Annotated in this window: 55 protein-coding genes (2 of these 55 cut by a window edge); 11 read left to right on the top strand and 44 right to left on the bottom strand. The window is 72.2% G+C overall.

Annotated features, from left to right (window positions below):
* Positions 1-109 carry the end of a FadR/GntR family transcriptional regulator gene (locus ABD401_RS10125; RefSeq protein ID WP_344604237.1) on the top strand. 668 nt of this gene lie to the left of the window's left edge, so only the last 109 of its 777 coding nucleotides appear in the window; the start codon falls outside the window, past its left edge; it ends in the stop codon at positions 107-109.
* Positions 110-114: 5 nt separating this feature from the next.
* Here the strand turns inward: ABD401_RS10125 and ABD401_RS10120 are convergent, their stop codons facing one another.
* From ABD401_RS10120 to ABD401_RS10065, 12 genes are all read right to left on the bottom strand, one after another.
* Positions 115-1,638: a class I adenylate-forming enzyme family protein gene (locus ABD401_RS10120; RefSeq protein ID WP_344604234.1), complete on the bottom strand. Its 1,524-nt coding sequence runs from the start codon at positions 1,636-1,638 to the stop codon at positions 115-117.
* Positions 1,635-3,071 carry an aldehyde dehydrogenase family protein gene (locus ABD401_RS10115; protein WP_344604233.1) on the bottom strand — a complete coding sequence of 479 codons (1,437 nt, stop codon included), beginning with the start codon at positions 3,069-3,071 and terminating at the stop codon, positions 1,635-1,637. Before ABD401_RS10115 ends, ABD401_RS10120 begins: the two co-directional genes overlap by 4 nt.
* The gene (locus ABD401_RS10110; protein WP_344604231.1) at positions 3,059-4,345 is read right to left on the bottom strand and encodes an FAS1-like dehydratase domain-containing protein; all 1,287 of its coding nucleotides are present in this window, start codon (positions 4,343-4,345) and stop codon (positions 3,059-3,061) included. Before ABD401_RS10110 ends, ABD401_RS10115 begins: the two co-directional genes overlap by 13 nt.
* 168 nt (positions 4,346-4,513) lie before the next feature.
* A complete protein-coding gene (locus ABD401_RS10105) occupies positions 4,514-4,690 on the bottom strand; it encodes a DUF5999 family protein (RefSeq protein ID WP_344604229.1) in 177 nt (58 codons plus the stop codon).
* Between the two features lie 117 nt (positions 4,691-4,807).
* Complete coding sequence (locus tag ABD401_RS10100; RefSeq protein WP_344604227.1) at positions 4,808-5,644, bottom strand: mycofactocin-coupled SDR family oxidoreductase; 837 nt, start codon at positions 5,642-5,644, stop codon at positions 4,808-4,810.
* A complete protein-coding gene (locus tag ABD401_RS10095; protein WP_344604225.1) occupies positions 5,641-6,432 on the bottom strand; it encodes an enoyl-CoA hydratase/isomerase family protein in 792 nt (263 codons plus the stop codon). Before ABD401_RS10095 ends, ABD401_RS10100 begins: the two co-directional genes overlap by 4 nt.
* Positions 6,429-7,637: an acyl-CoA dehydrogenase family protein gene (locus ABD401_RS10090; protein ID WP_344604223.1), complete on the bottom strand. Its 1,209-nt coding sequence runs from the start codon at positions 7,635-7,637 to the stop codon at positions 6,429-6,431. The genes ABD401_RS10095 and ABD401_RS10090 overlap by 4 nt, the downstream gene beginning before the upstream one ends.
* Positions 7,634-9,073, bottom strand: coding sequence for an aldehyde dehydrogenase family protein (locus ABD401_RS10085; protein ID WP_344604221.1), 1,440 nt, complete (start codon positions 9,071-9,073; stop codon positions 7,634-7,636). The genes ABD401_RS10090 and ABD401_RS10085 overlap by 4 nt, the downstream gene beginning before the upstream one ends.
* Before the next feature lies 1 nt (position 9,074).
* Positions 9,075-10,187: an acyl-CoA dehydrogenase family protein gene (locus ABD401_RS10080; protein ID WP_344604219.1), complete on the bottom strand. Its 1,113-nt coding sequence runs from the start codon at positions 10,185-10,187 to the stop codon at positions 9,075-9,077.
* Complete coding sequence (locus tag ABD401_RS10075) at positions 10,184-11,374, bottom strand: acyl-CoA dehydrogenase family protein (RefSeq protein WP_344604217.1); 1,191 nt, start codon at positions 11,372-11,374, stop codon at positions 10,184-10,186. Before ABD401_RS10075 ends, ABD401_RS10080 begins: the two co-directional genes overlap by 4 nt.
* Positions 11,371-12,780: a cytochrome P450 gene (locus ABD401_RS10070; RefSeq protein WP_344604215.1), complete on the bottom strand. Its 1,410-nt coding sequence runs from the start codon at positions 12,778-12,780 to the stop codon at positions 11,371-11,373. The genes ABD401_RS10075 and ABD401_RS10070 overlap by 4 nt, the downstream gene beginning before the upstream one ends.
* Positions 12,780-13,928, bottom strand: coding sequence for an amidohydrolase family protein (locus ABD401_RS10065; protein ID WP_344604213.1), 1,149 nt, complete (start codon positions 13,926-13,928; stop codon positions 12,780-12,782). Before ABD401_RS10065 ends, ABD401_RS10070 begins: the two co-directional genes overlap by 1 nt.
* Positions 13,929-14,015: 87 nt before the next feature.
* Between ABD401_RS10065 and ABD401_RS10060 the strand changes: the two genes are divergently transcribed.
* The gene (locus tag ABD401_RS10060; protein ID WP_019875990.1) at positions 14,016-14,210 is read left to right on the top strand and encodes a ferredoxin; all 195 of its coding nucleotides are present in this window, start codon (positions 14,016-14,018) and stop codon (positions 14,208-14,210) included.
* 113 nt (positions 14,211-14,323) lie between these two features.
* On the opposite strand, the gene ABD401_RS10055 is transcribed toward ABD401_RS10060, so the two are convergent.
* Positions 14,324-15,442 carry an acyl-CoA dehydrogenase family protein gene (locus ABD401_RS10055; RefSeq protein ID WP_344604210.1) on the bottom strand — a complete coding sequence of 373 codons (1,119 nt, stop codon included), beginning with the start codon at positions 15,440-15,442 and terminating at the stop codon, positions 14,324-14,326.
* 54 nt (positions 15,443-15,496) lie between these two features.
* Between ABD401_RS10055 and ABD401_RS10050 the strand changes: the two genes are divergently transcribed.
* Genes ABD401_RS10050 through ABD401_RS10035 form a run of 4 tightly spaced genes read left to right on the top strand, consistent with a single transcriptional unit; the run spans position 15,497 to position 18,699 of the window.
* On the top strand, positions 15,497-16,255 hold the full coding sequence (locus ABD401_RS10050) for a FadR/GntR family transcriptional regulator (protein ID WP_344604208.1): 759 nt from the start codon (positions 15,497-15,499) through the stop codon (positions 16,253-16,255).
* The gene (locus ABD401_RS10045) at positions 16,252-17,106 is read left to right on the top strand and encodes a mycofactocin-coupled SDR family oxidoreductase (RefSeq protein WP_344604206.1); all 855 of its coding nucleotides are present in this window, start codon (positions 16,252-16,254) and stop codon (positions 17,104-17,106) included. Before ABD401_RS10050 ends, ABD401_RS10045 begins: the two co-directional genes overlap by 4 nt.
* The gene (locus ABD401_RS10040) at positions 17,103-17,522 is read left to right on the top strand and encodes a Zn-ribbon domain-containing OB-fold protein (protein WP_344604204.1); all 420 of its coding nucleotides are present in this window, start codon (positions 17,103-17,105) and stop codon (positions 17,520-17,522) included. Before ABD401_RS10045 ends, ABD401_RS10040 begins: the two co-directional genes overlap by 4 nt.
* Complete coding sequence (locus ABD401_RS10035; RefSeq protein ID WP_344604202.1) at positions 17,515-18,699, top strand: thiolase C-terminal domain-containing protein; 1,185 nt, start codon at positions 17,515-17,517, stop codon at positions 18,697-18,699. The genes ABD401_RS10040 and ABD401_RS10035 overlap by 8 nt, the downstream gene beginning before the upstream one ends.
* A gap of 12 nt (positions 18,700-18,711) precedes the next feature.
* On the opposite strand, the gene ABD401_RS10030 is transcribed toward ABD401_RS10035, so the two are convergent.
* Genes ABD401_RS10030 through ABD401_RS10020 form a run of 3 tightly spaced genes read right to left on the bottom strand, consistent with a single transcriptional unit; the run spans position 18,712 to position 21,698 of the window.
* The gene (locus ABD401_RS10030; protein ID WP_344604200.1) at positions 18,712-20,163 is read right to left on the bottom strand and encodes a class I adenylate-forming enzyme family protein; all 1,452 of its coding nucleotides are present in this window, start codon (positions 20,161-20,163) and stop codon (positions 18,712-18,714) included.
* Between the two features lie 6 nt (positions 20,164-20,169).
* The gene (locus tag ABD401_RS10025) at positions 20,170-20,481 is read right to left on the bottom strand and encodes a hypothetical protein (RefSeq protein ID WP_344604198.1); all 312 of its coding nucleotides are present in this window, start codon (positions 20,479-20,481) and stop codon (positions 20,170-20,172) included.
* Entirely contained in the window at positions 20,478-21,698 is a 1,221-nt protein-coding gene (locus ABD401_RS10020) for a CaiB/BaiF CoA transferase family protein (protein WP_344604258.1), read from the bottom strand. The genes ABD401_RS10025 and ABD401_RS10020 overlap by 4 nt, the downstream gene beginning before the upstream one ends.
* A gap of 251 nt (positions 21,699-21,949) precedes the next feature.
* On the opposite strand from ABD401_RS10020, the gene ABD401_RS10015 reads away from it, so the two are divergent.
* On the top strand, positions 21,950-22,570 hold the full coding sequence (locus ABD401_RS10015; protein WP_344604196.1) for an HAD family hydrolase: 621 nt from the start codon (positions 21,950-21,952) through the stop codon (positions 22,568-22,570).
* 124 nt (positions 22,571-22,694) lie between these two features.
* Here the strand turns inward: ABD401_RS10015 and ABD401_RS10010 are convergent, their stop codons facing one another.
* Entirely contained in the window at positions 22,695-23,558 is an 864-nt protein-coding gene (locus tag ABD401_RS10010; RefSeq protein WP_344604194.1) for an enoyl-CoA hydratase/isomerase family protein, read from the bottom strand.
* Positions 23,559-23,582: 24 nt separating this feature from the next.
* On the opposite strand from ABD401_RS10010, the gene ABD401_RS10005 reads away from it, so the two are divergent.
* Entirely contained in the window at positions 23,583-24,743 is a 1,161-nt protein-coding gene (locus tag ABD401_RS10005) for a CoA transferase (RefSeq protein ID WP_344604192.1), read from the top strand.
* Entirely contained in the window at positions 24,737-26,032 is a 1,296-nt protein-coding gene (locus ABD401_RS10000; protein ID WP_344604190.1) for an amidohydrolase family protein, read from the top strand. Before ABD401_RS10005 ends, ABD401_RS10000 begins: the two co-directional genes overlap by 7 nt.
* 2 nt (positions 26,033-26,034) lie before the next feature.
* On the opposite strand, the gene ABD401_RS09995 is transcribed toward ABD401_RS10000, so the two are convergent.
* The 11 genes from ABD401_RS09995 to ABD401_RS09945 all read right to left on the bottom strand — a co-directional run bounded on the left by ABD401_RS09995 (position 26,035) and on the right by ABD401_RS09945 (position 37,240).
* Positions 26,035-27,285: a hypothetical protein gene (locus ABD401_RS09995; RefSeq protein WP_344604188.1), complete on the bottom strand. Its 1,251-nt coding sequence runs from the start codon at positions 27,283-27,285 to the stop codon at positions 26,035-26,037.
* The gene (locus tag ABD401_RS09990; protein ID WP_344604186.1) at positions 27,282-27,971 is read right to left on the bottom strand and encodes an ABC transporter ATP-binding protein; all 690 of its coding nucleotides are present in this window, start codon (positions 27,969-27,971) and stop codon (positions 27,282-27,284) included. The genes ABD401_RS09995 and ABD401_RS09990 overlap by 4 nt, the downstream gene beginning before the upstream one ends.
* Entirely contained in the window at positions 27,968-28,747 is a 780-nt protein-coding gene (locus tag ABD401_RS09985) for an ABC transporter ATP-binding protein (protein WP_344604184.1), read from the bottom strand. Before ABD401_RS09985 ends, ABD401_RS09990 begins: the two co-directional genes overlap by 4 nt.
* Entirely contained in the window at positions 28,744-30,687 is a 1,944-nt protein-coding gene (locus ABD401_RS09980; RefSeq protein WP_344604182.1) for a branched-chain amino acid ABC transporter permease, read from the bottom strand. The genes ABD401_RS09985 and ABD401_RS09980 overlap by 4 nt, the downstream gene beginning before the upstream one ends.
* Positions 30,684-31,136, bottom strand: coding sequence for a hypothetical protein (locus tag ABD401_RS09975; RefSeq protein ID WP_344604180.1), 453 nt, complete (start codon positions 31,134-31,136; stop codon positions 30,684-30,686). Before ABD401_RS09975 ends, ABD401_RS09980 begins: the two co-directional genes overlap by 4 nt.
* Positions 31,133-31,495 carry a hypothetical protein gene (locus ABD401_RS09970; protein ID WP_344604178.1) on the bottom strand — a complete coding sequence of 121 codons (363 nt, stop codon included), beginning with the start codon at positions 31,493-31,495 and terminating at the stop codon, positions 31,133-31,135. The genes ABD401_RS09975 and ABD401_RS09970 overlap by 4 nt, the downstream gene beginning before the upstream one ends.
* 46 nt (positions 31,496-31,541) lie before the next feature.
* Complete coding sequence (locus tag ABD401_RS09965) at positions 31,542-33,020, bottom strand: ABC transporter substrate-binding protein (protein WP_344604176.1); 1,479 nt, start codon at positions 33,018-33,020, stop codon at positions 31,542-31,544.
* A 277-nt stretch (positions 33,021-33,297) separates the two neighbouring features.
* Positions 33,298-34,083, bottom strand: coding sequence for a crotonase/enoyl-CoA hydratase family protein (locus tag ABD401_RS09960; protein WP_344604174.1), 786 nt, complete (start codon positions 34,081-34,083; stop codon positions 33,298-33,300).
* 145 nt (positions 34,084-34,228) lie between these two features.
* Positions 34,229-35,203, bottom strand: coding sequence for a phosphotransferase family protein (locus ABD401_RS09955; protein WP_425566096.1), 975 nt, complete (start codon positions 35,201-35,203; stop codon positions 34,229-34,231).
* A gap of 58 nt (positions 35,204-35,261) precedes the next feature.
* The gene (locus ABD401_RS09950) at positions 35,262-36,032 is read right to left on the bottom strand and encodes an SDR family NAD(P)-dependent oxidoreductase (protein ID WP_344604171.1); all 771 of its coding nucleotides are present in this window, start codon (positions 36,030-36,032) and stop codon (positions 35,262-35,264) included.
* Positions 36,020-37,240: an acyl-CoA dehydrogenase family protein gene (locus tag ABD401_RS09945; protein WP_344604169.1), complete on the bottom strand. Its 1,221-nt coding sequence runs from the start codon at positions 37,238-37,240 to the stop codon at positions 36,020-36,022. The genes ABD401_RS09950 and ABD401_RS09945 overlap by 13 nt, the downstream gene beginning before the upstream one ends.
* A gap of 51 nt (positions 37,241-37,291) precedes the next feature.
* Between ABD401_RS09945 and ABD401_RS09940 the strand changes: the two genes are divergently transcribed.
* Entirely contained in the window at positions 37,292-38,311 is a 1,020-nt protein-coding gene (locus ABD401_RS09940) for a TIGR03617 family F420-dependent LLM class oxidoreductase (RefSeq protein ID WP_344604167.1), read from the top strand.
* Positions 38,312-38,373: 62 nt separating this feature from the next.
* Here ABD401_RS09940 and ABD401_RS09935 read toward each other — a convergent pair whose 3' ends face one another.
* Positions 38,374-39,207, bottom strand: coding sequence for a CAP domain-containing protein (locus ABD401_RS09935; protein WP_344604165.1), 834 nt, complete (start codon positions 39,205-39,207; stop codon positions 38,374-38,376).
* A 358-nt stretch (positions 39,208-39,565) separates the two neighbouring features.
* Here ABD401_RS09935 and ABD401_RS09930 point away from each other — a divergent pair, with 358 nt between their 5' ends.
* Complete coding sequence (locus tag ABD401_RS09930) at positions 39,566-40,108, top strand: hypothetical protein (protein ID WP_344604163.1); 543 nt, start codon at positions 39,566-39,568, stop codon at positions 40,106-40,108.
* Between the two features lie 7 nt (positions 40,109-40,115).
* Here ABD401_RS09930 and ABD401_RS09925 read toward each other — a convergent pair whose 3' ends face one another.
* The 15 genes from ABD401_RS09925 to ABD401_RS09855 all read right to left on the bottom strand — a co-directional run.
* Positions 40,116-41,183, bottom strand: a complete 1,068-nt coding sequence (locus ABD401_RS09925) for a spirocyclase AveC family protein (protein WP_344604161.1) — start codon at positions 41,181-41,183, stop codon at positions 40,116-40,118.
* Positions 41,183-41,929 (bottom strand): hypothetical protein, encoded by a 747-nt coding sequence (locus ABD401_RS09920; RefSeq protein ID WP_344604159.1) that lies wholly within the window; start codon positions 41,927-41,929, stop codon positions 41,183-41,185. The genes ABD401_RS09925 and ABD401_RS09920 overlap by 1 nt, the downstream gene beginning before the upstream one ends.
* On the bottom strand, positions 41,926-43,077 hold the full coding sequence (locus ABD401_RS09915) for an LLM class flavin-dependent oxidoreductase (protein WP_344604157.1): 1,152 nt from the start codon (positions 43,075-43,077) through the stop codon (positions 41,926-41,928). The genes ABD401_RS09920 and ABD401_RS09915 overlap by 4 nt, the downstream gene beginning before the upstream one ends.
* Complete coding sequence (locus ABD401_RS09910; RefSeq protein WP_344604155.1) at positions 43,078-43,815, bottom strand: hypothetical protein; 738 nt, start codon at positions 43,813-43,815, stop codon at positions 43,078-43,080.
* Between the two features lie 41 nt (positions 43,816-43,856).
* On the bottom strand, positions 43,857-44,837 hold the full coding sequence (locus ABD401_RS09905; protein WP_344604153.1) for a DUF7065 domain-containing protein: 981 nt from the start codon (positions 44,835-44,837) through the stop codon (positions 43,857-43,859).
* Positions 44,834-46,504: a PEP-utilizing enzyme gene (locus ABD401_RS09900; protein WP_344604151.1), complete on the bottom strand. Its 1,671-nt coding sequence runs from the start codon at positions 46,502-46,504 to the stop codon at positions 44,834-44,836. Before ABD401_RS09900 ends, ABD401_RS09905 begins: the two co-directional genes overlap by 4 nt.
* Positions 46,501-47,775: a cytochrome P450 gene (locus tag ABD401_RS09895; RefSeq protein WP_344604149.1), complete on the bottom strand. Its 1,275-nt coding sequence runs from the start codon at positions 47,773-47,775 to the stop codon at positions 46,501-46,503. The genes ABD401_RS09900 and ABD401_RS09895 overlap by 4 nt, the downstream gene beginning before the upstream one ends.
* Positions 47,772-48,863, bottom strand: a complete 1,092-nt coding sequence (locus tag ABD401_RS09890; protein WP_344604147.1) for a phosphotransferase — start codon at positions 48,861-48,863, stop codon at positions 47,772-47,774. Before ABD401_RS09890 ends, ABD401_RS09895 begins: the two co-directional genes overlap by 4 nt.
* Before the next feature lie 9 nt (positions 48,864-48,872).
* The gene (locus ABD401_RS09885) at positions 48,873-49,943 is read right to left on the bottom strand and encodes a hypothetical protein (protein ID WP_344604145.1); all 1,071 of its coding nucleotides are present in this window, start codon (positions 49,941-49,943) and stop codon (positions 48,873-48,875) included.
* A 153-nt stretch (positions 49,944-50,096) separates the two neighbouring features.
* The gene (locus ABD401_RS09880) at positions 50,097-50,762 is read right to left on the bottom strand and encodes a TetR/AcrR family transcriptional regulator (RefSeq protein ID WP_344604143.1); all 666 of its coding nucleotides are present in this window, start codon (positions 50,760-50,762) and stop codon (positions 50,097-50,099) included.
* On the bottom strand, positions 50,759-51,400 hold the full coding sequence (locus ABD401_RS09875; protein ID WP_344604141.1) for a TetR/AcrR family transcriptional regulator: 642 nt from the start codon (positions 51,398-51,400) through the stop codon (positions 50,759-50,761). The genes ABD401_RS09880 and ABD401_RS09875 overlap by 4 nt, the downstream gene beginning before the upstream one ends.
* 67 nt (positions 51,401-51,467) lie before the next feature.
* On the bottom strand, positions 51,468-52,952 hold the full coding sequence (locus tag ABD401_RS09870; RefSeq protein ID WP_344604139.1) for an ABC transporter substrate-binding protein: 1,485 nt from the start codon (positions 52,950-52,952) through the stop codon (positions 51,468-51,470).
* A 102-nt stretch (positions 52,953-53,054) separates the two neighbouring features.
* On the bottom strand, positions 53,055-54,404 hold the full coding sequence (locus tag ABD401_RS09865; RefSeq protein ID WP_344604137.1) for a hypothetical protein: 1,350 nt from the start codon (positions 54,402-54,404) through the stop codon (positions 53,055-53,057).
* Positions 54,401-55,096 carry an ABC transporter ATP-binding protein gene (locus ABD401_RS09860; RefSeq protein ID WP_344604135.1) on the bottom strand — a complete coding sequence of 232 codons (696 nt, stop codon included), beginning with the start codon at positions 55,094-55,096 and terminating at the stop codon, positions 54,401-54,403. The genes ABD401_RS09865 and ABD401_RS09860 overlap by 4 nt, the downstream gene beginning before the upstream one ends.
* Positions 55,089-55,481 carry the 3' end of an ABC transporter ATP-binding protein gene (locus ABD401_RS09855; RefSeq protein ID WP_344604133.1) on the bottom strand. It continues 432 nt past the right edge of the window, so the window shows 393 of its 825 coding nt (coding positions 433-825); its start codon lies beyond the right edge, outside the window; the stop codon is at positions 55,089-55,091. Before ABD401_RS09855 ends, ABD401_RS09860 begins: the two co-directional genes overlap by 8 nt.

Here is a 55,481-nt window from a genome sequence, read left to right as displayed (position 1 = left end):
CGGGAAGTTCGCCGACGCCGCGAAGGTCTGGCGCGACCACCTGGAGTTCATCCACCGCCGGCTCGCGCAGACCGTCGACACTGCGAGCGTGCTCGACCTGGAGATCTGAGCCGCTCACCGCGCGGCCTTCTCCGCCAGCGCCCGGACCGCCGGGCGGTCGACCTTGCCGTTGGCGACCTTGGGCAGCGCCGGGACGACGAGCACGTGCCGCGGCCGCTTGTACGGCGCGAGGCGGGGCGCGACGGCGGCGAGCACCTCCTCCGCCGTCGCCGTGGTCTCGACGACCGCGACGGGGATCTCACCGAGCTTGTCGTCCGGCAGCCCGACGACCGAGGCCTCGCGCACCCGCGGGTCCTCCGCCAGCGCGGCCTCGACCTCCTCCGGGATGACGTTGAAGCCGCCGCAGATGATCGTGTTCTTGAGCCGGCCCGTGATGTACAGGTAGCCGTCGTCGTCGAGGTGGCCGAGGTCGCCGGTGCGCAGCCAGCCGTCGTCGTCGAGCGGGCTCGCGCCGGGTTCGGCGCCGAGGTACCCGGACGTCGTCGAGCGCGAGCGCGCCCGGATCTCGCCCTGCTCCCCCGGACCTGCCTCGGTGCCGTCGGCGCGGACGATCCGGACCTCGACGCCCGGCAGCGGCCGCCCGACCGAGCCGGGGCGACGCCGCCCGGCGAGGACGTCCTTCGCGCTCTCGACCGCGATACCGCCGAAGGCCTCGGTCTGCCCGTACGCCTGCAGGACCGGGACGCCGAAGCGCGCCTCGAACTCCTCGCGCAGCGGCGGAGGCAACGGGGCCGTGCCCGAGCCGACGTACTTCACCCGGCCGAGGTCCTCCCCCGGTTCGAGGGCGTCGAGCAGCAGGCGGAGCATCGTCGGATTGAGCGTCAGATTGTCGATGCCGTGGGCGTCGATGAGGCGCTTGGCCGCGCGGCCGTCGAACTTGCGCAGCAGCGCGATGCGGCGTCCGACGTAGAGCGCGAAGATCAGCCGCACGACGCCCGCGGTGTGCGAGAGCGGGTTCGCGATCAGGTTCGGCGGCTTGCTCTCGTCGGCGAGCGGACTCAGCGAGGTGTCGGAACGGAAGGCCGAGACCGTCGCGCGTACGTTGGACCACGCGTTGTCGTGGGTCAGTACGACGCCCTTGGGCGCACCGGTCGTGCCCGAGGTGAGCAGGACCAAGGCGGGTTCGGCGCCGACGTCGCGCGTCGGCGCGGTGTACTCCGCGGCCTCGGCGCCCGGGTCGGTGCGCGGGATCCGGGCGAACGGGACGACGGGCACCTCGAGCTGCCCGCCTGCGGGGTCGTCGGGGTCGAGCACGACGGCCGTGACGCCGAGGGTCGCCACGACCCGCGCGACCTCCTCCGGCGGGGCGGCCGGGTGCATGGGAACGACCGCGGCCTCGCGGGACCAGATCGCCGACGCCGCCGCCAGGAACCGCTCGTCGTTGCCGATCCGGAGAACGACCCGGTCGCCGGGACGAACCGCGTCCAGACCGGCCGCGACGCGCGCAGCGCCCGCCGCGAGCTGCCGGTACGTCCAGGGGCCGTCGTCCTCGACGAGGACGAATCCGGCGTCCGGGGCTTCGTCCCGGCGCCAGGCCAACAGTCGGGCCAGCGATCCGCCGGCGTTGCGCGTGCTCATCGGGCCGCGTACTTGATCGTCTGGAAAAGCGTGTACTCGTCGAGGCCCTCGGGGCCGTTCTCACGGCCGAGACCCGAGCGCTTCCAGCCGCCGAACGGGACGCCCGGGTTGGTCCAGCCCGGGCCGCCGTTGAGGTCGACGCTGCCGGTGCGCAGCCGCGTCGCGAGATCCATCGCCGCGGCGGTGTCGCGGGAGACGACGTGCCCCGCGAGCCCGTACGGCGAGTCGTTCGCCACCGCCACGGCCTCGTCGTCGTCGCGCACGTCGATCACGACGGCGACCGGGCCGAAGATCTCCTCCTGCGCGACGGGCCACGAGTTCTCGACGTCCGCCAGCACGGTGGGCCGGTAGTAGGCACCGCCGGAGAGGCGCGCCGGGAGGCCGGTCACGCGCGCGGCGCCGGAGACGACGGTGGCGCCGCGTTCCAGCGCCCCGGCGACGAAGGACTCGACGCGGTCGCGGGCACCGGTCCGGATCAGCGGACCGACCGTCGTGGACTCGTCGCGCGGGTCGCCCACGACGGCACGGTCGAGCACGGCCGCGAGGCGCTCGAGGTAGGCGGCCCGGACGTCGGTGTGAACGAGATGACGGGTCGTCAGCGCACAGCCCTGGCCGGCGTGGGTGGTGACGCTGGCGGCGCCGACGCGGACCGCGAGATCGAGGTCGGCGTCGGCGCGGACAATGAGGGCGGACTTGCCGCCGAGTTCGAGCACGACCTTGGTCAGCCGCGGCGCGGCGGCCGCGAGGATCTGCGCGCCCACGGCGTCGGAGCCGGTGAACGAGATCAGGTCGACCCGGGGGTCGGTGGTGACCGCGACCCCGACGTCGGCGCCGCCGGTCAGCACGGTGAGGACCCCCGGGGGGAGGTCGGCGCGCTGGGCCGCCTCGGCGATCGCGAGCGCCGAGTACGGCGTCCACGGCGACGGCTTGAGGACGACGGCGTTCCCGGCCGCGAGCGCCGGGCCGAGCTTCATCACGTTCTCCAGGAACGGGAAGTTGTACGGCGTGATCGCGGCGACGACGCCGTACGGCGCGCGTCGGACGACCCAGTTGCCGACGACACCGGAGCCGTCGGGGCGCCTCGTCGTCACCGGCGGGCGCGGGTCCAGTGCCGGCCGGGCGGCGAGGTCGGCCCAGTACTCCAGGTGCTGCAACGGCAGCGCCACCTGCTGCGTGCGCGCGAGGGAGACCGGGCACCCGGTCTCGGACACCACGACGTCGAGCAGGTGGTCGGGCTTGGCCGCAAGCTCGGCGAGCAGGCGGTGCAGCAGCGCGCTGCGACCCTGCGGGGTCTCGCGACCCCACGCCCCGTCGGCGGCGGCGCGGGCCGCGCTCAGTGCCTTCTCGACCTCGGCCGGACCGGCGTTCGGGACGGTCCCGAGGACCTCACCCGTCGCGGGGTCGAGGATCTGCTCGACACTCACCGCGCCCACGGGCCGGACACCGGCGTCGGCATCCCGGGCAGCAGGCCGTGGTCGGCCGGGGGCTCGGGGAACTCGGGCAGGCCGCGCTCCCGCGAGGGGAGCCGGACGCGGAACGTCCCGTAGGAGGTCCGGTCGCCGAACTGGTTGTGGCACTCGACGCGGCAGAGCACCTCGGGCCACTCGCCGGTCGTGTCGATCTCGACGACCGACCCCGTCAACTTGGTGAGGTCGCCGAGGGTGTTGAAGCCGGTGATCTTGTCGTCGCAGGCGACGAGGATCGCGTCGTCACCCATCCAGTCGGTGACGAGCTGGGTCATCCAGGCGTTGCGGAGCATGCCGTAGTCGTAGGCGCGGCGCGCACCGACAGAACGGGCGTACTCGTCGTCCCAGTGGACGCGCATCGCCGAGTCCCAGGCCCCGTCCGCGTTGCGGGAGTAGAAGCCGCCCATCCGCTGCCGGTTCTTGTGGTTGAGCCGGTACGGGTAGATCTCGTGCCGGCCGTTGCCCTGGAGCCAGGCGATGATGTCGCCGATCACCATGGGCCCGCGGTACCGGGTCTCTAGCTCCTGACCGACCGTCACGTCCTCGACGTAGCGGGTTTCCCCGCCCCGGATCGTCTCGGCCGCGTAGTGCGCGTCGACGTCGGCGATCTCCTCGTCGGTGTAGACGTGCTGGGGCGGCGGCGCCTCCTTGGTGCGGTTGCGCTTCGCGGCGGTGTCGCGCTCGGTGTGGACGAAGTCCGCGTCCCAGATCGCGATCAGCTCTCCGGCGTCGTTCCAGTACACGCGACGGCGGACGGAGAGAGCGGAGCGGCCACCGAAGCGCGACTCCTTCGGCTCGATCCCGACGTAGAAGCGGCGGACCCAGATCCGGTCGCCCTCGCGCACCGGGCGGAAGAAGCGGATGTGGTCGCCGGCCCAGAACATGTGGACCCCGGCGAGCGCTCCCTTGCCCCGGCCCTTGTCCTCCGGGTTCCGCGGGATCTCCGGGGTCAGCCCGGCGCCCTCGAGGAACCCGGGCGGGGCGATGATGCCGCCCCAGCGGCTCGCGGCCGCGTAGTCGGGCTCGGTCCAGAGCGGGTTGTCGTCGCCGAACCCGTGCGCGTAGTGGCGGATCCCGTCCCGGGTCGCCTCCTCGTTCCAGGTCGTCCACCGGCTGTAGGGCCAGTCCAGGCCGATCTTCTCCCGGAACTTCTCGATGCCCGCGTCGTTCAGCCGCCCGAACGTCACGCCCTCCGGCTCAGCCTGCTCGGCCGCCGCCTCGCGCTCGACACTGGTCGTCATCCACGCTCCTACGCTCGCTCGAGCTAAATCGTTGCATATATAACCGATTTAGCCAAGCGGCCGCCGGCGTGAAGAAAGGGTGACACCCCTTACTGCGCAACAAGGGGTGTCACCCTTTCTTGTTACTACGAAGTAAGGGGTGTCACCCTTTTATGACGGTGGCGGCGCTCAGGCGGCGCGGGCGGCGGGGACCAGGACCGGGACGGGCGGGGCGAGGGCCTCGCCGGTGGGGAGGAGTGCGCCCCCGTCGTCGAAGAGGACCACCCCGTTGACCAGCAGGTTCCAGCCCTGCTCCGGGTGCCGGACCGACACCGGGGCCGTCAGTCGCTCGTCGATCGCCGTCATCGTTCTCACCGCGTCCTCACTCGCTCGCGCCGTTGCTCGCCCTCCCATGAGACGACCGGGACGAGCCGAGCGCAGGAGTAGCGGACTACTCCCCTTCCGGGAGGACTACTCAGCGGCTCACCAGCGGACGGCCATCCCCGCGTCGACGGGGAAGGAGACGCCGGTGACCAGGCGGGCCTCGTCGGAGCACAGGAACGCGATCGCGGCGCTGACGTCCGCGGGCTCGGCCCAGGGCTCGGGCAGGACGTTGAGGTGCTGGGCGATGCGGGCGAACTGTTCCTGCGTCGGGTTCTCCTTGCCCGGGAGGAACAGGTCGTAGGTCGCGGGGTTCTGGACCATGTCCGTGTTCACCGTCGTCGGGTGGACGGTGTTGACGCGGATCCGGTGCCGGCCGAGCTCGAGCGCGAGGCCCTTCATCATCCCGACCAGGCCGTGCTTGGCGGCGCAGTAGTGCGCGCAGTTCTCGATGCCGCGCAGGCCGGCCGCCGAGCTGGTGAGGACGATCGACCCGCCCTCGCCGTGGGCCAGCAGGTGCGGCAGCGAAGCCTTGACCGTGTGGAAGACACCGGTGAGGTTGACGTCGATCATCGTCGACCACTGATGGGCCGTCAGCTCGGTCATCGGGGCGTACTGTGCGATGCCCGCGTTGCCGAGGACGATGTCGAGACGGCCGAGTTCGGCCACCCCGGCGTCGACGGCCGCGGTCAGGGCGTCCAGGTCCCGGACGTCGGCCTGCGCCGCGACGATCCGCCGGTCGGCGGCCTCGACCAGGCGCACCGTCTCGGCCAGGTCGTCCGGCGTCGCGAGCGGGTAGGGCGCGACGTCGATGTCCTCGCAGAGGTCGAGGGCGATGATGTCCGCGCCCTCCTGCGCGAGCTTCACCGCGTGGGACCGACCCTGCCCCCGCGCCGCACCGGTGATGAACGCGACCTTACCGGCCAGCCGCCCGCTCATCGGATCTCCGGTTTCGGACGCGCGCCCCCGGAGGAGAACTCGGTCTGGGACATCGGGTTCGCGAGCTGCGGGTAGACCAGCGGGACCTCGCGCGCGGCGTGCGGCGACATCGACAGCGAGTCCCACACCGCCTTCACCGTCCCCTGGATCGCGAGCGGCGGTTTCTCGGCCAGCCGCAGCGCGAGCACGTGCGCCCGCTCCCACAGCTCGGCCTGCCCACCCGGCACGACCTCGGACACCAGACCGATCGAGTACGCGCGTTGCGCACCCATCCGCTCGTCGAGGCCGAACAGCGCGATGCGCATCGCCTCCCCGAGCGGGATGCGCCGGGCCAGGCCCGCGGGCTCGAGCGCAGAGAGCATGCCGTAGGTGGTGTGCGGGTCGAAGAACGTCGCGTCCTCGGAGCAGATGACGACGTCGGCCTCGTTGATCCAGTAGAACGCCCCGCCCGCGCACATCCCGTGCACCGCGGCGATCAGCGGCTTCCACACGCGGTTCTGCTTCGCGCCGAGGAAGAACCCGGGGTCGTCGGCGCTCCACGGGTTCGGGTGGCGGTCCCGGCCGGCCTTGCGGTCGACGCCGGTGGAGAACGCGCGCTCCCCCGCCGCCCGGAGCACGACGACGCGGACGTCGTCGTCGAGACGGCAGCGCTTCCACACGTCGGCGAACTCGTCGAGCATCCGCTGGTCGAAGGCGTTGAGGACCTCCGGCCGGTTCAGCGTCACGGTCGCGACACCGTCGGCGAGGTCGAACCGGACGGTCTCGTAGCTCGGGGCCGAAGTACTCAACGCTTCATCTCCTGCGGTTCGCGCGGCAACCCGAGCACGCGCTCGGCCAGCATCGTCTTGAGGATCTCCTCGGTCCCGCCGGCGATGCGGTAGCCCATGCTGCCCATCAGCCAGCGGTTCCAGTTGAACGTGCCCCACTCGCCGGTGTCGGCGACGAAGGCGGGACCGAGCAGTTCCGCGGCGAGGTCGCCGATGAGCTTGTAGTTCGCCGCGAGCAGGACCTTGTCGATGGCGCGCTCGGCGCCGGTGAGCGTCCGCTCGTCGGTGGCCTGCATCCGCTGCTGCTGGAACCGCGCGATCTGCAGCCGGGAGTGCAGCGACACCCAGGCGTCGCGGACCGCGGGGTCGTCCGCGCGACCGGTGCGCTGCGCCAACGTCGCCAGCAGCGCCATCGCGCGGGCGTTCATCTCGTGGGACCGGTCGCCGACCGCGCGCCGCTCCCCCGCGAGCGCGGACGTCGCGACCTTCCAGCCGGACCCCGGCTCACCGAGGCGCAGGGCGTCGTCGAGCCGGACGTCGGAGAGGAACACCTCGCAGAAGCTCGCGCCGCCGGTCATCTGCCGCAGCGGGCGGACCTCGATGCCGGGGGTGTTCATCGGCACGAGGAACATCGACAGGCCGCGGTGCTTCGGGGCGTCCGGATCGGTCCGGATCAGCGCGAGCCCGATGTCGGCGAAGGTCGCGTTCGACGTCCAGACCTTCTGGCCGTCGACGCGCCAGGTGTCGCCGTCGCGGACACCGCGGGTGCGGACGCCGGCGAGGTCCGACCCCGCCTCCGGCTCGGAGAACAGCTGGCAGGCGACGGCCTCGCCGCGGTGGAGCGGGACGGCGTGGGTCGCAATCTGCTCCGGGGTCCCGGCGGCGAGCAGCGCGTGGCTGACGGTGCCGAGGCCGATCCGCAGCGGCGCCATGTCGGGGACGTCGAACTCGGCCTCGATCTCGCGGTAGCGCCGGTCGTGCTCGGCACTCAGTCCGGCGCCGCCGTGCTCGACGGGGCCGGTGATCCAGCCGAAGCCGGCCGCCCAGCGTTCGCGCTGCCAGGCCAGGGCGGCCTCGGCCTCGGCCCGCTCCTGCTCGTCCGTGGTCTCGTGGAAGAGCGCGAGCCGCTCCTCACCCGAACCCCACTCGGTCGCGACGGGGCCGCGACGGCTGCACCGGGACTCCAGGAACTCCCGAGCCCGTGCCTCGAACTGATCCAGCGTCACGTCAGCCCCACGTGGACGTTCTTGGTGCGGAGGAACTCGCGCATCCCCTCGCGGCCGCCCTCGGTGCCCCGGCCACTGGCCTTCCACCCACCGAACGGCGCGGACGGCGGCAGCCCGGCGAGGCTGTTCACACACACGTACCCGGCCTCGAGGCGGTCGGCGACGCGATGCGCGCGGGCGAGGTCGTTCGTCCAGACGTACCCGGCGAGCCCGTAGCGGGTGCCGTTCGCGAGCTCGACGGCCTCGTCCTCGGTGTCGAAGGTCGTCACGGCGAGCACCGGGCCGAAGACCTCCTCCTGCGCCAGACGGCTGGCCGGGTCGACGTCCGCGAACAACGTCGGCTCGACGTAGGCGGGGCCGGGGCCCCGTCCGCCGCCGGCGACGAGCCGGGCCGAGGCGCCCTCGATCACCCCGAGAATGCGGTCGGCCGCCGCGACGTCGACGACCGGACCCATCGAGTTCGTCGGCTCGAACGGGTTCCCGAGGCGGACCTTCGCCAGCTGCGCCGTCGCGGCCTCGAGGACGGCGTCGGCGATGCCGCGCTGCACCAGCAGCCGCGTCGGGAGGAAGCACCCCTGGCCGCTGTTCTGCACCGCGCCGAGGAGCGCCGCGAGCTTCCCGACCCGCACCGGGTCGGCGTCGTCGAACACGAGCGACGCGGACTTGCCGCCGAGCTCGAGGACGCAGGGGACGAACCGCGCCGCGGCCGCCGTGCCCACCGCGCGGCCGGCGGTCTCGCCGCCGGTGAAGCTGACCATGTCGACCTGCTCGACCAGCGCCGACCCGACGTCACCGGCGCCGCCGAGGACCGAGACCAGGCCCTCGGGCAGGCCGAGGGTGTCCGCGAGCCGGACGCACGAGAACGGCGCGAGGTCGGACGGCTTGAGCACCACCGCGTTGCCGGCCGCCAGCGCCGGCGCGAGCTTGAGCGCCGCCGCCATCACCGGGCCGTTCCACGGGATGATCGCGCCCACCACACCGTGCGGGACGGCGCTCGTGTAGTCGAGGACGTCGCCGGGCGCGACCGGCGCGACCGTGCCGCCGACCTTGTCCGCCCAGCCCGCGTAGTACGCGAACCACTCCGCGGCCTGCAGGACGCCGGCCTTCGCGGCCCGGATCGGCATCCCCATCTCGAGAGTGACGACCGCGGCGAGGGCGTCCGCGTCGGCGCGGATCGCGGCAGCGGCGGCGAACAGGGCGTCCCGCCGCCAGGCCGGGTTCTTCGCCCAGGAGGGCTGCACCTTGCGCCCCGCCGCGACGGCGGGTTCGACCTGGTCCGCGCCCGCGAGCCGGAACTCCCCGAGCGCGCTCCCGTCGCCGGGGTGGACGTACGACCGCACCTTCCCCGTGCCCTCGGTGACGCTGCCGCCGAGGAAGCACGTCCCGGCGGGCAGGAGGGCGCGGGCGGCGTCCGCCGTCATCGGTTCTGTCGGCACGTCAGATCCCCAGGCGGTCGGCGAGCAGTGCACGGTGCTGGCGCGGGTTGCCGAACAGGATCTCAGTGCTCTTCGCGCGCTTGAAGTACAGGTGTGCGGGGTGCTCCCAGGTGAAGCCGATCCCGCCGTGGATCTGGATGTTCTCCGCCGCGCAGTGGGTGTAGGCCTCCGAGCAGTACGCCTTCGCCAGCGGGGCGAGCACCGGGACCTCGACGCTGCCGGCGTCGACCGCCCACCCGACGGCGTACGCGGCCGAGGTGGAGGACTCGACCTCCAGCAGCATGTCCGCGCACTTGTGCTTGATCGCCTGGAACGAACCGATCGGCCGGCCGAACTGCTCACGCACCTTCGCGTACTCGACCGCCATCTCCAGCGTCCGGCGGGCGCCGCCGGCCTGCTCGGCCGCGAGGGCCGCAGCCGCGAGGTCGAGGGTCCGCTCCAGGGGTCCCGCCGCGCCGCCGTCCTCGCCGATCAGACGGGCCGGGGTCTGGTCGAGGACCAGGCGCGCCTGCTTCCGGGTCGCGTCGAGAGTGCCCAGGGGCTCGCGGGCGACGCCCTCCGCGCCGGCGTCGACCGCGAACAGCGTCGGGCCGGCCGCGGTGCGAGCAACGACGAGCAGCAGGTCGGCGACGTGGCCGTCGAGGACGAAGAGCTTCTCGCCGGTGAGGCGGTACTGCGCGTCGGCCGTGACGGTGACGTCGTCCGCGCGCCAGCTGCCGCTCGCCTCGGTGACCGCGAGCGTGGCGATCGTCGTCCCCTCGGCGATCCCGGGGAGGTACTCGGCGCAGGCGGCCTCGTCACCGGAGGTGAGCAGCGCGTTGGCGGCGAGGACGACCGACGAGAGGAACGGCGCGCACAGAAGGGCGCGGCCCATCTCCTCCAGCACGATCTGCAGGTCGACGAACCCGGCGCCGGAGCCGCCGTACTTCTCCGGCAGCGCCAGCCCCTGCAGCCCGATCTGATTGGCCATCAGCGACCAGACCGTCGGGTCGTACCCGTCGGCGGTCTCCATCAGACGGCGGACCTCGGTCTCCGGCGACCGTTCGGTGAGGAACCGCCGCACCGTGTTCCGCAGGGCCTCGTGCTCGGCGGTGAACGCGAACGTCCCGGTCATCGGGTGCTCCTTGAGTTGCCGGCCTCCGGGGGGAGCCCCAGGACCTTGTCAGCGATCGTCGTGCGTTGAATCTCGGACGTCCCCGCCCCGATGGTGCTCGCGCGGGTGCGCAGGAAGCCGCGTAGCCAGTTCCCGTCGTGCCGCTCGCCCGACGCGAGCGCCGGGTCGGCGGCGTCGAGCTGGGCGTACGGGCCGAGGAGGTCGACAGCGAGGGTGTGCAACTGCTGTTCGAAGACACCGTGCTGCAGCCGGATCACCGACGCGAGCGGTCCCGGCTCCCCGCCCTCCAGGACGCGGGCGAGGACCCGCTGCCCGCTCCACTCGAGCAGCCGCGCCCCGGTCACCGCCTGGGCCAGGCGGTCACGCACGTGCGGGTCGTCGGCCTGGCCGCGCCGGCGGGCGAGGTCGAGCAGGTCCCGCGTCACGCGCTGGTAGCGCATGCCCGACGCGGCCAGTGACGTCGAACGCTCGTGGCCCATCGTCGCGCGCGCGGCGGCCCAGCCCTCGTTCTCCGCCCCGATGCGGTGGCTCACCGGGACCTCGACGTCGTCGAACTCGACCTCGGCGAAGTGCGCGCCGCCGGTCATGTCGCGCAGCCGGGACGCGCGGACGCCGGGCGCGTGCATGTCGAGGGCGAGGCAGGTGATGCCCGCGGCGCCGGACTCCTGACTGCCCGTGCGGGTCAGGCACAGCATCCAGTCGGCGTGCACGGCCCCGGAGATCCAGACCTTGCGACCGGTGACGCGGTAGACGTCACCGTCCCGGACCGCGCGGGTGCGCAGCGAGGTGAGGTCGGATCCGGCGTCGGGCTCGGAGAAGCCCTGGCACCACAGCTCGTCGGCCCGCAGCAGCGGCGGGATCCAGCGCGCGCGCTGCTCGTCCGTGCCGCAGGTGAGGATCGTCGGGCCCACGATCCCGCCGATGTTGTTCGGCGGCACCGGTGCCCGACCGGCGGCCATCTCACGGTGGTAGACCGCCTGCAGCGGCAGGGGCAGCCCCATCCCGCCCCACCGCGGCGGCCACCCGGGGCCGGCCCAGCCGTGGTCGAACAGCGTCGCCTGCCAGGCCTGCAGGAACGCGAGCCGCTCCCCCGGGTCCTTCGGCGCCCGGCCGGGGTGATGCTCGGCCAGAAAGGCTCGCAGCTCGGCCGCGAGCTCGGCCTCCGTCAGGCCTGAACGGTCCGTCACGCGGACCAGACCAGGGGCAGGCGGTCGAGGCCGAAGACCCCGCCGGCGTGCATGGTGACGGTCTCGCCCGCGGCGATCTCGTAGTCCGGGATCTGCCGGTGCCAGAGCGTCAGCGCGGTGGCGAGCTCGTCGCGGGCGAGGTGCGAACCCGCGCAGCGGTGGGGCCCGGCACCGAAGGCGAGGTGCCGGTTGGCGTCGCGGTCGAAGCGGACGGTCGCCTCGTCGGCGAACTCGTCCGGGTCTTGCGCGACGAGGGCGGTCGCGAGCAGGACGCGGTCGCCCTCGCGCAGCTGGACACCGGCGAACTCGGCGTCGCGAGTGACCGTCCGCGCCGGGTTCACGAACGAGTGCACGCGCAGCAGTTCCTCGACGGCACTCGGGATCAGCGCCGGGTCGTCGACGATCTGACGCCGGTGCTCCGGGTGCAGGGCGAGGAAACGGAACGACCACGACAGCGCCGCGGTGACGGTGTCGAGGCCGGCGATGAAGAGCAGGAAGCAGAGGTTCTGGATCTCGTCGTTCTCGATCGGCCGGCCGTCGACCTCGGACGCGAGCAGCGCGGACACGACGTCGTCCCGCGGCTCGGCGCGGCGAGCCTCGATCAGCTCGCGGAGGTAGCCGTTGATCTCGATGCCGGCCTCGCGACGGCGTTCGGGCTGGTCCTGGGAGTGCAGCAGCTTGTTGTTCCAGGCCACGAACTTCGGCGCCTCGTCGACCGGCAGGCCGAGGATGTTCGTGAAGATCCGCGTCGGGAACGGCTCGGCGAAGTCGGCAAGGAACTCCGCGCGACCGCGGGGGGCGATCTCGTCGACGAGCGCGGCACAGGTCGCGTCGATGGCCGCGGTCCGCGCGGTGACCGCCTTCGGTGCGAACAGCGGCGCGATGACGCGGCGGTACGCGGTGTGCGCCGGCGGGTCGAGCTCGAGCGGGTAGAGCTTCTCCTTGCGCTGCACGTGCGCCGGGATGCCGGTCGAGGCCGAGGAGAACAGGTCCGGCTGCTGGTAGGCGCCGCGGATGTCCTCCGCCCGCGTCAGGATCCAGTAGCCGCCGTGGCGCGGACTCCACCAGACCCGGCGGTCGCGCAGCTCGCGGTACGCCGCGAAGGGGTCGACGAGGAAGTCCGGCCCGAAGACGTGGTCGACGTCGCGGACGAGCTCGGCCGGGACGTGGGCGGGGCGCTCCGGCGTCGCGTCGTAGAGCGGACGCCTCGGCCCGGCCGCCGCCCGGTCCCGCGCGGTGACGAGGAGGTCGAGACGTCGGTTCGCGGCGTCCCGCTCGGGGCCGGCCAGCGCGTCGAGTTCGCCGGTGAGCGCGGCGATCTCGGCGTCGAGCCGTTCGGTCGCCTCGTCGACGGTCAGCAGGTCGAGGTCCGACCAGTCGGAGGCGTTCGGGTCGGGCTTGCCCATCAGCTCGCCCGCGGGAAGTTGAAGAGCTCGCGGCTGTTCCACTCGACCATGCGCGCGACCTCCTCGTCGGGGATGTCGGCGAAGACCTCGATCGCGCGCTTGCGGCTGTTCGGCCAGTTCGAGTCCGAGTGCGGGTAGTCGCACTCCCAGGTGATCCGGTCGATGCCGATCTCGTGGCGGTTCTTCAGGCCGTGCACGTCGTCGATGAAACAGCCCCAGATGTGCTTGCGGAAGAGCTCCGACGGCGGGACCGCCTGGTTGACGTTCTGGTACCAGCGGTGCCGGTCCCAGACGTAGTCGGCCCGCTCGAGCAGGTACGGCACCCAGCCGATGCCGCCCTCGGCGAGCGCGACCTTGAGGTTCGGGTGCTTGTGGAACACCGGGGAGAAGATGAGGTCGGCCGCGGCGAACATCGAGTTGCAGCCGAACAGCGTGATGGTGACGGCGAACGGCGCGTCCGGCGCGGTCGTCGGCGCCTGGCCCGACGTCCCGAAGTGCAGGCACAGCGGCAGGCCCGTCTCCTCCGCAGCGGCGAAGACCGGGTCCCAGTGATCGGTGTGGAAGCTCGGCAGCCCGAGCGGGACGGGGTTCTCGGTGAACGAGATCGCCTTCGCCCCGCGCGCAGCAACGCGGTGGATCTCCTTCACCGCGGCGTCGACGTCCCAGAGCGGGAGGATCGCGATCGGGATGAACCGCTCCGGCGCGGCGGCGCACCACTCGTCGAGCATGAAGTCGTTCCAGGCCTGGACGCACAGCAGCGCGAGCGCCTTGTCCTCGCCCTGCAGGAAGACCGTGCCGGCGAACCGCGGGAAGCTCGGGAAGCAGATCGCGGCCTGGACTCCGTCGAGGTCCATGTCGATGACGCGCGCCTCGGGCTCGTAGCAGCCCGGGATCATGTCGGTGTAACGCATCGGCTCGGTGCCGAACTGCTCCGGCGGCTTGCCGGCGACGGCGTTGAGGCCGATCTGCGGGTACTTGCGGCCCTCGTAGAGCCACACGTCGGAGATCTGGCCCCGATCGTCCTCGACCTGGATGATGCGGGGACCGGCGTCGCGGTAGGCGGCGGGGAGACGGTCCTGCCACAGGTGCGGCGGCTCGACGAGGTGGTCGTCCACCGAGATCAGGTGCATGTCGTCCCGGAGCGGCATCGCGGTCACCTCGGCGGTCTCGGTTGTCCCTGGCGCTGGGTCGCTTTATCTTATACCGAATTATTCGCCCGGCAACCGGGAGGACGCATGAGAGTCAAGGTCGACCGCGAGGTCTGCCAGGGCAACGCCCGCTGTTTCGCGCTCGCCCCCGAGGTCTACGTCCTCGACGACGAGGGCTACAACGTCGGCGGCGAGTTCGAGATCGACGACGAGCACGGTGAGGCTGCCTTCCGCGGCGCCGCCGAGTGCCCCGAGCGCGCGATCAAGGTCTTCTTCGAGTAGCGCGCCGCCGCGGTCCCCGGCCGCTGTCAAGAAAGGGTGACACCCCTTACTGCGCAGTAAGGGGTGTCACCCTTTCTTGACATCGCGGCAGGTCAGGGCGGGTCGGGAGGGCGTCAGGAGCGCGGGAGGCCGAGGACGCGCTCGGCGACGAGGTCCTTGAGCACCTCGGTGGTCCCGGCGGCGATCGTCGAGGCCCGGGTGTTCAGCCAGCGCCAGGCGAGGTCGCTGGGGGCGGCGCCGGGGCCGGCCGACCCGACGGTGGCGGGGAGCCCGACGACGTCGAGGGCGGTCTCGGCGAGGGCGCGGTCGGTCAGCCCCCACGACAGCTTGATCAGCGCCTGCAGGCCGGCGGTGTCGTGGCCGGCCTCGCCCCGAGCGAGAGTCGCCTGCCCGAGCTGGCCGAGGACGCGCGCCTCGACGTAGCGGCGCACGACCTCGTCGCGGTCGAGCGGGTCGAGGTCGGCCGTCGCCAGCGCGACCTGGCGGGCGCGGTTCTCCAGCTCCGCGGCGCGGGAGAGGACGCCGGTCCGCTCGTGCACCAGCGTCCGGACCGTGACCCCCCAGCCCCCGTGCAGCGGGCCGAGCAGCGCCGACGCGGGGACGCGGACGCCGGTGAGGAACACCTCGGCGAACTCGGAGTCACCGGAGATCATGCGGATCGGACGCCGCTCGACGCCCGGCGCGTCCATCGGGACGAGCAGCACCGAGATGCCCTTGTGCTTCGGGGCGTCCGGGTCCGTGCGGACGAGCAGCATGCAGTGCGTCGCGTGCATGCCGTGCGAGGTCCAGACTTTCTGACCGTCAATCACGAATCCGTCGTCGAAGCTCTCCCCCGCTGGGCGCGCGCGGGTGCGCAGACCGGCGAGGTCACTGCCCGCGCCCGGCTCGCTGAAGCCCTGGCACCAGATCTCGGAGCCGTCGAGGATCCGCGGCAGGTGCGCCTGCTGCTCGGGGGTGCCGAACTCCATCAGCGCGGGGCCGACGTTGGCGAGCCCGAGGATGCCCGCGGGCAGCGGGACGTCCGCCGCGGCGTACTCGGCGTCGCAGGCGATGCGGTCGGCAACGCCGAGACCGCGACCGCCGTGCTCGACGGGCCAGCCGGGCGCGACCCACCCGACCGAGGCCAGCCACCGCTGGGCGGCGAGCATCTCGTCGAAGTCGGCGGCGGGGCCACGGCGCAAGTCGTCGGGCATCGAGGCGAGTACGGCGCGAAGCTCGTCAGCCGGCGTCATGAGAAATAGCTTATTCCTGATACGATTTTTTCGGCAAACGAGAGGAGCGCGCCCGTGGCGACCACGAAGCTGGAGACGATCCGGCTGCCGAAGGCCGCCGAGATCGTGGCTCGCACTCTGCGCCGCAAGATCGTCACCGGCGAGCTCGAGGCCGACGATCCGCTGCCGCCCGAGGACCAGTTGATGGCCGAGATGGGCGTCGCGCGGACCACCGTCCGGGAGGCGCTGCGCATCCTGGAGTCCGAGGGCCTGCTCGTGGTCCGCCGCGGTGCCGGGGGTGGCGCCCGCATCCGGACGCCCGCCGTCCCGATGGTCTCCCGCTACATCGGCCTGCTGCTGCAGTACGAGGGCGCGACGCTCGCCGACGTCCACCGCGCGCGCGTGATGCTCGAGGCCCCGGCCGCCGGCCTGCTCGCCGAGCGCGGGACGCCGGAGATCGTCGCCGTGCTCCGCGGGGCGCTGGCCGAGGAGGCCGCCGTGATGGGCGACCCGGCCCAGGCCAGCCGCGCGCACGGGCGTTTCCACCACCTGGTCGTACAACTGACGGGGTGTCTGACCTACGACGTGCTGACGTCGGTGACCAACCGGATCATCCAGGTCCAGTCCGACCGCTTCCTCGCCGCGCACGGGTCCGAGATCAGCACCCGCGAGGGGCTGGAGCTCGCGCACCGCGCGCACCGCAAGCTGATCGACCTGATCGCGGCCCGCGACGTCGCCGGCGCCGAGGATCTGTGGCGGCGTCACCTCCAGGCCGGGGACGCCCACCTGCTCTCCGCGCCGGGAGCGAAGTCCGTCCTGGACCTGATGGAATGAGCGGACGCGTCACCGGCAAGGTCGCGCTGATCACCGGCGCGGCCCGGGGGCAGGGACGGGCGCACGCGGTCGCCCTCGCCGCGGAGGGTGCGGACGTCGTCGCCCTCGACATCTGCGCCGACATCGACTCCGCCCCGTACCCGCTCGCCACCCCGGCCGATCTCGCCGAGACCGTCGCGCTGGTCGAGCAGCACGACCGGCGGACGCTCGCGATCACCGCCGACGTCCGGGACCCCGCGGCGGTCCGGGCCGCCGTCGCGCGCACGCTCGCGGAGTTCGGCCGTCTCGACGTCGTCGTCGCCCAGGCCGGGATCGCACCGCTCGGGGAGGACCGCGGGATCCAGGCCCTGCTCGACGCCGTCGACGTCGACCTGCTCGGCGCGATCGCGACGATCAACGCGGCGGTCCCCCACCTCGGGCCCGGCGCCTCGGTGATCGCCACCGGCTCCCTGACCGCGCTGCGCCCGCGCGGCGGCGGCAACGGCGGCCCCGGCGCGGTGGGCTACAAGTACGCCAAGGTCGCGCTGGCGCAGTACGTCCACGAACTCGCGACCGTGCTGGCGCCGCAGCAGATCCGCGTCAACTGCATCCACCCGACCAACGTCGACACCCCGATGCTGCAGAACTCCGGGATGTACCGGCTGTTCCGGCCGGACCTGGCCGACCCGACCCGGGAGGACGCCGAGCGCGCGTTCCCCGCGATGCAGGCGATGCCGGTGCCGTTCGTCGAGGTCGAGGACGTCAGCTCGGCGGTGGTCTACCTCGCCTCCGACGAGTCCCGGTACGTGACAGGGCTTCAGCTGCGCATCGACGCAGGCGGTTACCTGAAGACGGCGGCGTTCCACCCGTGATCGTCGACGACCCCCTCCTCGTCCGCGCCCGACCCGCCGACGACCCGCTGCACCGGTTCTTCTGGGCGGCCGGGGGCGACGGCGTGCTGCGCATGCTGCGGTGCGACGACTGCGGGTACTGGCTGCACCCGCCCTCGCCGCGGTGCCCGCAGTGCTCCTCGGCGTCCGTCGCACCGCAGGCGCTGTCCGGCCGCGGCACCGTCGCGACGTTCACCGTCAACGTCCAGCAGTGGGTGCCCGATCAGGAGCCGTACGTCTACGCGATCGTCGAGCTCGACGAGCAGCCCGGGCTCCGGCTGAGCACGAACGTCGTCGGCTGCGCGGCCGAGGACGTCCGCATCGGTCAGCGCGTCCAGGTGGCGTTCGTCCACCGCCACGACGTCTTCTACCCCGTCTTCCGGCCCGCCGATGGGTGAGCGGTTCGAGCGCGACTCCGTGATCAGCGGCGTCGCGCGGTCGGCGGTGGGGCGGCGGCTGGGTCGCTCGGCGCTCGACCTGACGGTGGAGGCCGCCCTCGGCGCGATCGCGGACGCCGGGCTGCGGCCCGAGGACGTCGACGGTCTCTGCACCTATCCCGGCGGCTACGCGGACACCTCCCGAGGCTACGGCGGTCCCCCGCCCGCGGAGGTGCAGGACGCCCTGCGGCTGAACCTGACGTGGTTTCAGGGATCGGGCGAACTGCCCGGGCAGCTCGGGGCGCTCGTCTCGGCGATGATGGCGGTCTCGACCGGTTTGGCGCGGCACGTGCTCGTCTACCGGACCGTCACCGAGTCCTCCGCCCAGGGCGCCCTCGGCCGCGGCTCGGTGCTGCCGGGGCTGGAGCAGGCCGGCAGCTACGGCGTCTGGAGCCAGCCGTTCGGCGGGATCTCACCCGCGAACTGGATCGCCCCGGTCGCGATGCGGCACATGCACGAGTTCGGCACGACGCGCGAGCAGCTCGGGCAGATCGCCGTGACGGCCCGTCGGCACGCGGCGCTCGACCCCGACGCCGCGGTGTACACCGCTCCCCTGAGCATCGAGGACTACCTCGCGGCGCGCATGATCTCCACGCCGCTGTGCCTGCTCGACTGCGACGTCCCCGTCGACGGCTCGACCGCGCTGATCGTCTCCACGGCCGCCCACGCCCCCGACGCCCCGCACGGCGCGGTGCGCGTCGAGGCCGTCGGAACGGCGTTGACCGGCCGTCCGTCGTGGGACCAGTACGCGGACTTGGCCTCGATGCCGGCGCAGGGCGCGGCCCGGCACCTGTGGAGCCGCACCGACCTCCAGCCGTCCGACGTCGACGTCGCCCAGCTCTACGACGGGTTCTCGATCCTCGCGCTGGTGTGGCTGGAGGCGCTCGGCTTCTGCGGCCACGGCGAGGCGGGCGCGTTCCTGGAGGGCGGGGCGAACATCGCCCTCGACGGGACACTGCCGCTGAACACCAACGGCGGCCAGCTCTCCGGCGGGCGCCTGCACGGCTACGGGCTTCTGCAGGAGGCTGTCCTCCAACTCCGCGGCGCCGCGGCCGGCCGCCAGGTCCCCGGCGCCGAGGTCGCGGTGGTCGCGAACGGCGGCGGCCCGGTGGCCGGGGCCGTCCTGCTCACCGGCTGACGGCCCGTCGCCCTAGCCCGGCCGGCCCTGCAACTCGGCGAGGACCTCGCGACGCAGCAGCTTGCCCGTCGGGGTCCGGGGCAGCTCGGACCGGAAGACGATGCGGTCCGGGGTCTTCGAGCCCCGCAGCGTCGAGCGGACGTGGGTGCGCAGCGCCTCGGCGTCCGGCTCGACGTCCCGGGCCGGGACCACGACGGCTTCGAGGCGCTGCCCCCACTCCGGGTCGGGGACCCCGACGACCGCCGCGTCCGCGACCGCGGGGTGGCGGAGCAGGACGTCCTCGATCTCGGCCGGGGCGATGTTCTCCCCGCCCCGGATGATCGTGTCGTCCACCCGGCCGGTGACGAACAGGTAGCCCTCGGCGTCGAGGCGGCCGGAGTCGCGGGTGTCGAAGAAGCCGCGCTCGTCGACCGCGGAGCCGCTGCCGGCGTACTCGCCGGAGACCTGCTCACCGCGGATCCAGATGCGGCCCGGGGTGCCGGGTGCGACGACGGCGCCGGCGTCGTCGCGGATCTCGATCTCGACGCCCGGCACGGGGCGGCCGGCCGAGTGCAGGCGGGCGCGGACCTCGGGGTCGTCCGACGCGATCGCCGCCCGGTGCTCGGCGGGGCCGAGGACCGCGACGGTCGAGCTGGTCTCGGTGAGTCCGTAGGCGTTGACGAAATCGACGTCCGGCCAGGCCCGCAGCGCCGCCTCGATGACCTGGGGCGGCATCGCGGCGCCGCCGTAGGCGAGGGAGCGCAGCGACGGGACTGACCGGTCGTCGGAACCGGCCATGATCCGGGCCAGCATCGTGGGGACGACCATCGCGTGGGTGATGCGCTCCGCGCGGACGGTGGCCAGCCACTCCCCCGGGTCGAACGCCGGCAGCGTCACCACCCGGCGGCCGGCGTAGAGGTTGGACAGGACGTTCGAGACCCCCGCGATGTGGTACGGCGGGACGCTCATCAGGGTCGCCTCGTCCTCGTCGGCCCCGGCGAACTCCACGGTGCCGAAGACGTACGAGACCAGGTTCTCGTGGCGGAGCAGGACGCCCTTCGGGGCCGAGGTGGTCCCGCTGGTGTAGATGACGACGGCCGGGCCCTCCGCCGTCACGACGTCGGCGGGCTCCTGCGCCGCGGCCGCGAGGAACTGGTCCGGGGTCAGTCCGGTGCCGGCGTCGGCGACGACGAGCGCGTCGGGGTGCCGGGCGAGGATGCCGTCGAGTTGCTCGGCGCCGAGGCGGTAGTTGACCGGGACCAGCGGGACCCCGGCGTACGCGGCCGCGAACAGCGCGACCGGGAACGCGGGGCCGTTCACCGCGAGGTAGACGATCGCGTCGGCCTTCTGCTCGGTGACGAGACGGGCGCCACCCTGTGCGAGCGACTGAAGCTGACGCGGCGTCAGGCCGCCGTCCCGACGGCCGACGACGACACGGTCACCGAAACCGTCGACGGCCATGTCGAGCAGCATCGTCAGGTGCATGACGGCTCAGTCCGAGGCGGGCAGCGGCTTGGCGGTCTTGATCTCCAGCGCGGTGCCGTTGGCCGCGAGCGTGCCCGTTCCGGCCTTGGTGCAGAGGAGCTCAAGGTCGAGACCGTCGACGACGTAACGCTTGCCGAGCTGCGTGCCGGCGGACTGGGCGGGGTCGAGCTCGGCGGTGGCGCCGGCGTCCGGGCCCTTGGGGTCGACCATCGGGGCCCCGCCGCAGGTGAGGTCGACGTCGGCGTCAGGCCAGCGCACGACGACGACCGTCGTCGCGTCGACGGTGCTGGTGAGCGTCTGACCGATGGCGGCTCTCACGTGGCGGCTCCGGCGATCTTGAGGGCGATGAGGTCCTCGTCGGAGAGGCCGAGCTCGCGCAGGACCTCGTCGGTGTGCTCGGCGAACTGCGGCGCGCGCTTCACCTGCGGCGGGCTCTCGTCGAACTGCACGGGGTTGGCGACGAGCTCGCGCTCCACGCCGTCCGCGTCGACGACGGGCACGATGCCGCCGTTGGCGCGGAGCGCCGGGTCCTGCCCGACCTCCCAGGCGTTCTGCACGACGCCCCACTGGCCGGAGATCTTGCCGAGGACGTCGAGCCACTCGGCCAGCGGTCGCGCGGCGATGACGTCGGCGACGATCTCGCCCGCGGCGGGGGCGTTGGCCATCAGCGCCTCGGTCGTCGCGAAGCGCTCGTCGGTCGTGAGGTCCTCGCGGCCGACGGCGGCGCAGAACTCCCCCCAGTAGCGACCGGGCTGAAGCATCATCAGTTCGATCCAGCGGTCGTCCGCGGTGCGGTACGCGCCGGTCAGCGGGTTCGACACCGAGCCGTGGCGCGGGCGGTTCTTCTCGGGCAGCGGGCCGCCGGCCAGCAGAGCGAGGTTGACGCTGAACTGCGTCGCCCAGGCGCCGACACCGAGCAGCGAGACGTCGACGACCGACGTCTCCCCCGTCGTCGCCCGTTTGAACAACGCGGCCGCGACGCCGCCGGCGATCGTGAGGCCGCCGGTCGAGTCGCCGTACGCGCCGGCGGGCATGCGCGTGAGGTCGTCGGCGCCGGGCGGCGTCGCGCCGGCCGCGCTGCCGCCCCGGGCCCAGAACGCGGTGCTGTCGTAGCCGCCCTTGTCGGCCTCGGGCCCGCGCTGGCCGAACCCGCTGCCGCGGACGTAGACGATGTCGGGATTGATCGCGCGCACGTCCTCGACGTCGATGCCCAGCTTCGCCCGTGCGCCCGGCAGGTAGTTGGTGAGAAAGACGTCGCTGCGGCGGAGAAGCTCCTCGAGGACCGGTCGCGCCGCCGGGTTGCCCAGATCGAGCCCGACGCTGCGCTTGCCGCGGTTCGGGCCCTCCATGACCGGGACGAACGACGAGCCCTGGCTGTAGGCGTCGTAGCCCCGGAGCTTGATCAGCCCGCGCTGCGCGTCCCCGCGCTCGGCGTGCTCGATCTTCACGACCTCCGCACCCCAGTCGGCGAGCACCGCTCCGGCCGCCGGCACGAACGTGTACTGGGCGACCTCGAGCACCCGCACGCCCGTCATCGGACCGGCCACGCGACCTCCCTGGGATGGCGAATCGCTAAATACTGTATCGAATTATCTGGGGCGTCGCCAGGGCGGTCCCGGCGCAGCTTCACCAGCCGGACCCCGCTTCACCGGCCCGGCCGGGCGGGTGAAGGAGGGTTCTGGCTGGTGAAGGGGGCGGGGTGGCCGGTGAAGGCACCGGCGGTCGGTGCCGCCAATATCGCTGCAGGTTTTGACGGCGGGCCCGGCGCCGCCTACCGTCGTGAGCCATGACGGTGACGGCGGTGGCGTTCGACTTCGGCGGGGTACTCACGTACTCGGCATTCGCGGGCTTCAACACCTACGAGGCGGAGCTGGGGCTGCCGGCGGACGCGCTCGTCACGTTCTTCCGCGACGACCCGAAGATGGGGCTCCTCGAGACCGGGCAGCTGACCTCGCGCGAGTTCATGAAGTACGTCTGCATCGAGGCCGAGCGGCGGCACGGGCAGCGGATCGACATGAAGCGCCTCGGCGCCGCGGCGGGCGAGGGCCAGGTGCTGAACCCGGCGATGCTGGCGTTCGTCGAGGAGGTCCGCGAGCACGCGACCACCGCCCTGCTCACCAACAACGTCGCCGAGGCCGCCTGGCGCGCGACGTTCCCGTTCGAGCTGTTCGAGGTCGTCGTCGACTCCAGCGAGGCCGGGGTCCGCAAACCCGATCCGCAGATCTACCGGGTCCTGCTCGACAAGCTCGACCGCCCCGCCGCCGAGGTCGCGTTCGTCGACGACCTCGCGGTGAACGTCGACGGCGCCGCCACCGTCGGGATCCATCCGATCCTGTTCACCGGCCTCGACACCTGCCGCGCCGAACTCGTCCGCCTCGGCGCCCTCCCCGCTCCCCAACCCGCCTGACCCCGGCCCGACCCTGCACTGGAGATGACATCTTCAGTGCAGATCGCGGGATCCAGTGGAGATGTCATCTCCAACGGATTCGCGGAATTCAGTGGAGATGTCATCTCCAACGAACAGGGCCCGATCAGCTGGAGATGTCATCTCCAGTGCGGGCGTCGACGAGGCCCCAGGCGAGGGCGGTGTCGAGGTCGAGGGTGGCGCCGGAGAGGACGAGGTACGCCGTCCGGGCGACGCCGATCCGCCGGGGCAGGCTGACGGTCCCGCCGGCGCCGGGGATCAGGCCCATGCCGAGCTCCGGGAGCCGGAACGTCGTGCCGGGGGCGGCGACGACGCGCCCCGCGAACGCCGGGAGCTCGATGCCCGCCCCGATGCACGGGCCGTGCAGTCGCACCTCCACCCGCTCGGCGAGCTGATGCAGCGGCCACGCGGCCCCGGCCTGGGTGCGGATCAGGTGCGCGGTGACGGGGTCGGGCGTGGTGCCGAACTCATCGCGGTCTCCCCCGGCGCAGAAGCAGGGCCCGGCGCCGTCGAGCACCACGCGGACGTCGGGGTCGGCGAGCGCCACCGCGAGGGCGTCGACGAGCGCGTCGCGCACCTGGGCGCCGTAGGCGTTGCGGCGCTCGGGCCGGTTGAGCGTGACGTGCAGGACGTCGCCGTCGCGCGTCAGCCGCACCGGGTCCGCGACGAGCGGCGGGACCGGGCGGGGCCCGCGGCGGAACAGCCAGGCCGCGAACTCGGGCCCGCCGAGGAGCGTCGAGTAGGTGAGGGACTCCAGCTCGAGCGCCGTGCGGGCGTCGAGGTCGAGCGTCCGGCGCAGCACCGAGACCAGGAGGGCCGCCGCGTGGGGGTTCGCCTCGAGCGCCGCCTCGATCCGGGCGGCCTCCGCGCTCGGGTCCGCGACGGCGACCTCGTCGGATCCCGCGTCGGTCCCGGTCGGCACGAGCCGCAGCTCGAAGCCGTCCAGCTCCACGACCGCGACGTCTCCCACGACAGGCGAGCGTATAGTCGGCCGGTGCTCCCGGGGGCCGCGACCGACCGTGTCGCCGACTGGCTGACCAGCGGCGTCGCGTTCCTGACGGGACGTCAGGAGGGTCCGCCCCTGGTCCCGCCGGGGACCGCCGCCAGCCTCGCCCGCGAGCTCGGCGCCCAGCTGGCCGCGGTCGGCGTCGAGGTCGACGGCGCCGCTCTGCTCGCCGAGCGCGCCGCGTTCACCGGCGGCCGCCGGCGGGGCGCGATCTCGGTCGGCGGCAGCTGCCGGTTGCTGCCCACCGCCGACGGCTGGGCCGCCGTCTCCTGCGCCCGACCCGACGACCCGCTGCTGCTCGGGGCGCTCGTCGGCGGCGAGCTCCCCGTCGACCCGTGGCCGGCGGTCACGGACTGGCTCGCCACCCACTCCGGCGCCGACCTCGCCGAACGGGCCGCGTTGCTGGGGGTCGCGGCCGCTCCCGTTCCCCCACTGCTCCCGCGCGGCGCGCCCGTCGAGGACGACGGAAGGGCGCGCCCCGCCGCAGAAGTGGCGGGTCGGCTCGTCGTCGACTTCAGCGCGCTGTGGGCGGGGCCGCTGTGCGCGCACCTGCTCGGGCTGGCGGGCGCGCGGGTGGTGAAGGTCGAGACCCCGACCCGGCCCGACGGCGCCCGGTACGGGAATGCGGACTTCTACCGGCTCCTGCACGCCGGGCACCGCTCGGTCGTCGCGGATCCCCACGACCGGGACGGCCGCCGGTTCCTGACCGCGCTCGTCGAGGCCGCGGACGTCGTCATCGAGGCCTCGCGCCCGCGGGCCCTCGCGTCCTGGGGCCTGACCCCGGAGGGCACCGGCGCCACCTGGGTCTCCCTCACCGCTGCCGGGCGCGCGAGCAACCGCGTCGGGTTCGGGGACGACGTCGCCGCCGGCGCGGGGCTCGTCGCGTGGGACGCCGGGCGGCCGGTGTTCGTCGGGGACGCGATCGCCGACCCCCTCGCCGGCCTGACCGCCGCGGTGCGCGCGGTGACCGCGGCTCCCGGCGAACTCGTCGAGATCGACATGACGGCGGTGGTCGCGGCCACGCTCAGCAGCGGGGAGTCCGCGGTCGCCGCCGAGGGCGCACTGCCACCCCGCGCCCGGCCGGTGCGCGGCGAGGCGCCGGCCGCCGGCGCGGGCCCCGACGCCGTCCGCCGGGAGCTCGGGTGCTGATCCGGAACGCCCTCCTCGACGGCCGTCTCGTCGACCTCCGGCTCGACGGCGACCGGATCGCCGAGATCGGCCCGGACCTGCGCGGTGAGGAACTCCTCGACGCCGCCGGCGCGCAGATCCTGCCGGGGCTCGTCGACCACCACCTCCACCTGCACGCCCTCGCGGCCGCCGCCGCGTCGGTCGACCTCACCGGCCTGACGCGACCTCAGATGGCAGCGGCGCTGGCCGCCGCCCCGACCGACGAGCACGGCTGGGTCCGCGCCGTCGGTCTGGCGGACGACCTTGACGCCGCCGCGCTCGATGCCCTCCACCCCCACCGTCCGGTCCGCGCGCAGCACCGGAGCGGCGCGCAGTGGACGGTGAACTCGACCGGGGCGCGGCTGCTGAACCTCACCGCCGCCGGCCACCCCGGCGTCGAACGCGACGCCGCCGGCGCGCCGACCGGCCGCCTCCGCCGCGCCGACGACTGGTTACGGACCCGCCTGCCCGTCCGCGGCGTCCCCGACCTGACCGACGTCGGGCGCCGGCTCGCCGCCCACGGCATCACCGCGGTCACCGACGCGACACCGGATCTCGTCGAGTTTGACGCGAACGCGCTCCCTCAGCGGGTCACGCTGCTCGGCGTCGGGCTGGAGTGCGCCGCCCCGCTCGGCACCACCGTCGGGCCGTACAAGATCGTGCTCGCCGACCCCGATCTGCCGGACCTGGAGGACCTGACCGCCCGCATCACCGCGGCCCACGGGACGGGCCGCGCGGTCGCCGTCCACTGCGTCACACGTGAGGCGTTCGCGCTCCTGCTCGCCGCTCTCGACGCCGCCGGCTCCCGCCCCGGCGACCGGATCGAGCACGCGGCCCTCGTCCCGGCCGCAGCGATCTCAGCGCTGCGGGACCGCGGGCTGCGCGTCGTCACGCAGCCCGGGTTCCTCGGCGCCCGCGGCGACGACTACCGCCGCGACGTCCCGGCGGCCGACCACGCCGACCTCTACCGGTGCGCGTCCCTCCACCGCGCCGGCGTCCCCCTCGCGCTGTCGAGCGACGCCCCCCACGGCCCGCTCGACCCGTGGGCGGTGATCGCGGGCGCGACCACCCGGCTCACCCCCGACGGCGAACCCCTCAACCCCGCCGAGTGCCTCACCGAGAGCGAGGCCCTCGCCGCCTACCTCGCCTCACCCGACGACCCCGGCGGAGCGCCCCGGACGGTGGCGGTCGACGCCCCTGCGGACCTCGTCCTCCGCCAGGACGGCGCGACGAGAGCGACCCTCGTCGCGGGCCACCTCGTCCACCCGTAGCGTCAGACGAAACGGCGGGCGGTGCGGATGCGGGCGGTGACGAGGGCGGCGAAACCGCCGACGACGAGCACCAGGTAGAAGCGGTCGTAGTCCGGGCTGGGCGGGGCGGAACGGCCCGCGAGCTGGACACCGTCGGCGCTGGTGGCGCCGGGCACGAGGTCGGTCGTCACGGGCACCGAGGGGAGCTGACCGACGCCCGCGGCGTCGACGCCCGCACCCGGGATGCCGACAGGGTCGATGACGCCCGGCACGCCGCCGCCGGAGGCCGTGCCGCCCGGCGCACCGGCCGCGCCGGGAGCCGCGAGCTCGGACGCCTCCGACACCGCCGTCGCAGAGACCTGACCGAGGATCAGGCGCACGGTCGTGAGACCGGCGTTCGGCAGGACCTGCTGGTACGTCAGGCGCAGACTGGCCGAGGTGATGCTCGTGGCGGTCCGCTGCTCCGGCAGCACCTCGAGGAAGGCGCCGGCGTTCTTGAGCAGGTCCGCGATGACCGCGTCGTCGACCGGGGTCTTGGTCCCCGGGACGACGAGGCCGTTCGAGGTCAGGCCGAACGTCTGCCCGGCGATCGTGACGTTGCCGGCGTCGAAGGTCGAGGTCAGGGTCGGCTTGGCCGCGCCCGGCTCCCAGACCGCCTTGGCCGTGGTGTGGACCTGCCCGAGCTTGATGACGTCGGTGTAGGACAGCGGGGAGAGCAGCGCGTCGGCGACGGCGGTCGCGCCGCCCGTCGCGGCGTTCCGCGCGACCGAGGTCTTCGTGATCGCGGCCGCGACCTCGGGCGGGGTCGACTGGATGCCGATCTGCGCCTGGGCCTCGCTGGAGTGCTCGGTGCTGCGGGCGGTCAGCTGCTGGGGCCCGAACTGCAGGACCTGCTCGTTGCGCACCGGGTAGTCGCTGGAGACGTACGCCGGGTACTCCGGCACCGGCGCGGCACCGCCGGAGACACCCGCGATCGTCGGCGGCAGGCTGACGACGAGGTCACCCGGGTACGGCGCGGACGCGAAGCTGCGGGACCCACCGAAGGAGTCGATCTGCGACTGGGCGCTCGACGGCGTCACCAGCGCGATCTCGCCGCCGCCGATGGAGACGACCGGCGCGTCCTGGGCGATCGTCTGGATGCCGACCGAGTCCGCCCGCGCGGACAGGGTGAACGCGCCGGGTTCGGCGGCGCGGGCCGAGGTCATCAGCGCCGCTCCCCCGGCGAGCGCGAGCAGACCACCCACGGCGACGCCACTGACGGTCCGTCGGATCATGAGCTCTCTCCCAGGTAGGACGACAGGATGGCGTCGGTGCCCAGCTGCCACGGCTCCCCCGCGAACTCGATCTGCCCGCGGCGCAGCACGTAGACGTAGTCTGCGAGCTCGAGGGCCCGTTTCACGTATTGCTCGACCAAAAGAAGAGATGTGCCCGACGCAGCCAACACCTTCAAGTGCTCAAAGATCTCGTCGACGATGCGCGGGGCCAGCCCCATCGACACCTCGTCGAGCAGCACCGCGCTGTGGCGGCCCGTGTACGCGTGTGCGAGCGCGAGCATCTGCTGCTCACCGCCGGACAGGCTCCCCGCCCGTTGCGTGAGCCGCTCCCCGAGCCGCGGGAAGGCCGGCAGCACGCGCTCGGCGACCGCCGTCCGGCTCGGCGCCTGCAGCCGCAGGTTCTCGTCCACCGTCAGGCCCGGGAAGACGCCCCGCCCCTCCGGCACGTGGCACACCCCGGCCGCGGCGAGCGCGTGCGACGGCTGGCCCGTGACGTCCCGCCCGTCGAGCTCGATGGTCCCCGACCACGGCCGCAGCAGCCCGGACGCGACGCGCAGCAGGGTCGTCTTGCCGGCGCCGTTCGGGCCGAGCAGCGCGACCACCGCGTTGTCCGGGATCGTCAGGTCGACACCGCGCAGCACGGTGGTGTCCTCGTAGCCGGCCGTGATGCCGGTCAGCCGCATCATGAGACGGCCTCCTCGACGGCCTCGGACCCGAGGTAGGCGGCGCGGACGATCTCGCTGCCGAGCACCTCGCGCGCAGGGCCGCTCGCGATCAGCTTGCCGAAGTCCAGGACGTACAGGCTGGTGCACAGCTCCCGGACCAGCGCGATGTCGTGCTCGACGACCAGTAGACCCGTTCCGTAGGTCTCGACCATCGACTGCAGGATCTCGATGAACCGCCCGGTCTCCATCGGGTCGAGGCCCGAGGACGGCTCGTCGAGCAGCAGCAGGTCGAACCGCGACGCCAGCGCACGGGCCAGTTCGACCAGGCGCCGCTGGCCCGTCGACAGCTCGCCGGTCCGCACGTCGGCGACCGGCCGCAACCCGCACACCGACAGCGCGTCCTCGGTCCGCTCGCGCACCTCGCGCCGCTCCGCGGCGGGGGCGAACAGGTGGGTCCACGTGCTGCGCCCGGCCTGCCGCATCTCCGGACCGAGCGCGACGTTCTCACGCACCGTCATGGAGTCGAACAGCTCCATGCGCTGGAACGTCCGGCCCAGCCCGAGCTCCGCGCGCGCCGCGGTCGAGAGGCCGTCGATCCGCCGACCACCGAGTTCCACCGATCCGGTGGTGATCGGCACGACGCCGGTCGTCGCGTTGAAGGTCGTCGTCTTGCCGGCGCCGTTGGGGCCGATCAGCCCGGTCACCTCGCCGGCGCGCGCCACCAACGACACGTCGTCGACCGCGGTCAGACCGCCGAAGCGAACGGTGATCCCGGTCAGTCGCAGGTCCCGGTTCATCGCGCACCCACCAGCTCGGGCGTCTCGGCCGCCTCGGCCAGGTCCGCCGCACGCGCCCGCGCCGGGCCGACCGCGGGACGGGCGGCCATGCGCCGTGTCGTCGTCGCGGCGGCCCAGCCGCGCTCGAGGGCGCCGGTCGCGAGCAGCACCGCGGAGACACCGAACACGATCGGCAGGTACTCCAGGGCCTCGGCGTTGGTGACGTAACCGGGAACGACGATCATCGCGGCGGCACCGACGAACGGCGCGACCAGCGGACGCCGGCCGGCGAGGATCAGCACCGCGAGCAGCATCAGCGAGACGCCGAAGTTGAACGACAGCCCGCTCGCACTGCCAGTGACCGGCACCAGCACCGCACCGCTGACGCCGGCGAGGAATGCCGAGAAGCAGAACGCGAACAGCCGCAGGACGTTGGCTCGCGTCCCGTGCGCCACCACCGCGGCCGGGGAGTCGGCGAGTGCCCGGAGCAACCGGCCGAGCCGCGACCGGTGGACCAGAACCAGCGACCCCACCGCGAGCAGCGCGACCGTGAGCACGACGTAGTAGTAGGCCGTGTCACCCTCGGCCCAGCCGGGCCGCGGCGCGGACTGGGACTGCTGGGCGCCGAACATCAGGTCCGACGGGAAGAAGATGCGCTCGACGAGGATCCCGAAGCCGAACGTCGCGATCGCGAGGTAGACCCCGGAGAGCTTCACCGCCGGCAGCGAGATGAAGGCCCCGACGGGCAACGCGATCAGGCCGGCGATCAGCACCGCGAGCAGGAACGGGGCGCCCGCGTCCTGGGCGTGCACCGAGGCCGCGGCACCGATGGCGGCGAAGGCCATCTGACACAGCGACACCTGACCCGAGGTCCGCACCAGCAGGTGCAGCGAGGCGAACAGTACGACGTACGCGAGGCCGGTGCTGTACAACGGCATGCGGGAGCCCGACACCAGCGCGGGCACCAGCACGAGCAGCACCAGCGCCGCCGTCGCTCCCCCCGTCACGACCTGACGCGGCATCGGCCGCGGAGGCCGCTCGCGCTTGACGACCTTGGCGCCGCGCTCCGGGAACGCCGAGCGGCGGGCGACGACCAGGACCACGAACAGGACCAGGAACGGCACGTTGCTCGGCAGCGGCTGCAGCAGCTGCGGGTCGACGTTGTCGACCAGGAAGTCCTTCGAGACGACGTACTTCGTGACCTCCTGCCCCACGCCGATGGCGAGACCGCCGGCGTAGACCAGGGGCAGCGAGTCGAAGCGGCCGATCGCGGCGGCACCGAAGGCCTGGACGACCAGCAGGGTCAGCAGCGTCGCGTCGAGGTTCAGCGTCGGGGCGAGCAGCGCGCCGGAGAAGGCCGCGAAGCAGGAGCCGATCATCCACGCGCTGCGGCGCACCCGGATCGGGCTGACCGCCTGCAGACCGAGCAGCGCCGGGTCGTCGACGACGCCCTGCATCGAGACCCCGAGCCGCGTCCGCCGGAAGAACAGCGCGAGCCCCACGGCGCAGCCGAGCGCGACGACGAAGACGATCATCTGCTCGTAGCGGATGTTGACGCTGCCGACCTCGACCGTCTCCGACGGGAGGAAGTAGTCCATCGGGATGCTGGCGCTGCCGTAGTGGATCGTCAGCGCGGCCTGGACGGCGAGCAGCACACCCACGGTCGCGACGACCCGCAACGCGGCGGGCTTGTCCGCGAGCCCGACCGCGACGCGTTCGAGCACGAACCCGCCCACGATCCCGACCGCGGCCACCGCGGTGAGGAGCGCGAGCGGCCACGGCCAGCCGCGCTGCACCCACAGGTCCCAGGTCACGTACGCCCCGGCGGCGGCCAGCGCCCCGTGGCCGAAGTTGAAGACGCCGGAGGTTTTGTACGTGAGCACCAGACCCATCGCCGCGATCGCGAACACCGACCCGGTACTCAGCCCGGTGACGATGAACGGCAGCAGGTTGTCGATCACGGTGTACACACCCCGCAGGCCTGACGGTCCGCCAGCTCCACGCGCGGCACCGTCGGCCAGTTCGTCCCGGCCGCCAGGGCGCAGTCGGGCCGGTGGTAGCGACCCTGCTCCGGGTGGGCGACGACGAACTCGGCCGGGCCCTCGTCGATGACCACGATCGGCGCCGCGGTCCGCCCGGGACCGACGTCACCGAGCACGGCGAACATGGCGTTGCGCCGCGCGGTGCAGACCGCGCGCGCCCGCAGCAGCCAGCTGGTCACGCCGTAGGCGGCGACCATCGCGCCGATCACCGCCAGGCCCATCGCGTCGGTCTGCTCGCTCCACGCCGCCTCGCGGGAGACGATCCACCAGGCCACGGCCACGACGACCAGGCCGGCCCCGACCAGCAGCAGGAGCCGCCGGGACTCCGCCGGCGACCAGGGAGAGAGTCGCCGGAGGACCGCGGTCACGCCCGGCGCCCCGCCGCGCTCTGCGGTCGGGGCGAGTCGATCCGGGTGACGACCTGGTCCGCGTCGGCGGTTGCCGATGGTTCGTCAGATGTCGCCAGCGCCTTGGTCAGCAGCGTCTCGACGCGGTCGAGCTTGTGCCACTCGTCGCGCAGGTCGGCGGAGATCAGCATCGCTGCCCCGAAGACCACGAGCAGCGCACCGACGATGCCGGCGGACACGATGTAGGGCATCTGCTCGGCGGGGTACGGCGTCTTCGACACCTTGTACCAACCGAATGCCAGCACGATGGCGCCGACGGCCACCAGGCCCCACCCGGACACACGGTCCCAGTGCAGACGGACCTTCGTGAGCGTGTTCATCCGCGCGCTCCTTCTTCCGCGACGGGGCGGGACCCTGCGTGGAGTGTCAGCACGTGTACTTCAGCCCCGACGGTGTCGAGAACACGCCCTTGTTGAGCGCGATCGTGTACCAGCACAGCATCTGGGGCGCCGGCTGTCCCTTGCGGAAGGTCAGCGGCGGCGCGAGACCACCGAGGGTCTCCTTCTTCAGCGCGTACAGGCCATTGAGGATGTCGGCGGAGGTCACGGCGCCCGCCGGCAGCGCGCGCGACGCCGCCTGGAGCAGCAGACCGCTCCCCCACACCGCGGCCGTCGAGCCGGAGGTGTTGATCCGCGGGCCGAAGCGGGCGAGGGCGGCGCCGTAGTCGGCCGCCTCCTTGTCCCGGAGCATCCACGGGAACAGACCCGTGGTGCCGACGAGTCCGTCGAGGTGCGGGCTCTGCCGCAGCGAGTCGACCAGCGCGAGCGCGAACGAGACGTACTGGACGTCGACGTTCTGCTGCTTGCAGTCACGGGCGATGCGAGCGAGTGAGTTGCCGTCGACGGTCGCGACCAGCGCGTCGATCCCACGGAAGCGCAGCTGCAGGCACTCGGCGGTGAAGTCCGGCTGCGCGAGCGAGACCTGTGCGGAGTACGCGAGTTCGCCACCGGCCTTGGTCACGGCGTCGCCCTGGAACAGGTCGCGGGCCCGGTAGCAGGCCGCCGCCTCGCCGCAGTAGAGCAGCGCGACCTTCTTGCCGCCGTGCTTGACCGCGAGCGCCGCACTGCCGCGCAGCGGCCCGTCGATCAGCGCGCCCTGCGGGAAGAACATCGGGCTCTGGTACCACCCGACGTCGGTGAGGTCGCCGCCCACGATCGGGATCTGCTTCTGCTCCAGGTACGACTTGGCACCGTTGAGCGAGAGCGGGGTGATGTTGCCGACGAACGCGACGACGCCCTGGTTCTCCACCAGGTCGCGCGTCAGCGACAGGTTGCGGGACGGGTCGCCACCGTCGTCGGCGGTGATGACACGGACGGGGTGGCCGTTGAGCCCACCCTTGAGATTGACCCAGCTCGCCCACACCGACGTCATCTCGCGACCGCCGTTGAAGATCGCACCGAGGACGCCGGAGTAGGTGCCGATGTGGCCGAGCTTGATCTCCGACTTCGTCGCCACCTGCGGAGCGCCGACCCCGGGCTTGCTGTTGGTTGGCGTCGTCGGGTTGGTCTTGCCCCCACCGGGGGCGGCCGTCGCCGGCGTCCCGGGCAGGGGCGTCGCGCCGGGCACGAGCGGATCGGACCCCGGCGCCACCGGGACGCTGCCCGGTGCGGTGACCGCACCGCCGCCGGCCGCTCCCGGGTCGGTGACGACATCCGTCCCCGGATTCGTCCCGGCGTCGGTGACGACCTCTCCCGCGGCCCGGGCGATCTCCGCGCGCTCGACCTGCGTCCCGCAGCCCGAGAGCACGAGCGCCAGACCGACCGCGGCGCCGACCGCCCGTCCCAGAGCACGGTTCCCGGTCCCACGGCCCGCGCGCAGCGAGCGCGTCGACCCCAGCTTGCGCATGCGCGTCCCTCCGCCGGCTGGCTGATCGATATAGATTTATCATGTATCGATTAGCCGGTAAAGGGTTGCGGAACGTGGCCGATCGCCACCCACCGTGTCCGCCCCCAGGCGTCCCCTCCTGCGGGACGACGTCCCGCAGGGGCGGGGTGTCAGCCCTCTTCCGGGCCGACACGGGCCCCCTGCGGGACGTCATCCCGCAGAGGAATGCGGGTGGGGTTGACCGAATGCGCCTAAAGGTGCATCGAATTCGGCGGCGAGCTCAGGCGACGGGCGCCGGTCAGCGGGCCTTCCAGACCGGGGCGCGCTTCTCGGCGAAGGCGGTGGGGCCCTCGATCGCGTCCTCGCTGCGCATGATCTCCGGGATGATCGCGTTGTTGAGCGTCCAGAGGGCTTCCTCGTCGGCGCGGTCGCCGTCGGCGACGCCGTAGGCGATGCGCTTGGACGCCTGGACCGCGAGGGGGGCGTTCGCGGCGATCGCCTCCGCGAGCTCGAGGGCCGCGGACAGCGCCTCCCCCGGCGGGACGATCGTGTTGATCAAGCCCCAGCGCAGGGCCTCCTCGGCCGGCATCGGGCGACCGGTCAGCAGCAGCTCCAGCCCGACGCGGGTCGGCAGCTGGCGGGTGATGCGGAACGCGCCGCCCGCCGCGGCGACCAGGCCGCGCTTGACCTCGGGCAGCCCGAAGTTCGCAGTCTCGACGGCGACGACGAGGTCGCACGCCAGCGCGAGCTCGGTGCCCCCGCCGAGCGCGTTGCCGTTGACCGCGGCGATCGTCGGCTTGCGCGTGAAGTGGTTGACGAACCCGGCGAAGCTCCAGTGCTCCTTGCCGGGCGGCAGGATCGCCTCGCCGCGCGCGATCGCCTTCAGGTCCGCACCCGCGCAGAACGCCTGCTCCCCCGCCCCGGTGAGGACCAGCGCCCGGATCTCCGGGTCCGCCTCGGCCCGCTCGACCGCGTCGCCGACGCCGACGCACACGTCGAGGTCGACGGCGTTGCGCGCCTCCGGCCGGTTGATGGTCACCACGAGAACATGACCGCGCTGCTCGACGAGAACCTTGTCGCTCATTGCCCACCCATTGCTAGAACCGATGCTCGGTCGAGCGTAGCCACCCCCACCTGGGCACCACGAGAGCGCAGTTGCGTACGCGGAAATCGCCAATCGGGCGTACGGATCTGCGCTTTCGTGGGAACGGCGGGGACGGGGGAGACTGCTACACCGTGATCTCGTGCGCCTGCTCGAACAGGGCGCGACCCATGGCGCCCAGGCGCTCACCGACCTCCGCCGTGGTCTGGCCCGCGAGCATGCGCGCCCACGAGCCCTCGAGGATGATCCCCAGCCGGTAGCAGGCCAGCACGACGAACCACTCGATGTCGGCGACCTCGCGGCCGGCTGACTCGGCGTACCGCGCGATCAGCGCGGCCGGCTCCGGCAGCCCGGGGATCTCGACCTTCGCGACCGTCCCCGGCCGCCCCGGCCAGGTCGCGATCATGTGCCCGAGGTCGAGACGGACGTCGCCGATCGTGGCGAGCTCCCAGTCGACGAAGGCGGTGACGCGCGGCTCGTCCCGGCTGACGAGGACGTTGGCGATGTGCGCATCCCCGTGCACCAGGCCGAGGTGGCACTCCGTCGGCTGACGCTCCGTCAGCCAGGCGCTGACCTCGTCGACGTGGGGCAGCGACGGGCCTGGGTAGTTCGGCACGTCGGCGTAGGAGTCGAGCTGCTTGCGCCACCGCCCCACCTGCCGGGCGATCCAGTTCTCGGACCGGCCGAAGTCGGCCAGCCCCCGCGCCACGTGGTCGACGCGGCTGAGCGCGGCGATCCCGTCGACCATCGAGAAGCCCAGCCCGTCCCGCCACTCCGGGTCGGTGCGGTACCGCTCGGGCAGGTCCTCGGACGGGTTCACGCCCTCGACCGGCTCCATCAGGTAGAACGCGGCGCCGAGGACGTCCTCGGTGGGGCAGGCCGCGATCAGCCCCGGGTGCGGGACGTCGGTGCCGGCCAGCGCGCCGAGCACACGCATCTCGCGCCGCATCGTCTCGTCGCTGTTGGCCCGCTTGTGCACCGGCGGGCGGCGGAGCACGTAGTCCCGGCCGTCGCGGGTGAAGCGCAGCAGGATGTTCTGCGTCCCGCCGACGAGCAGCTCGGTGTCGTGAATCGGCCCCGACCCCAGGCCGGCGGAGTCCATCCACGCGGCGAGGGCCGCGAGGTCCACACCCTCGACGTCGATCGACTCTGACGCCACGTCAGCCCGCCGCCCAGGCGTAGCCGCCGTCAATCTTGAGCACCGACCCGGTCGTGTAGCTCGACGCATCGCTCGCGAGGTACAGCGCCGCCCCCACGATCTCCTCCGGCCGCCCACCGCGGCGGGCGGGGACGTCCTCGGCGAAGCGCTTCGCGGTCTCGGCCGGATCCCAGGCCTTCGAGATGTCGGTCAGAAACATGCCGGGCATGATCGTGTTGACCCGCACCGCGGGCGCGAACACCCGGGCCAACGCGGTCGTCATGTTGTTCAGGCCGGCCTTCGCCAGCGCGTAGGGCACCTCGGCCTCGCTCGGCTGCACCGCCGCGACGCTGCTGACGTTGATGATCGACCCGCGCCCGGCCGCGACCATCCGTGCCCCGATCCGGCTCGCGAGGCGGAACGGCCCCTTGAGGTTGACGGCGAGCACCTTGTCGAACAGGTCCTCGCTGATCGCGTCGACCGAGTCGTAGAGCGGTGACATCCCCGCGTTGTTCACGAGCACGTCGCAGTGCCCGAACTCCTCGTACACGGCCTCGACGAGCCGGTCGCACTCGTCCCAGCGCCCCACATGGGTGGGGACCCCGAGCACGCGCCGGCCGGTCTCCTCCCACAGCCGCGCCGCGACGGCGGCACACGCCTCGGCCTTGCGGCTCGCGACGACGACGTCCGCCCCCGCCGCGGCGTAGGCCCGCGCGATCTCGTACCCGAGCCCGCGCGTCCCGCCGGTGACCAACGCGACCCGACCGGCCAGCTCCCCCGTCACCGCTGCCACGGCGCGACCGCGCCGTCCTTGGTCAGCGTCCGGGCAACGACCATGCGGTGCACCTCGTCCGGTCCGTCGTAGATGCGGGCGTACCGCGCGTGCCGGTACATCGACTCGAGCGGGAAGTCCTCGGTGACGCCGGCCGCGCCGTACACCTGGATCGCGCGGTCGATGACGTTGTGCAGGTACTCCGCGCCGCGGAACTTGATCAGGCTGATCAGCACCCGGGCATCCTCACTGCCGGCGTCGACGGCGCGGGCCGCGTCGAGGGTCATCAAGCGGTGCGCCTGGATGTCGGCGGCGGACTCGGCGATGTAACGGCGGATCTCGCCCTTCTCCGCCAGCAACGACCCGTGCGCGTAACGCGTGCGGGCCCGGTCGCACATCAACTCGAACGCCCGCTGCATCTGCCCGAGCCAGCGCATGCAGTGGAAGATGCGGCCGGGGCCGAGCCGCGTCTGCGCGATCGCGAACGCCTGCCCCCGTTCCCCGAACAGGTTCGACGCCGGCACCCGGACGTTCTCCAGCCGGATCTCACCGTGGCGGCCGGTGACGCTGCCCATCGTGCGGATGTCGCGCACGTGCGTGAAGCCGGGAGTGTCGACCGGGACGATGATCGCCGAGAACTGACGGTGCGGCGGGGCTTCGGGGTCGGTCTTCGCCCACACCAGCACCGCGGGCGAGGCGCTGGCCCACGACGTGAACCACTTGTGGCCGTTGATCACCCACTGCGCGTCCTCACCCTCGCCCTCAAGGACCGCGGAGGTCTGCATCTGGGTCGGGTCCGAGCCGGCGACCTCGGGTTCGGTGAGGCCGATGCCGATCCACTCGTACTCGCCGGAGACCAGCGGGTCGAGCCAGCGCCGCTGTTGGGCCTCGGTGCCGTAACGCCGCCACATGATCGTGTCGTGCTGGGTCATCGACCCGACGGCCCACATGCCGATCTCGGAGCGGCCGATGATCTCGTTGAGGTGGACGAACTCGAGGAACGAGAGCCCCTGTCCCCCGAGATCCTCCGGATGCCCGAGCGCCCACAGCCCGCGGCGCTTGGCCTCGGCCCGCAGGCCGTCCATCGCCGCCCTGCCCTCGGGTCCACCGGCGTCGACGGTCCTCTCGAGCGGACAGACCTCACCGTCGATGAACTCGAGCATGCGACCACGGAGGTCGAGAACGCGTTCGGTGAGTCCGGGCGTGGTCGGCACTGACATCGTCGTCATGCCCCCGATTCTTCGGCATAGGGTTGCGGTCCGACGTGGGAGGGGACCGCAGTGCTGGTCGACACCGAGTTCTCCGGACGCCTCGACCGAGCGGCGGAGGAGGCCGCCACCGCCGAGGCAGCGGGCTTCGACACGATCTGGTCCACCGACAGCGCGAACGATCCGTTCCTGCCGCTCGCGGTCGCGACGCAGCACACCGAACGCATCCGTCTGGGCACCGGCATCGCGGTCGCGTTCGCGCGCAGTCCGATGACCGTCGCACAGACGGCGTGGGGCCTGCAGAACCTCTCCGGCGGACGGATGGTGCTCGGGCTCGGGTCGCAGATCCAGCCGCACGTCGAACGCCGGTTCTCGATGCCGTGGTCGCGGCCCGCCGGCCGGATGCGTGAGTACGTCTCCGCGCTGCGTGCGATCTGGTCCTGCTGGCAGGACGGCGAGAAGTTGGACTTCCGTGGAGAGTTCTACTCGTTCTCGCTGATGCCGCCGCACTTCAACCCGGGGCCGGTGGCGGGCGGTCCCCCGCCGATCGTGCTCGCGGCCGTCGGTGAGGCGATGACCCGCGTCGCCGCCGAGTTCGCCGACGGCATCCTGCTGCACCGCTTCACGACCGCGCGCTACCTGACCGAGGCGACGCTGCCCGCGCTCGCCGCCGGCCGCCGCAGCCGCAAGGTCCCCGGCCCGTTCTCGGTGATCCTGCCCGTGTTCGTGGTGCTCGGCGACCGGCCCGCCGAACTCGACGCGGGCATCGCCGCGACCCGCAAGCAGCTCGCGTTCTACTCCTCGACCCCGGCGTACCGGCCGGTGCTGGAGGCCCACGGGTGGGGCGACCTGCAGCCGGAGCTCCAGTCGCTGACCCGGCAGAACCGGTGGGCGGAGATGGACGCGCTCGTCACCGACGAGATCCTCGCTGCGTTCGCCACGATCGGGACGCCCGAGGAGGCGGCGCGCACCCTGCACGAGCGGTACACCGGCGCCGCGGACGTCCTCGCGCCCACCGCCGTCTACGACCTGCCGTTCGCGTTGCGGCGCCGCCTCGCCACCGCGTTGCGCGGGCACGGCAACGCCCGGTGACCCGTCCCACCGGAGTCACCGGGCGTTGACCAGGGGGTGTTGCTCCTCGGCGCCGGCTGGGGTCAGCTGCCGAAGTTCTGCACCCAGTAACCCCCGGAGACGACGTACCCGACACCGAGGTAGCGGTACCGGCAGTCGAGGATGTTGGCGCGGTGCGCGGGCGAGCGCATCCACGCGTCGACGACACCGCTGGCGGTGCTGAAGCCGGCGCCGACGTTCTCCCCGATCCGGTCGCCGTCGAACCCGGTGGCACGGATGCGCTGGTCGAACGTCCGCCCGTCCCTGGAGACGTGACCCATGTAGTTGTAGCGAGCCATGTCCTCGGCGTGACCCTGGGCCGCCCGCTCGAGCAGGGAGTTGTAGCTGAGCGCCTTGCAGCCCGCCGCGGACCGGGCCTGGTTGGCGAGGTCGAGGACGACGGACCGGCGGCTGTCGTCGGTCGTCGTCGCGCCCTGCGAGGAGTCGGCCAGGAACGCCTTCTGGCTCGAGCTCTCCCCGCGCATCACGCTGCGCCGGACCTCCTCGGCGTGGGCCGCCGCCCGCGCCGCGGCCTGCTTGGCGGCCTTCGCCTTCGCGTTGGCCTGCTTGGCCGCCGCCTTCGCCTTGGCGGCCGACCGCTTGGCACCCGGGCTGCCGAGCTTCTTGGCCCGAGCCGCGGACGCCGCCGCCTTCTTCTTCGCCTGGGTGGCGGCACTGACCGCCTTGCGCGCCTGCGCCTGTGCGGCCGCGGCCTTCGCCTCGGCCTGCTGGACCTGCGGACTCGCCGCGGCCTTCGCCTCCATCGCACGAACCTCGTCGGCGTTGTTGATCGCCGAGATCCGCCCCTCCTCCGGCGGGTCGTCCACCGCGGCCGCGACTCCCGGCCCGGCGAGCGCCACCCCCGCCGCGACGGTCACCGCACTCGCGAATCCCCGGATCCGCCATCTCCCACGACGCGACTGTTCCAAGCCGGCCCCCTCCATCGCCCCGCGACGAACTTCCGACCCGAGAAATCCTTCGCAAGATCAGCAGGGCCCGTAATGGCCGCGGGGGGCACGGCGCCGTGACGGGACGGGTAAGCAATTCCTGACGGGTCGGCAAGGTCGCACACGCCGTATGTCCGGGTTTCGTCATCCACGCGACGGGCGCCCGGTCGCCGTGCTTCCATCATTGGACACAGCGTGCATTGACGTGGACACCGTGTCCAAACACAATGGACGCAGGAACAGACAGGGCGCTCGGCCCCGGCCGGACGCACGCGGAGAGGACGCCTCCATGGGACACGCCAACCGGCACCGCAAGCCCTCCTCGACGGCTCGTCGGGTCCGCGCGACCGGCGTCGTCGCCGGCGTGGCCGTGCTGCCGCTGTGCTTCGCGACCCCCGCGTCCGCCGCTCCCGCCGCAGCGCCGACCGCCGACGGCGACCGCATGGCCGTCGTCGGCCCGCTGCTGGACTTCTTCTACTTCGGCTCGTCGATCGGCGCCCCGGTCTTCTGCGGAGCGGTGTCGGCCAGCCTGGGCTCCGGGTTCCAGGAGTTCGGCGCCGTCGAGCAGGGCAACCTGCTCGTCGACGGCATCGACCAGGGTTGCGCCGCCTTCTCCGAGCAGGGCACCGCGTTCGTGGAGCAGGGCAAGGCCGCGCAGGCCCCCTACGCCCAGCAGGTCAACCCGGCCCTGAACCCGGTGATCGAGCAGTTCGCGACCGCCGTCGGCGACTTCGGTGCGACGTTCGAGCCGGCTCTCGCCCCGTTCGGCCCGACGGTCGCCGGGTCGGGCAACACCATCCGCTTCCTGCTGGGCACCACGCCCGAGGGCTGACGCGCCCTCACCCGTCGCTGCGCGGGATCGGCAGCCCCGGTCCCCCGCAGGTCGCGGGGTCGACGGCGTGGTCCGGGCAGGTCGTGCTCAGGTAGGACGGCATCTCCTCCGGCCAGGTGCCCGAGTGCAGAGCCAGGAACTGGCAGCCGACGTTGAACACGGCGATGGCGATCGTCATCCCGCCGAGCAGGGCGAGGAAGCGGACGAACGTCGTCCTCCCCGGGCTCAGCCGCAGGTTCTGCGCACCGCGCTCGGCCAGCGTGTAACCGCGGTCGTCCTTGAAGTACCGGACGGCGACCCAGGCGAAGCAGCCCACGCCGGCGACGACCGCGTAGATCAGCGAGTACTGGTAGCGCGTCCCCTCCCAGAGCAGCAGGTGGTCAGGGGCGCCGGGGAAGGCGTAGAAGCCCATCCGCACGGTGATGAACTCGATGACGGCCTCGACCAGGATGCTGCCGAGGATGCCCCAGAACAGCACGCTCGCCATGCCCATCGACGGCCGGCGGCGGCGCATCTTGTCCAGCGCCCAGCAACCGAACAACATGTACGGGAAGACCCACCAGACGTAGGCCGAGCCGACGAGCAGCGGCTCCAGCATCCGGTCCTGGTTCGGCGCGACGTAGGACGGGGCCTGCGCGGTCCAGCTCCCGAGGTTCACCAGGTGGGCGTTGTAGGTGAACCAGTTCTGGGAGTAGTTCATCCACGGGTCCCAGAACCACATGAACGGCAGCATCAGCAGGATCAGGCCGTCGTTGCTGATGCGGCCGTTACGCCGCCACGGCAGGATCAGGAACTTCGTGTAGAGGTAGAGAACGGCCGCGGAACCGCCGACCTGAAGGAGAATCAGGCAGACCTGCTCGCGGGTCGAGATCGGGTCGGGCCCCGGGTCCACCGGTTTGAAGTTGCCGGAGAGCACCCAGCGTCCCCACACGTACACGGTGAAGACGAGGACCAGGAAGCCGAAGGTCGCCATGACCACGACGGGGCCCGTCCGGGTCGGCGGCCGGGCCTCGACCGGCCGCGTCCCGAGGGAGAGGGACCCGGCGCTTCCGAGACGACCCGCGGTGTCGACCATCACCGAACTCCTTCGTGTCCTCCGACGAGAACCGCCTCGGGCTCGGCCGCGGCGGACGGGGCGTACTGCGCGTTGATCGCACGGATGGTGAGCACGGTCATCGAGGCGAACCAGATGAAGAACCAGGTCGCCGGGGCCCACCAGGAGAAGACGCCGTCCCAGGCGAACGGCCCGTTCTTGAAGAAGACGAGGAACGTCGCGGACATCTGGCCCGTGCCCATCATCACGCTGAGGTAGCCCGCCCAGCGCGGATAGATCGGCTCAGCGCTCGAGTCGCACAGGATCGCGAGACCGGTGACGACGTACCAGGTGACGAAGGGGACCCAGCCGATCAGGAACGCGATCCACCCGAAGTCGTTCAGGGTCCGGATCAGCTCGGCGGAGGTCTCCTCCGGCCGGTAGGCCGCGACCCACCAGATGATGTACGGCCCGCCGATCAGCAGCAGACTGGCCGAGTAGGCCGCGATCTGCAGGTCCAGCAGGGTCCGCGGGACACCGGCGATGCGACGGGTCTGCGCGCTGATGCTCGCCGCGAACGCCAGGTAGAACGGCAGCCCTACGTAACAGACCAGCAGCCCGGTGCGGATCGCGTTGGTGTCGCCGCGGTAGATCGCCGCGATCTCCTCCGCCGACGCGTTCGGGTCGAGCGGCGAGACGAAGTCGGCGATCGCCCAGAACCCGATGCCGAACAGGACGGCGAAGATCGCGCCGCCGCAGGCGCAGAAGATCTCGATGCCGCGCTTCACGCAGCGGCCGCCTTGACCGCCGCGAGGCAGGCGATGCTGCGGCCCAGCCCCTGCGCCGCGTCCTCCGGGTCGCAGACCACCGGCAGGTAGTCCGCCGGCGCCACGAAGCTCACCCCCGCCTCCGCGTACTCGAGCAGACGCGCGGCGACCTGCTCGGGGGTTCCCCACAGGTAACCGACCTCGGCGTGCTTGCGGGTGGTCCTCGCGAGGACGTCGTCGATGAACGCGGTCGGGGTCGCCTTGGGCAGGAAGTCCTTGAAGTACGCCCAGCCCTCGGGGGTCGGCGACGACAGACCGGCCTTCTCCCAGTCGGCGCCCTGGATACGCCCGAACGTCGCGGCGATCCACCGCACGATCGGGTTGTCCAGCGCCCGGTCGAGGACGTTCTCGTCCTCGTGGATCAGCACCGGGCAGAAGATGCCGAAGGTGAAGGCCTCCGGGTCACGGCCCTTGCGCTCGACGTCCTTGCGGACCGCGGCGATGACCTCCGCCGCCTCCTCCGGGGTCCCCCACGCACAGGGCGCGGCGGAGGACAGCCCGTCGCAGTAGGACGTGGCGACGTCGAGCAGCATCGGCCCCGACCCCATCGCGTGGATCCGCGGCCGGTGCGGCCGGGCGGAGCCGAGGAAGGCCTGCTTCATCGTCCAGTGGTTGCCCTCGTAGTCGAACGGGCCGTCACTGGTGCAGAAGGCGTCGAAGATCCGGGTGAAGTCCTCGAGGCTCTTGATGCCCCGGCTGCGCTTGTAGCCGAAGGGGCCGGTCTGCTTGACCTCACCGCCGCCGACGTGGACGACCATGTTGCCCTCGGCCATCTGTGCGAGCGTCAGCAGCATCTGGGTCAACTGCGCCGGGCCGATCCGCAGACCGTCGGTCAGCACCGAGATGCCGAGGTCCGGAGCGGCCGCGTGCGAGTACGCCGTCATCAGGAACGCGTCGTGGAGCGAGTCCGGGTCCCGGAGCATCGCGGCCATCGGAGCGTTCTCGGCGGTCCACAGTTGGGGCGGGACGAAGCTGCCCATCTGCGTGGACTGCGACATGAAGTCCACGACCCCGCTGTCGGCGAGCGCCTTCGCCTGCTGGGCGACGACACCCGGCGGGAAGTGCCGGTCACCCCAGAGGAACGCGGAGGTCTGCGGAACGACGGTCATTCACACTCCCGAAGGGACCAGGTCCGGGGTCCGGGCGACCGCGGACGATGAGCGGAGCCAGACGACGCAGGCCGCGACGATCCAGCCGAGTTGACTGCCGTAGGCGACACCGGCGACGAGGATCCCCTGGTTCGAGGACCACCAGATCCCGCTCGGGTCGAACAGCGCTCCGAAGTACAGGAACTGGCACGGCGCCGCGACGAGGGCGAGGATCCCGAGCCACCGCGGGAAGACACCCCGGCCGGTCACGAGGATCACCAGCGCGATCCCGCCGAACATCAGCACCCACAGCGGGGCGCACGTGACGATCGGCAGCAGGAACAGGTCGTGGTTGTACTGCGTGACCGACGGGTGCAGCTCTCCGACGCGGAACGAGACGCCGAAGACGCCGGTGACCCACAGAATCGGCGCGGCCAGGAAGGCGAAGGCGCCGAACAGGTAGGCCGTGGCCCCCGTGCCGTGTCCCTCCTCCGCCGACTTCAGCGCCGTGTAGAGGCGGGAGAGGAACAGACCGAGCGGAGCGAGCGCGGCCGCCCAGACGCACCCGGCCATCAGCTGAGTCGTGCGGTGCTCGGAGTAGAACGCGACGATCTGGTCGGCCGGGGCGTCGCTGTCCGGCGTCTCGCCGAACGTCGTGAAGACGTTCGTCTGCCAGAAGACGATCCAGGCGGTCATCATCAACGCGATGTAGCCGAGACCGCCCCAGGCACCCAGGCGGTTCAACTGACGCTCACTCATGGCAGAGCCCCTTCGGGACGGTGGGGTCGTGGCAGTTGCGCTCAGCGGTCGGCAGAACCGCTGCGTCGTTGTCGTCTTCGGACGTTGTCGATGGAGGCCATGTCCTGTGACTCGCCCCACCCGGGCTGCCCGTTGACCTCCCACTCGACCAGGCACCAGTCGACGTACCAGAGGTCGACGTACCGCAGCCGGTTACGCATTCGGCCGACGGCGGAGATCGTGCGGCCGTCGGGATCGACGAGCTCGACCTCGACCGCGAGCGGCGCGCCGTCGGAGGCGCGCTCGGTCACGCGGCGGTGGCCGGAGGCCGGGACCGACAGCACGCCGTCGACGATCATCAGCCCGTAGGCGAAATGGTCGGCCTCGTCGTCAGCCTTGGTCTTGTCCGGGGTGATCATCGTCGTGCTGAACGCCAGCTGATCCGAGATCCAGGCCATCTCCAGACCGCCGCGCATGTTCGCGAGGAACGGCCGCCGGACGCCCCAGGAGCGGTCGCGCATCTGGTGGCAGTCGACGTCGTAGCGTTCGCCGTCGATCACCAGGGAGCCGGTGACGTGCCCGAGCTGCTCGTAGTGGAAGTTGCCGAAGTCCTCGGTGCCGCGCTTGCCACCGGCGCTGAACGACACGTCGTAGGCCGGGGTGACGCCCCGCCAGTTCAGGTCCAGCGTGCATGCCTCGGACTGGTAGGTCAGCCGGTACTCCCCCAGCGGCGCCAACGTCTCGACGCTCATGCCGTTGGTGAGCGAGAACGAGAACATGTCCGCCTCGGCGGGCAGCGGGTTGAACGGGAACCAGTGGTAGTACAGGCAGTCGTCGCGGTGCGAGCCGTTCCCGTCCCACACCGCGACGCCGCCGGCGACGAGGTTCATGTTCGGGCGGACCCAGTAGTAGAAGAACCCGTTGATCTCCCGCTCGGGGATCTGGAAGCCGAACCACGCCGACTCGTTCCACCACGGGTCGGGGCTCCCACGGTGGAAGCTGTCCGCGCCGGACGCCGGCGTCAGGATCCGCTCGTCACTCATGCCGCGCGTTCCAAGATCTCGACGGTCCCGGTCCCGCCGTCGACGCGGATGCGGTCGCCGGTGCGGATCACGCTGGTGCCGACCTGGGTGTTCACCACGCAGGGCAGGCCGAGCTCGCGGGCCACGACGGCGGCGTGGCTGAGCGCCCCGCCGATGTCGACGACCAGCGCCGCCGAGACGAACATGATCGACGCCCAACTCGGGTCGGTCGTCGGGGACACGAGGATCTCGCCGTCGTCGACCTCGCCGAAGTCCGCGTCGAGCACGACGCGGGCGACGCCCTCGATCACCCCGGGGCTGACACCGACGCCGCTCACGGTGTTCTGCCCGGCGACCGACCGGCGCACCTCGTCCGCGGCGTCGACCGCACGGGTGGCCGTGGGCATGCCGCGCCACTCGCTCGGGATCACCAGGGTCTCGTAGAGCGCGCGGCGTCCCCGGCGGCGGGCGACGAGGTCGGTCACGTCCCGCGGGAGTTGCGAGGCGGTGAGCTCATGGGTCGTCAGGTAGAAGACGTCCTCGGGGTCCGAGAGCACACCGTCGGCAGCGAGCAGAGCACCCATCCGGCGCGCGACGCCACGGCAGACGTCGACGCTCTGCAGCATGCCCCGCTTGGGGACCCCGCGCTGCGGGATGTACCGCCCGGCGGCGGCGAGCAGGCCGCGCACGGCCGGCCGCTGCCAGACCGGCACTGACGCCACGACCTCGTCGACCATCTGCCGGTAGTTGGCGTGCGCGGCGGCGTCCCGGGCGGCAGGCGACTCGCTCTCGTCATAGGTCCGGTAGCCCTCGAGGATCCGGAGCAGCGGCGCCGGGTCCTCGCGCCAGGAACGGCTGGACGCCTCGCCCTCACCCGGCCCGTGGTACCCGTGGCGCAGCAGGAACTCGGGCAGGTCCAACTGGCCCTTGGACACCGCCCACATGTCGGCCAACATGCCCGCCTCGGCGCCGCCGGACCCGCTCAGCACCGCGGCGTCGCCGACCCCGGTGCGGCGCACCAGCGCCTCGACCGCGTCGAACAGCGGCGTGATGACCGCGAACGTCATGTGCCCCTGAGCGATCAGGACGCGGACGAAGACGTCGCACGCCTCGGTCAGGCACGCGCGCGCCTCGGCCAGGTCCATCTGCGGCAGCCGCTGGATCGTCCGCCGGTACCACTGGTCGGTCTCGGCGGAGACCGTCCGGACCTCGCGCGGTGAGGTGGTCACCACCTTCGCCATGCTCGCCGCCACGCGCGCGTAGAAGCGCCGCGTCGGGTTGGACGCCAGGGTCGGCGGCACCCGCCCGAGCAGCGAGAGCGCCACCTTCTCCGCGCTGGTGCCGGGCATCCGGTCACCCATGACGGCGAAGAAGTCGACGTTCCAGCCGATGCGGCCGTAGAACGGCCGCATCGTCCAGGTGTTCGGGTCCGCCGGTACCGCCCGTTCGACCGCGGTCAGCGCACCCATGTCCGCGATCGCGCCGCGGAACGCCCGTTCGGCGTTACCGCCCCAGAACGTCCACCCCAGCGGAGTGAGGACGCCCGGCATGGCCTCGCCGACGTTCGTCCGCGTCCAGTGCTCGTCGGGGCGGCTGAACGCGTGCAGCGGGTCCCAGGCCTCGACGGTGACCGAAGTCGGATCGAGCTCGGTCGCGGGTTCGGTGGGGGGTTTGGAAGGGTCCGTCACACGTCCCACTCGAACTCCAGGCTGACCGGCCGGTGGAAGATCATCCCCGGCTGTACCCGGATCTGCTGGTCCGGAACAAGGCGCAGGTTGGGCAGCCGCGTGATGGCCGTCTCGAGGGCGACCTTCATGTCGAGACGCGCCAGCGGGGCGCCGATGCACAGGTGGACGCCGGTGCCGAAGTGGATGCTGCGGCGCATCTCCGACGGGTCCCGGTCGATGTCGAACTTCTCCGGGTTCGAGAACACCGCCGGGTCGTTGTTCGCCGACTGCACCAGCAGGAACAGGTTCGAGCCCGCCGGGATCTTCTGGCCGTAGAACTCCACGTCCTCGAGCACCTGTCGCACGATGCCGCGGGCCGGCGTGAGACGACGCAGCGACTCCTCGACCGCCTTGGGCACGAGCGACAGGTCGTCCCGCAGGCGCGCGAGGACCTCCGGGTGCTGGGCGAGCATGTTCAGCGAGAAGCTGATGCCGCCGGCGCTGGTCTCGAACCCGGCGATGACGAACTGCCCGATGATGCCGAGGATCTCGAGGTCGGTGAGGCTGCTCTCGCCCTCCTCCTGGGCCAGGACGAGCTCGCTGATTGCGTCGTCCCCGGGCTCCTTGCGGCGCGCGGCGATCGCGTCGTTGAGGTACTCGCTGAACTTGACCTGGTCGCGCGCCAGCTCCAGGCGGCGCTCCGGGGTGATGCTCGGCAGGAACAGCTCCGTCATGCCCAGGGTCCAGTCGCGGAACCGCTGGTTGTCCTCGTCGGGCAGGCCGAGGAACTTGATGATCACGTGCAGCGGCATCGGCGTCGCGAACTTCTCGACGAGGTCGGCGCGGCCGTCGGCGACGAACTCGTCGATGAGGGCGTTGGCGGCGTCGCGGACCGCCTGCTCGCGGCGGGCGACCGACTTCGGCGTCAGCGGGTGGTTCGCAAGTCGGCGGATGCGGGTGTGCTCCGGCGGGTTGGTGTTGACGAGCGCGGGAATCCAGGGCGCGTAGCCGTGCGGCAGCTGATCCTTCACCTCGTCCGGCACCTCGCCGACGAGATCGGCGGGCATGCTGCCGAAACGCTTGGAGTCCTTCGCCACCGCGGCGACGTCCTCGTAGCGGGTCAGGATCCACGCGTCCATCTCGGCCACGTACATGATCGGTGCGGCCTCACGGAGCTGCCCGAACAGCGCGCAGGTGTCCCAGGTGCCGGCGAGCACCTCGAGCATGCTCGGCTGCCGCGCGCCGGCGCCCGCCGGGCAGCCGGTCGGAGCTTCGGTGGTGGTGTCGGTCATGACGAACCCTTCAGGAGCGCGGCGGAGTCGAGGTCGATCGCCATGTCGGCGTATCGCTTGGCCTGGGCGGCGATGTAGGCGTCGATCTCCGGGGTGGAGACGACCTGGGCGGCCAGGCCGACGAACAGGAACGCGCCGTAGAGCGCACCCTCGCGGTAGGCGTTCCAGCAGGCGTCGGCGTCGAAGTCCTCGACACCGGCACCGACGAGCTGGGCGTGGTAGTCGGCGACGAGGGCCTTTTCCTGCACACGGCGGTCCTCGGTCGGCAGGGACGAACCGATCAGGTAGGCCAGGTCGATCCCGGGCGGACCGAGGCGGACGGTCTGGAAGTCGATGACCGTGATCGCCGGCGCGCCGGGGGCGGTGCCGCGCATGAGGTTGTCGCTGCGGAAGTCGCCGTGCTGCACGACGGTCGGGCGGCCCCAGCTGCGCACCCACTCCCCCGCGCGGGGCAGGTTGGCGCGGAAGAACTCGATGTGCTCGGCGTCCAGGCTGTCCCCGAACCGGGCGACGAAGGGCTCCAGGCCCTGGCCCATCGCCTCGAACATCCCGATCGCGCGGGCGGGGTCGGCCAGCCAGGCCAGTTTCTCCACCTGCGGGGAGTTCCACAGCGGCGCCTGGAAGGCCACCAGCTCGGTGATCGCGGCCCGGCAGGCCTCCAGCATCTCCTCGACCGTCGACCCGGCGCCGACGTTCGGGATCGGGGCGGCCACACCGGTGAGGTCGGCCATCACCAGGGTGAACAGACCTGAGGTGGGGTCAGACTCGCCCAGGTAGCAGGTGGGGATGCTCATCCCGGGCACCAGCGGCGCGACGTCCCGGTAGAAGCTGACCTCCAGGTCGTACATCCCCATCGCCTTCGCCATCCCGAAACTGCCCGGGTCGGTGGAGGGGATCTTCACGATCACGGAGGCGGGAGCGGTGGTCTCGCCGTCGTAGCTCAGGGACGCGCGGATCATTCGCGCGAAGGCGCCACCACCGAGCTGCTCGGTGGACACCGCGGTCACCCTCGCGTCGCCGAGCACGTCGGCCAGGGCGGCGGTGAACCAGTCGGCGGTCATCTCCTCGACGGAGTTCACGATCGTCATGACGGCGGCCTACTTTCCGTACGGCGGGTAGTCGGGCGAGTCCGGGAAGCAGTGCAGCAACCCGGGGTCCTTCGCCAGCAGCCGCCGCCAGTACCGCCGGTAGTGGCGGAAGTTCATGAAGTCCTGGTCCTCGCCGTACACGACCTGGCCGTCGTACTCCCAGCGGACCAGGGACCACCAGTTGATGATGTCGCTGTTGATCGGCCACTTGAGCCAGTTCATCGTCTGGCCCTCGGCGTGCAGCTCACGGCCGAGCTCGTCGACGGCGTCGATCACCTGACGCAGCACCCGACCGTCGCGGCCCCGCTCCGCGCGGCGGGTGCCCCCCACGATCTGGGCCTTGACCCCGTCGCGGATGTAGAACCCGGTCGTCACGGTCTCGGTCGTGCCCTCGATCGGGTCGTCCTCGAACGCCAGCGTCGTCTGCGGGTCGTACAGGTGCCAGCCGCTCTCCGGCGAGGCGAAGACGTACGGCCAGCCCGCGCGCAGCGGGTCCTTCACGTCCGCGTGCCGCGGACCCCAACCGCGGTCGCGCAGGGCGCCGCAGTCGATCTCGATCCGCTCACCCTCGAGCTCGATCCAGCCCCGGAACCAGCCGGCGTGCTCGTAGTGCCCGACCGAGAAGTCACCCTCCTTGGCGACCCAGTTCTTGATGCCCGGGTCCTCCTCGCCGCTCTTGGTCAGCTTCATGTAATGCGGCTCGGCCATCGCGGTCCACGTCAGGTCGAACGTGAAGCCGTTCCTGTCGTAGGTGATGTGGTACTCCTGCTGCGGCGTCACCATCTGGCACGACAACGAGTTCGACAGCGTGAAGTCGTACATGTCCGAGCCCGGCGGGATCGCCAGGTGCTGGTCCCACCCGTAGTACAGGCAGTTGTAGACGTCCTCACCGGTGTGGTCCCACACCGCCGGGCCGGCCACGACCAGGTTCATGTTCGGACGCCAGTACCAATAGATGAACCCGCACAGATTCCGCTCCGGCACTGTGAACCCGAAGAGCGTGTTCTCGCTCCAGTACGGGTCGTCACTTCGCTTGTGCCAGTGCTCGTCGGCAACGTCGATCCGGTCGGTCCAACCCATGCGGCGTCCTTGAGTCGATCGGGGCGGGGGGCGTGCGCTCAATCACGCATTAGACAGAGTGTGCAACATCTTGGACGCTCTGTCTAGAGACGTTGTGCAAGGACCGGGCGAATGTCGCCAGGGCTCGAATCAGCCGGCGAATCAGCCGGCGAATCAGCCGCGCGGAGCGGCGATCGGGCGCTGCGGAGAACCGACGTAGAGGGTGTGCCACAGCATCGAGGTGAAGGTGGCGAGCAGTCGGTCGACCGCGTCCTCGTCGGCCTCGGCCACCACGTTGCCGAGACCTCGCTCAAGCATCGCCACGGTCCAGGCGGCGGTCTCCGCCGCGACCAGGTCGGGGTCGACCCAACCCTCCTTCTGCCCGTGCTCGATGTGCACACGCAGTTCGTCGGTGACGCGGGCGATCGCCTGGTCGAGGCGGTCGCGGACCTCGGTGTTCTGCGACGCCTCGTCGTTGAACGCCGCCAGCAACCGGCGGTGCTCGACGTAGACCTCGGCGATGCCGCGCAGCGCGCGGCCGAGGTCGTCCTGGGTGGCGGCCCCGTCGAGTGCGAACCAGGCGGCGGTGGCCTTCGCCAGCTCCTCCTCCACCTCGGCGAACCACGCCTCGAGCAGGCCGGCCTTGCCGTCGAAGTAGATGTAGAAGGTCGCCCGCGACAGTCCGGCGGTCGAGGCCAGTCGCTCCACCGAGACGGTGGAGTACGACTCCCCCGCGGCCGCGAGCTCCTCGATGGCCGCCAGCAGGCGGTCGCGGATGCTCCGGCGGCGGTCCTCGGCCTCGGCCTTCTTCCGGCTCCGCTTCGTCCTCGGGGCGCTCAATGCAGCGCCTTCCAGACGATGTCCGTCATCGCGGTGACGACGCGCTCGGGGTCCTGGTCCTCGGGCCGCAGGCTCAGCTGCATGAGCCCGCGTTCGAAGCCCCAGGTGAGCCACTGCCCGACGGCGTCGGGATCCAGGTCGGCGCGGATCACGCCGGCCCGCTGGCCGCTGCGGACGTAGCCGGCGATGCCGGCGACACCGTTCGCCATGTAGTCGAGGTACTCGTCGCGGACCCGTGCGTCGTGCGAGACCGACTCGGAGACCGCGCGCATCAGCAGGGCGTGCGGCCGGTACACCTCGACCAGATGCCGGAGGGCGACGCGGAGTTCCTCCTTGTCGGCCTCCGGCGGGAGCATCCACCACACCCGGCTGGCGTCGAGCGAGGCGCCCATGACGTCACCGACGAGCGCGCGGAGCAGGTCGCCCTTGTCCTCGAAGTAGTTGTAGAACGTCGACCGGGAGATCTCGGCCTCGGCCGCCATCTGCTCCACCGTCAGCGCGCCGTAGGTCTCCTGCTCGAGCAGGCGCTCGACAGCCGGGAGCAACCAGCGCGAGATCAGCTCACGGCGTTCGATGTGCCGGCGATCGAGGGGCTGGGCTCGCCGGCTGGTACCGGTCGGCGTCGTGGGTGAGGACATGGCTACCCGCCAGCCTAGCCGCGCGACGCCGTCGCCCGGGCGCGTCGCCGCGCCCGGGCGGACGGCTTTACTGGGGCCCCTTGGCGTTGACCTTCAGGCACTTGGAGCCTTCGGGCGCGACGAACTTGCCCTGAGAGATCGCGACCAGGAAGTAGCAGGACGTGATGCCGTCCCGCGGGAGCTTCGGGGTGAACGTCAGCGGGGCGACCAGACCACCGAGGGTCTCGTTCTTGATGGTGTAGAGACCCTTGATGACGTCGGCCGAGGTCGGGTTGGCCGGCAGGCCGGCCCGGACCGCGTGCGCCGCCAGGACACCCGAGGCGTAGGCCATCGCCGGGCTCGGACCGCCGAGCGGACGGCCGAAGTACTTCTGCAGGTCCTCGGCGTACTTCTTGGGACCGGGCAGCGAGGCGTCCACCCACGGGAAGGTGTTCAGCGGCGCGAAGAAGTTGTTCTGGTTCAGGGCCGCGTAGTCGGTGAGGTTCGCGCTCAGACCGAGGCTGATGCCGAGGAAGATCGGCTTGTAGTCCTGCGCGTGGCAGTTCGTCGCCAGGCGGCCGACACTGGGGCCGTCGAGGATGGCGATGATCGCCTCGGCCCCGGCGCGCTTGGCCGCGATGCACTGCGAGGTGTAGCTCGGCGCGACGACGGACGCCTTCTGCGACAGGACGATCTCGCCGCCCATCGCCTTGACGACCGGCGACCCGACCTGCAGGTCCTTGCTCGCCGCGACCGGGCCGCAGGAGTTCGGGATCTCGGTGCAGTAGAAGACCGCGATCTTCTTCGCGCCCTTGCTGATGGCGATCTCCGCGTCCGCCGCGCCGATGACGCTGACGAAGGGGCCGATCGGGAAGAACATCGGGTTCTCGAAGAACGGCAGCTCGGAGGAGTCGCCACCGATCGACGGGACGCCGACCTCCTTGAGGTACTTCTCGATGCCGGCGACGGACAGCGGCATGTCCAGGCCGATGAAGGCCAGCACCTTGTCGTTCTGGACCATGCGCTGGGCGATGGTCAGCGCCGTCGCCGGGTCGCCACCGTCGTCGGCGGAGACCACGCGCACCGGGTGGCCACCGAAGCCGCCACAGGCGTTGGCCGACTTCGCCCAGACCTGCAGCGCCTCCGGCAGGCCCTTGAAGAGCTCACCGAGCAGACCGGACTGGGTGCTGATGTTCCCGAGCGTCACGACCGAACCCGAGGTGGCGCACTTGTTGCCGCTGCCCGCGGCCGCCTTGCCGGGCTGCGCCGCGGTGCCGGTCGAGGCGCCGCCCGCGGTGGTCGCCTTGCCCGGCGCCGCGGTGGCCGCGCCGCCGGCGCTCTGACCGGGAGCCGTGGTGTCCGGACCTGCCACCGCGCCGGGGTCGACGGCCCCGATTCCGGCGCCGGTGTCGGCACCGGGCGCGGCGCCCGTGTCGAACCCGGTGCTGCCGTCGGGGGCCGCGACCACGCCGGCGGAGTTCGCCGCGACGAACTCCTGGCTGTCACGCCGGGAGCCGCATCCGGACAGGGCGAGGGTCGCCGTCAGGGCGCCGACCAGCAGACCGACGGTCAACTGGCGGCGTCCCGGGACGCGCGATGAGGCGGATCGCCTGAACTTCATTCGGGTGGTTCCTCTCGGGGCCGGACGGCGGCTCGACGGTTCGAGAACGGGGGCTTACTTGACGGCGAGGAAACGGACCAGGTGCGCCGCGCCGAGGGCGCCGAGCGCCGCGACGACGAGCATCAGGTACGGGCTCTCGCCGTAGGAGGCCGCGCGCCCGGCGAGGGCGACGACACCGGTCTGCGGCGAGGCCGCGGGCGCGAGTTCGACGGTGGGCACGGCACCCGGAAGCTGGCCGGTGGCCGTCTCCGGCAGAGCGGCGGCGTCGGGCGGGAGTGCGCCCGGGAGCTGGCCGGCGGCGGCATCGATCGCTCCGGACAGCTCGGGTGAGATGCCCCCGACGGTGGAGTCGACGACGTCCGCGCCGGTGGTCACGGACCCGCCGTTGGTGGCGGAGAGGGTGACCCGGCCGAAGGTGTAGACGACGTCGACCTTGCCCTGGGTGGGAACGTTCTGGCTCGACCTCACCTGCAAGGCACCGGAGGAAACCGTGCGGATCGTCTTGCGCGCGTCGGGCTGGGCGCCGGTGCTGGTGGTGCCGTCGGTGTAGGTGAACGTGCGCGGCAGGTAGGTCAGGGCCAGGCCCTGCGGCTCGAGCGCGGCGTTGAGTGCGGTGATCGAGGACGGCGTGAGCGGGACGGGCGCACCGGCGACCAGCGACCCGTCGTCCCGGATGCCGGAGGGGAAGTTGCTGGCGACGGTGACGGTGCCGAGGTCGGTGGTGCCGGTGATGACGGGCTTGCCGTTCGGCGACTTGGTCATCGACAGGACCGAGGACACCCGGCCGAGGTCGAGCACCCCACCGAAGCTGAACGCCGAGGCACCCGCGGCACCCTCGGTGGTGACGGTGCCGTCGTCGTTGGCGGTGGCGCGGGCGATGGCGAACCCGGTCGAGCTGTCCGAGCCGATCTGACCGAGTCGGACGCTGCCGACCGAGGAGCGCTCCGCCGTGCGGGCCGAGAGCTCGTAGCCGCCGGTCTTCTGCTCGTCGATCGCGTTGGCCGGGTAGCTGGCCGCGACGTAGCCGGGGAACGGCGGGATCGCGGGCAGGTTGCCCGCACCGAGGCCGGTCACGGTGGAGGGCAGCGAGTAGCCGAACGGCGCGTAGGGGGCACCGGCGTCGGCCTTGACGACACCGGAGCTCGACAGGGTCGCCGAGGCGCCGTAGGGGCTCGCATCGACGACCTGGGTCACCGGCAGGTTGTTGTCGGCGATGTGGATGTCGAGCGAGCTCGCGCCGGCGAGCAGCTCGTAGTCGGTGGGGGCGTCGGCCTGGGCCGAGCCGCCCAGCACCAGGCCGCTCACGGCGAGCAGGGCGATCGCCCCGGCACCGGCGGCGACGCGGCGGCCGGTGGCCCGGCTCAGCCGGGTGCTCGAGGTCGGCTTTGCGGCGCGGTGGGTCATCGACTCGCTCCCAGGTAGGACTCGGCGACGGCGCTCTCGCTGAGTTCGCCGGGTTCGCCGGCGAAGGTGATGCGGCCGCGGTTGAGGATGTAGACGTAGTCGGCGAACTCCAGTGCCCGCGCGACGTACTGCTCGACGAGCAGCAGGGACTTCCCGGACCGGGCGAGGCCCTCCAGGAACTCGAAGATCTCCGAGACGATCTTCGGCGCCAGCCCCATCGACACCTCGTCCAGGAGCACGATCGAGGGGTCGCTGACGTAGGTGTGGGCGAGGGCGAGCATCTGCTGCTCACCACCGCTCATGGTGCCGGCGAGCTGCGTGGCGCGCTCCCCCAGGCGCGGGAACGCCTCGGCCGCGCGGGCCATCGCACGCTTGTCGACCTGCGGCGGTGCCTGCAGGCGCACGTTGTCCGCGACCGACAGACCCGGGAAGACGCCCCGCCCCTCGGGGACGTGACAGATACCCCGCCGGGCGAGGTCCTCGGTCGGGCGGCCGGTGACGTCGACGCCGTCGAGGATGATCTGACCCCCCGTCGGCTTGAGCAGACCGGACGCGACGCGCAGCAGGGTGGTCTTGCCCGCACCGTTCGGGCCGATCAGCGCCACGACCGAGGAGTCCGGAACGATCAGGTCGACGTTGCGCAGCACCGTGCCGGTGTCGTAGCCGGCGGTGATGCCCCGTAGCTCAAGCATGCGCTGCCTCCGCTCCGTCGATCGATTCGGCTGCGGAGTCCAGCGCACTCGACTCGGTGCCGAGGTAGGCCTCGAGGACGATCGGAGACGCGAGCGCCTCGGCCGTCGGGCCCTGATGGATCAGCCGCCCGAAGTCCAGGACGTAGATGTAGCTGCAGATCGAGGACACCAGCGCCATGTCGTGCTCGACGAGCAGGATCCCGACGCCCCGGTCGGCGACGAAGTCGAGCAGGATCTGCCCGAACTTCTCGGTCTCCTCGGGGTCCAGACCGGAGGACGGCTCGTCGAGGAGCAGGAACGAGAACGGGGTCGCGATCGCGCGGGCGAGCTCGACGAGCCGGCGCTGACCGGTCGACAGGTCCCCCGCGGTGCGCCGGGCCAGGCC

Origin of the sequence: Sporichthya brevicatena (assembly GCF_039525035.1) — a bacterium.
GTDB lineage: Bacteria > Actinomycetota > Actinomycetes > Sporichthyales > Sporichthyaceae > Sporichthya > Sporichthya brevicatena.
This window is presented reverse-complemented; position numbering and strand designations above follow the sequence as displayed.

What these genes read in the sequence shown, in the direction of transcription:
- ABD401_RS10120 (WP_344604234.1), bottom strand. Translation starts at nt 1,638, where the DNA reads ATGAGCACGCGCAACGCCGGCGGATCGCTGGCCCGACTGTTGGCCTGG.
- ABD401_RS10110 (WP_344604231.1), bottom strand. Translation starts at nt 4,345, where the DNA reads ATGACGACCAGTGTCGAGCGCGAGGCGGCGGCCGAGCAGGCTGAGCCG.
- ABD401_RS10105 (WP_344604229.1), bottom strand. Translation starts at nt 4,690, where the DNA reads ATGACGGCGATCGACGAGCGACTGACGGCCCCGGTGTCGGTCCGGCAC.
- ABD401_RS10100 (WP_344604227.1), bottom strand. Translation starts at nt 5,644, where the DNA reads ATGAGCGGGCGGCTGGCCGGTAAGGTCGCGTTCATCACCGGTGCGGCG.
- ABD401_RS10080 (WP_344604219.1), bottom strand. Translation starts at nt 10,187, where the DNA reads ATGACCGGGACGTTCGCGTTCACCGCCGAGCACGAGGCCCTGCGGAAC.
- ABD401_RS10070 (WP_344604215.1), bottom strand. Translation starts at nt 12,780, where the DNA reads ATGGGCAAGCCCGACCCGAACGCCTCCGACTGGTCGGACCTCGACCTG.
- ABD401_RS10065 (WP_344604213.1), bottom strand. Translation starts at nt 13,928, where the DNA reads ATGCCGCTCCGGGACGACATGCACCTGATCTCGGTGGACGACCACCTC.
- ABD401_RS10060 (WP_019875990.1), top strand. Translation starts at nt 14,016, where the DNA reads ATGAGAGTCAAGGTCGACCGCGAGGTCTGCCAGGGCAACGCCCGCTGT.
- ABD401_RS10055 (WP_344604210.1), bottom strand. Translation starts at nt 15,442, where the DNA reads ATGACGCCGGCTGACGAGCTTCGCGCCGTACTCGCCTCGATGCCCGAC.
- ABD401_RS10045 (WP_344604206.1), top strand. Translation starts at nt 16,252, where the DNA reads ATGAGCGGACGCGTCACCGGCAAGGTCGCGCTGATCACCGGCGCGGCC.
- ABD401_RS10035 (WP_344604202.1), top strand. Translation starts at nt 17,515, where the DNA reads ATGGGTGAGCGGTTCGAGCGCGACTCCGTGATCAGCGGCGTCGCGCGG.
- ABD401_RS10030 (WP_344604200.1), bottom strand. Translation starts at nt 20,163, where the DNA reads ATGCACCTGACGATGCTGCTCGACATGGCCGTCGACGGTTTCGGTGAC.
- ABD401_RS10020 (WP_344604258.1), bottom strand. Translation starts at nt 21,698, where the DNA reads ATGACGGGCGTGCGGGTGCTCGAGGTCGCCCAGTACACGTTCGTGCCG.
- ABD401_RS10015 (WP_344604196.1), top strand. Translation starts at nt 21,950, where the DNA reads ATGACGGTGACGGCGGTGGCGTTCGACTTCGGCGGGGTACTCACGTAC.
- ABD401_RS09995 (WP_344604188.1), bottom strand. Translation starts at nt 27,285, where the DNA reads ATGATCCGACGGACCGTCAGTGGCGTCGCCGTGGGTGGTCTGCTCGCG.
- ABD401_RS09990 (WP_344604186.1), bottom strand. Translation starts at nt 27,971, where the DNA reads ATGATGCGGCTGACCGGCATCACGGCCGGCTACGAGGACACCACCGTG.
- ABD401_RS09985 (WP_344604184.1), bottom strand. Translation starts at nt 28,747, where the DNA reads ATGAACCGGGACCTGCGACTGACCGGGATCACCGTTCGCTTCGGCGGT.
- ABD401_RS09970 (WP_344604178.1), bottom strand. Translation starts at nt 31,495, where the DNA reads ATGAACACGCTCACGAAGGTCCGTCTGCACTGGGACCGTGTGTCCGGG.
- ABD401_RS09965 (WP_344604176.1), bottom strand. Translation starts at nt 33,020, where the DNA reads ATGCGCAAGCTGGGGTCGACGCGCTCGCTGCGCGCGGGCCGTGGGACC.
- ABD401_RS09960 (WP_344604174.1), bottom strand. Translation starts at nt 34,083, where the DNA reads ATGAGCGACAAGGTTCTCGTCGAGCAGCGCGGTCATGTTCTCGTGGTG.
- ABD401_RS09955 (WP_425566096.1), bottom strand. Translation starts at nt 35,203, where the DNA reads ATGGACTCCGCCGGCCTGGGGTCGGGGCCGATTCACGACACCGAGCTG.
- ABD401_RS09945 (WP_344604169.1), bottom strand. Translation starts at nt 37,240, where the DNA reads ATGACGACGATGTCAGTGCCGACCACGCCCGGACTCACCGAACGCGTT.
- ABD401_RS09930 (WP_344604163.1), top strand. Translation starts at nt 39,566, where the DNA reads ATGGGACACGCCAACCGGCACCGCAAGCCCTCCTCGACGGCTCGTCGG.
- ABD401_RS09925 (WP_344604161.1), bottom strand. Translation starts at nt 41,183, where the DNA reads ATGGTCGACACCGCGGGTCGTCTCGGAAGCGCCGGGTCCCTCTCCCTC.
- ABD401_RS09915 (WP_344604157.1), bottom strand. Translation starts at nt 43,077, where the DNA reads ATGACCGTCGTTCCGCAGACCTCCGCGTTCCTCTGGGGTGACCGGCAC.
- ABD401_RS09910 (WP_344604155.1), bottom strand. Translation starts at nt 43,815, where the DNA reads ATGAGTGAGCGTCAGTTGAACCGCCTGGGTGCCTGGGGCGGTCTCGGC.
- ABD401_RS09905 (WP_344604153.1), bottom strand. Translation starts at nt 44,837, where the DNA reads ATGAGTGACGAGCGGATCCTGACGCCGGCGTCCGGCGCGGACAGCTTC.
- ABD401_RS09895 (WP_344604149.1), bottom strand. Translation starts at nt 47,775, where the DNA reads ATGACCGACACCACCACCGAAGCTCCGACCGGCTGCCCGGCGGGCGCC.
- ABD401_RS09890 (WP_344604147.1), bottom strand. Translation starts at nt 48,863, where the DNA reads ATGACGATCGTGAACTCCGTCGAGGAGATGACCGCCGACTGGTTCACC.
- ABD401_RS09885 (WP_344604145.1), bottom strand. Translation starts at nt 49,943, where the DNA reads ATGGGTTGGACCGACCGGATCGACGTTGCCGACGAGCACTGGCACAAG.
- ABD401_RS09875 (WP_344604141.1), bottom strand. Translation starts at nt 51,400, where the DNA reads ATGTCCTCACCCACGACGCCGACCGGTACCAGCCGGCGAGCCCAGCCC.
- ABD401_RS09865 (WP_344604137.1), bottom strand. Translation starts at nt 54,404, where the DNA reads ATGACCCACCGCGCCGCAAAGCCGACCTCGAGCACCCGGCTGAGCCGG.
- ABD401_RS09860 (WP_344604135.1), bottom strand. Translation starts at nt 55,096, where the DNA reads ATGCTTGAGCTACGGGGCATCACCGCCGGCTACGACACCGGCACGGTG.